Origin of the sequence: Kitasatospora sp. NPDC089509 (assembly GCF_044749365.1) — a bacterium.
GTDB lineage: Bacteria > Actinomycetota > Actinomycetes > Streptomycetales > Streptomycetaceae > Kitasatospora.
Genome location: NZ_JBIVHS010000003.1, coordinates 210554 through 266998 on the forward strand (window position 1 = coordinate 210554; position 56445 = coordinate 266998).

Sequence of the window (56445 nt, forward strand, 5' to 3'; positions counted from 1 at the left end):
TCTCACTACGACCTGGCCGCCCTGGTCGGTGGCGGTCTCCTGGTCGCTGGGGGCCGTCCTGGGGTTGTCGCCGAGCAGCTTGCCGATCTGGGACTCCGGTAGCTCCCCCGCACCCTTGGCCCGGGTTTCAGGAGTTTGACGCCGCCCACGACCCCTTTCAGCAGGCCCCAGCCGTCGACGACGACGGAGACGATGGTACCGGTTGCCCACCAACTGCCCTTGCGTCGGGGGGAGTTCTGGCCATGCGGAGGATGTCGGCGGGCAGCTGAGGTTCTTCATGCCGTCGCCCATGTCCTGAACGAAGGTGCCGGCGGCCTCCCGGATCGGGCCGATGAACGCGTCGGTGAACCCGCCGACGGCGGTTCCAAGGTTGGCGACCGCGTCGCCGAACCAGTTGAGACCCGTCGGGTCGCTACCACTGGTCGTGGTGTCGGCGGCGTAGGTGTAGCCGCCCGCCAGGCAAAGGCCGGAGGCCTTGTGGACGAGGGAGCCGTCGGTTCCGGTGTGCCATTGCTGGCTGCCGTCGTTCGGCTCACAGGCCCACAGTCCGATCTGGGTGCCGGAGATCGCACTTCCGCCGACTGGGCGGGCGCAGGCACCGAAGACCCGCAGGGTGCCGTCGGTGCCGATGGTTCAGTCCTGCGCGCCGGTGCGATGGCAGGTCCGAGAGGGGCAGCACCGGCAACGACTCCCCCACCAGCATCCGCGACTGCGTCGGCAGCCGCAACGAACTCTGAGCCCTTCTCCCCCAACACTTCCTGATCGATCATCGATAGAGCCGGGGTCCGCAGCGCACGTGCGCACTGCGGACCCCGGTGTCACACCGTGTCGCCGTCGGCGATCGCGCTCGGGTGTCCTCCGTCGGATGGGGAGCAATGCCGCGCTCCAGGAGCGGGCGCGGCCGAATCGGTCGTCGACGCCGAAAAGGTTTATTCGGTGTCTAGTGACGTTATTTATGTTCAAGACTCGAAGCGCGTCGCGGGCCCCGTGCCGAATCTGCGGTTTCTCAGGCGATCCGCCCCCGTCGGCAGCGAAATGGAATCCATTTTGGTGGAGTTCATGACAACTAGCCTCGACTCGGCTCCGTGGACGGTCGCGGGAAGCAAGCGAGTGAGCCGCTGCCGAACGTGCCCCGAGCCTCAGAATTTTCTGCGGAAAATCGATGGGTCTCACCCAACCCCGAGCACACCATGAGATCGGTGGATTGCTAGCGGCCGGACGCCTCGCCGCCGCCGTCTTCGCTGGGCCAGCGCCCGTCGATGAACAGCTGGATGAGCGCGGCGTGGGAGAGCGGGGTGGTGAGGTCGGTGACGTCCCCGTTGGTGGTGTAGTCGAGGAGTACGACGTCGGCCTTGTTCCTGAGTGACGCGACCAGGTCGGCGGCTCGGTGTTCGAGGATCCAGCGGTAGGCCGGCAGGTAGATCCGGCGCCGAGCCGCTTCGTAGGGCAGCAGCCGGTCTCCGGTGAGACCGGTTCGGTGGCCCTGGACGGGACCGTAGCGGCGGGCGGTCCGCTTCAGGCCCTTCATCGTGGTGACCGCCAGCTTCGCGGGGTCGACGTCGGAATCCCGGAAGACCTTGAGGGCTTGCCAGATCCCTTCCACGGACTGACCGGTCACCCCGTCCTCGCTGAAGGGGACCGGAATCCCACCGTGCGGATAGAACGGGCTCAGCCGGACCCACGGTTCCGATGCCTTGGAGGTCACGTCGATGATCTCGGCACCGGGGAAGGCAGCGGTCAGTGACGCCGGCTTGCGGCGACGGCTGGCGATATGGATCGGCATGTGAAGAGACCCCCTGGCGCGATGACAGCGACCATCAAGCATCCCTCGTATCACTGACATTCCCGGTCGAGAGGGCAAGGCGGATGGCCGCCGACGAACGAACCACCGGCGTACGAGGTGTCGAGTCGGCCCGGCATGTCAGCCCGGTCGGGCCTGCCACTCCCCCGGCCGGGAGCCGGCCTAAATCCCTGCTCTGGCAAGGAGGGCTTCCGCCTGCTCGTGGGTGAGCGTGGATGGGACGGGGTCTGGTGAGGGGCACCTGTGGTTGCGGTGCGACAGCAGGAAGGCCTCGGCCGGATCCTCCGTCGTCAGGGTGGCCGCGAGCCGCTCCCGCAGGTCCGGCGGAGTGTCCGCGCGGCACGCGATCTCGTTGCGGACGAGGACGTCCGGGTCCTCGGCCAGCATGTCGCGAAGGGCTGCCGGGAGGTCAGGATGTGCGGCAACGGCTCCGCGCACACGGGGATCTGGATCGCGGGCCAGTTCCGGAGTCGGCTGTGAGCGCCTGGCGGCGCCGACGCGGGTCGATGGATCGGCGAGGAGGGCAGGCAACAGATCGAGCGGAGGAGACCAGTGCGCGACCGCGGCCTGGCGGACACCTGGATCGGTGTCCGTGAACAGTGCCCGGCGCACGGCCTCCGGGGCGTTGCGACCGTGCCGGGGAAGCCAGGCCCGCACGGTGGAGTCCGGGTCCTCGGCGAGACGGGCCATGAGTTCGGTCGGCAGGTGCTCGTTCATCACCAGGAACGACCGCACCAGTGGATCCGGATCGTCGACCAGGCGGGCCAGTAGCCCTGATGGTTCGTCGGTGGCGTTGGCGGCGAGCGCGCACCTAACCTCCGGCTCCGGGTGCTCCGCCAGGCGGGACTTGATCGAGGCCGGCACCCAGCTGTTGGCGGCGAGCGATCGCGCGGAGCCGAGCGCGATGATCTCCTCCATCTGTTCTTCGGTCAGGTCCCGACGGAGCTGTGCCGCCCGGCGGCGAGCCACCGGATGCCGGAGAAGGCGCCCCAGCAGGGGAGCGGGGAGGCCTTCTTGGATTGCCAGCGCGCCGAGTTCGGAGTCCATGTCCATGGACCGCAGGGTAAGCCGATGCACCGTCTTGCCCACAAGGGGTGGCCGAGGTCCCGGTTCCCCGGGGCCCGCGTTCGGCCGTTGAGTTCCGCGTGGCGCACCCACGGGGGTAGCCGGCCAATTTTCTGCGGAAAATCCAGATCCCCCGATGGCTGCATGCAGGAGCCAAGGCTGGCCGACGGAAAAGCGGGTGCGGCCGGTCGCCGCGATGGTGTGGGATACGGGGGCATGACGATCGTGTTGAACGAGCCCGGCATCGCCGGGTTGGCCGGGGCCGGGGATGCGCTCCGCGCGTGGCAGGACGACCGGACGCCGCTGCAGCTCCACCCGGGGGACCTCGGTTGGGCCTGGGCCCGGGGCGCGGAGAGGCTGGCCGCGGCCGTCCGTACCTGGAGCGTCGATGGGCGGATCGTTGCCGTCGGATTTCTGGACGCCCCCGATCTGCTGCGCCTGACGACCGCTCCGGAGCTGCGACAGGACGAGGATCTGGCGCGCCGGCTGCGGGCGGATCTCGACGCCCCGGAGCGCGGGGTGCTGCCGCCAGGGAGGGTCGGCCTTGAGGTTCCCGACGGTGCCCTGCTCCGCGAGGTCCTCATGCTGGCGGGTTGGAACCTGGACGAGCCGTGGACCCCGCTGCGCCACGATCTCGCCGAACCGATGGAGGTCTCCGGCCTGCGGGTCGAGGTGGTCGGCCCGCAGACGGCGGCGGCGCGGACCGCGGTGCACCGCTCGGCGTTCGGCAGCCCGAGGTTCACCGAGGAGGGCTGGCACGTCCTCGCGGCCGGGCCGGTCTACGCCGACGCCCGCTGCCTGATCGGCTACGACGACCAGGACCGTGCGGTGGCCGCGGTGACGGTCTGGTCGGCCGGGCCCGGCAAGCCCGGCCTGCTGGAACCGATGGGCGTGCACGCCGACCATCGTGGCCGCGGCCATGGGACGACGATCAGCATCGCTGCTGCGGTGGCGCTGCGGGAGATGGGGGCATCAAGCGCGCTCGTCTGCACCCCGAGCTCGAACACCGCGGCCATCGCCACCTACCGCGCGGCCGGCTTCGAGCCGTCGCCCGAACGACTGGACCTCAGCCGCGCTGCCTGAACGGGGCGGGGGTCCTGGAGGGGGCTGTTGTCAGCCCCCTCCAGGACCGGAAATTTTCTGCGGAAAATCCGGACCCGCCGCCGTTCTCCGAACGAGGCGGGCTCGGTCTCAGGGCAACTGTCGTCGGAGGACTTCGAGCTCCTGGCGGGGGAAGTGCTCACCCCACTTGCCGCGGTAGGCGCTCTCTCCGTACCTGGCCGCGACCGAGTCGAAGCAGCGCACGACCGCGCGGACAACCGTGATCAGGGGCTGCTGGGACGACCAGATCTCGGTGCCCCTGTTGTCGTGCACGTCGCCCGGAAGTTCGAGGATACGGATCCAGATGTCGCTGCCTTCCCAGTAGAAGATCCACCGGGCGATCGTGGGCTCGGCATTGAACTGGGCGCGGGACTCCGTGGCGCCGCGGGCGAGCCGGGCCGTCGCGGTGAGAAGGTCCTCGGGCGCGGTGGTGATGTTGGACGCCGTGATCACCGTCTCGGCGTCACGATCGCTGACCGTGCAGTCGGCCCAGCCGTGGCCGCCCAGCTCCCAGGTCAGCTGAAGGTCAGCGGGCATCGGGCTGCCAGCGGAGGACGCGGCGTCGGGACTGTCGGGGTTCACCCGGTGAACAGTAGGTCGTCGACGCACTTGATGTCATGGCGATTCGTCGCTTGAGGGGCCCCAGCGGCCGTCGCTCCGCAGCCCCGCCCGGGGGTACGCGGTCGCTCCCCCCGGTCTGCGGCTCGGGTACTGGTCGGCTGTGGTGCCGGCTGACCCGGCCGAAATTTTCTGCAGAAAATCGCTCGGCCGACGCGACGGTCCATACCCTGCCGACTGCCGGCTTCAGCCGCCACTCCCCTCCCCCGGGGGACCGCTCAGTTGGCTGAGATGGTCCGTGCTGCTCAGCTCGCGACCACGCCTCGGCCACTGCCGCCGGACCGACGTGAGGCGTCCGGGGATCGATCAACAGACCTTGTGGATCCCGAGCATCACAGATCCGCAGGGAGTACTGATCCACCGCTCCACCGCTTCATGAGCGCGGGCACGCGTTCCGAATTTTCTGCAGAAAATTCGGAACGCGGAGAAGACCGCTGGACCATAGGGGAGCAGGTTGTTCAGCGGTGCCGGATGTCCGGCCCAACCTGGACATGTAGCCCTGCGCCCCGGAGGCCGACGCTGAAGACGACCCCGTGCTGACCGGGACGGCCACGGTCGCCCAGGGGCACGCACGCATCCGGGGCCCTCGCCGCAGCGGATGACCACCGAAGCGGAGAACGTTACGGAGGACGTGCGGGCTCGGGTACTGGCCGGTTGTGGTGCCCACCGACCCGGCCGGAATTTTCTGCGGAAAATCGGTCTGCCAACGCGACAGCCCATACCCTGCCGACCGCCCACCCCAGCCACCACTCCCCTCCCCCGGACTCGACTCGGTGGGCTGAGACGGCGAATCCTGCGCGACTCACAACCACACCCCGGCCACTGCCGCCGGACCAACGCGAGGCGTCCGGGGATCGATCAACAGACCTTGCGGGCCCCGAGCGTCACAGATCCGCGGGGAGCACTGATCCACCGCTCCCCGGGCACGAGTGCGTGTACTGGAATTTTCTGCGGAAAATTCGGGGGGACAGAGAAGACCGCTGAACCATGGGGGAACGGTCGGTCAGCGGTACCGGATGTCCTGCCCAACCTAGGCATGCAGCCCTGCGACTCGGAGGCTGACGCTGAAGGCGACCCCGTGCTGACCGGGATGCCCGCGGTCGGCCAGGGCCACAGACGCGTCAGCGTCTTCGCTGCAGCAGATGACCACCTCAGCAGAGGACGCGGCATCGGGACTGTCGGGGTCCGCCAGTTGAACAGAAGGCCGTCGACACACGCCGGCAGCTGCCACTCCGCAGCCCGGCCCAGGGGTACACATTCGCTCCCCCGGTCTGCGGCTCGGGTCCTGGCCGGCTGTGGCGCCCGCCGACCCGGCCGAAATTTTCTGCAGAAAATCGGTCCGCCAACGCGACAGCCCATACCCTTCCGACCGCCCACCCCAGCCGCCACTCCCCTCCCCCGGACTCGACTCGGCGGGCTGAGACGGCGAATCCTGCGCGACTCACAACCACACCCCGGCCACTGCCGCCGGACCAATGTGAGGCCTATGGGGACCGGGAGCCGGGGTCGGTCGGCGGGCCTTGCGGGCCCTGCACGTCACGGATCCGCGGGGGAGTACCGATCCACCGCATCACGGGCGCGGGCACGCGTGCCGGAATTTTCTGCAGAAAATTCGGAAGGCGGAGAAGACCGTTGAACCAAAGGGGAGTGGTTGGTCAGCGGTACGGGATGTCCGACCCAACCTGGACGTGCAACCCTGCGGCTCGGAGGCTGACGCTGAAGACGACCCCGTGCCGACCGGGACAGCCACGGTCGCCCAGGGGCCCGCACGCATCCGGGTCTTCGCTGCAGCGGCTGACCACCGCAGCGGAGGACGTGCGGGCTCGGGTCCCGGCCGAGTGGAGTGCCCGCCGACCCGGCCGAAATTTTCTGCAGAAAATCGGTCCGCCGACGCGACGGTCCATGCGCTGCCGACCGCCCGCCTCGGCCACTGCCGCCGGGCCGACGTGGGGTGTCCAGGGAGCAAGAACCGAGGATCAGTCAACGGGCCTTGCGGGCCTTGAGCGTCACAGCTCCGCGGGGGGAGTACCGATCCATCGATACACCGCATCACGGGCGCGAGCGCGCATGCCGGAATTTTCTGCAGAAAATCCGGAGCGGCAGACAAGACCACCGAGCCATGGGGAAGTGGTCGGTCAGCAGTACCGGATGTCCCGTGCCGCCGGGCCTTGCCGGTGGTCCCGGATCAGCAGCCGGCCGGGGCCGGGCGGGGCGGCGCAGAACGGGCCGTGCAGGTTCAGGCCGTCGAGCTCCGTGGGGATGGCGACGCCGGCTCCGATGCAAGTCGGGTCGAGGGTCAGGCTCACGCGCGTTCCGCTGCCGTCCGGCGGCAGGAAGTCCTGGACGGCGCCGAGTGGACGAAGGCCCGAGCAGTGCTGTCGGAACCCCCGTCCGTCGCACCAGAGCTCGACGGTCACTGCGGCGGACAGCGCGGAAAGGGCTGACAGGGACCACCATTCGTTGCCGAGCAGGGACCCCGACGGTCCGAGGGTGGGGGAGTCCGATGCCGTCCAGCGGTGGAGCTGTGCCACCGACACGGTGATCCGTCGGTCGCCGAGGATGTCGATGCGGGCGCTCAGGGTGTGGGCCGGAGCGATGCTGCTCGCCGCGTGAAGCAGGTCGTCGCCCAGGGCGGAGAGCAGATTCGTGCCCAGCTGTGGGTCCCCGGGGGCGGCCCCGAAGAACATGGGCACGTTTCTGCGGACCGAAGCTCCGGACTCGGGCGCCTCGATCCAGATGTCGTCATAGGGGTGTTCCGCCACCAGGTGACGCTATCGCGCGTACCGTTGGGGTTCCGTCGGAGCCGTCGGAATTTTCCGCGGAAAATCGGTCGCCGGAGCTGCCGGGCGTCAGTCAGTCGGAGTTCTCCCAAACCAGCACTCCGGGACCGTCGGGGGTGAGGACCGGGATCCATGCCTCCGCCGCCTCCGAGAGCCGGGACTCGTCGAGGACCAGGGACGGTGGATAGAGGTCCTCGTGGGCACCGGAACCGTAGACCGCCAGGTCGTCGACGGCCGTCCGCAGCCGGTCGAGTACCCCGGTGGACCACTCCTGGCCACGCATGCCCCAGCCCTTGAGCTCGCCGACGAAGATCTTGTTCAGGTCCGCGTCCAGGTCCGTTCCGTAGAGCGGGACGAGGTACCCCTCCTGCTCGTACTGCGCGCAGGCGTGGCCGCCGCACTGGGTCTGGTAGATGACGCCGGTGGAGGCGGCCACGATGACGAACATCCAGCCTCCGCCGCAGCCGTCCGGGTCGAGGTAGACGTACCGCTTTGGGGCCGTCACGTCATGGGGTTGGTCGGGCATCGGGATCGGCCTCCGGTGTGGGTGCGGGTGTGCGGGCGCGGGTGTGCGGATGAGCGCCATCGAACCTCGGTCTGGCCCACCGGGCCATCGAATTTTCCGCGGAAAATTCGATGGCCCGCGGATCCGGCTGACGACGCGTCCGGGTCGCTGCGACGATGTTCCGATGCCTTCCCCCTCCCTCCCCGAGCTGTGGCTGCGCGGTGTCGCCGCCAACCCGGCCGCTCCCTCCGATGTCCTGCTGCGACTCCTGGCCCCTGAGGCGCGTGCCGCCTGGACGGTCCTCTGCCAGGAGAGGAGCCTTCCCGCGGATGTCATCGAGGCGGCGCTCAGCCACCCGGAGCGGGCGGTCCGCCGGGCCGTCGCCCGTAACCGGTACGTCGCGCCCGAGCAGCGCGGGCGGCTGGTCGACGACCCGGACGCGTTCGTCCGTGCCGCCCTGGCCTCGGGCCCGCGCCCGCGCCTGGACGTGGTCGAGGCGCTCCCCGACGACGTCCTCGAAGCGTTGCTGACAGCGCGCGATGACGACCGGCCAGGGCAACTGCTCAACGCCTACGAGATCAGGCAAGAGCTGGAGTTCTCCCGACAGATCCCGGCATCGTTCCGGCAGGGGATGATCGACCACCCTCATCCGGACCTACGGGCCCAGGCCACCGGCCTGTGGCTGTCGCTCACCCCCGCACAGCGTGAAGCGCTGCTCGCCGATCCGGATCCCGAGGTGTCCAAGGCGGCACGGCGGCGCGCCCGGAACCTGGACCCGGTGCCGATGGAGGCGGACCTGCCGGAGGAGGACTGCCACGGCCGGACCCTGCTCCTCCGCAACTACGCCATCTCCCAGGCGGTCGCCGAACGGTGCCTCGCGGAGCAGCGCGATCTGTTGTCACTCGCCGCCAACCCGTACACCCCCGCCGACATCGTCGCCCGCCTGGCGCGCGATCCCGATCCGAAGGTGCGCCGTCGGGTGGCCGCCCGGGCCGATCTGGATCCGGCGCTGCTGGCGGACCTCGCGGAGGATCCGGATGAGGCCGTGCGGACCCGGGCCCGGGTGCAGCCACACCCGAGGACCCGGTGGCAGTGCGTCGCCATCGATCAGGTCGTCGGGCTTGCAACGGAGTGCACCACGCACACGTTCTGCTGTGTCGGCCCGGTCGGCGCGATGTTCGGGGAACAGGGGGCGGGTTGGTACGAGGAGTGCGCGGTGTCGCCCGAGCCCCTGTTGCACCGGGTGGCGGCGTCGTACGCGTGGCTGTCGGGGGAGTCGGTGCGGAGCCTGGCCGCCCATCCCGATCCGCTGGTGCGGCACCTGTTGGCGCTCAACCATCCGCTGGCGCCGCCAGCGATCGTCCTCGACGCCTTCGTCGCCGTGCCGCGCCAGCGTCCGTACCTGCTGACGTTGTCCCGGCTTCCGCGCACCGGGCTGGGGCACCTCCTCGACCACGCCGACCCGGAGGTGCGGGCCCTGGCCGCCGCCGACCACGGTCTCGCCGAGCCGCCCGTCCGGCTGCTGTCCGACCCCGACCCCCTGGTCCGCCGGGCCGCGGCCGCCAACCCGTTGCTGCCGGTCGAGCTGGTCTCGTCCCTCCTGGACGACCCGGAGCTGGCCGAGGGAGCCGCGGCCAACCCGGTGCTGCCCGCTGAGCGGCTCCACCGACTGCTGGACCACGGCGGGGTTCCCGGTACGGCTACGTAAGGCGGGGGAGCGTGAGGCGTGGGGCGTCGGCTCGTACGGTCTGCTGCAAAGGCTTTGGATGTTCGGGCCGGGACGGGGAGACTCGGGTGCTGTGGACATGGGGATCTCTGGTTTCAAACCCTCCTTCCTGGTCGGGATCGAGGCGGCTCGGCAGGCGTACGGACCGCGTCTGGCGGCCCTGGCCGGCCGACGGCTGACGGGGTTCGCCCTGGTCCGGTTCGTCGAGGACGACGACTGGTTCGCCGATTGCCCGGTGGTGCTGGACTTCGACGGCGTCCAGGTGGAGGTCTGCCACACGAAGCTCGACGAGTTCTCGATCAGCTGGGACACGATCGACACTGCGGCGGACATCGCCGGGTGGGAGTGGTTCGAGCTCACGCCCCGGTGGTCGCGCAGTGACGAGCGCCTGGCGCCGTTCGTCGGTCGGGAGCTGTCCGAGGTCGCGCTTCTCGAGTGGCGCCCGGCGGGGAGAGTAGCGGTGGAGTTCACCTTCGCCGGGGAGTGTCTGCGGATCGCCAACGGCGCGGACGAGAATCGCATCGAGCTGGGCACGGCTCATCCGGACTACGTGCGGCACCGTCTGGACGGTTGAGGGCCACCGCTGGGTCGGCTCCGGTCGCTTTCCGGTCAGCTCCGGTCGCTGCCCGTTCGGTCGGTCGCTGTCCGCTCGGTCGCTGCCCGGCGTGGAAGCGACCCGGCGGAGTGGGCGGGGCAAGGTCGTCCTTGAGTCGCTTCGGTCGCTTCAGTCGCTCCGATCGTCCCGGCCGGGCTCGCCCCGACCACTTCGCTTCGGTCGCTTCAGTCGCTTCGGTCGCTCTGATCGGCTCACTGCGGTGCACGGCTCGGCGGGTGGCCGTGGGGGAGCGGGGGAGGGGCCCGGATAGGCTGTAACAGCACGTCAGATGGCCGTGAGCGGCCGGGGAGGGTCCTGGAGCATGGGGAAGAAGAGCGAGCTGGACGACCTGCGGGAGCGCCTGGCCACGCTGGAGGCGGAGGTCGACCGGCTGCGCGGCAGGACCGCAACGACCGAAGCAGCGGCAGCTACCGAAGCGACGGCAGCGACCAAGACAGCGATCGAAGCAACCACCGAAGCAGCGACTAAAGCGACCGAAGCAGCAACAAGGACCGACACAACGGCAGCAGTGACCACCGGTCCGAGCCGAGCGAAAGCACGTCCCATCCCGCAGGCCCGCCCCCGGGCGCTGGACACGGTCCACGAGGAGCTGCCCACACAACCCGGACTGCCCGCACACCCCGGGCAGCCGCAGTCGATGACCAGCATCGCCGACGTCCTCGGCGTGATGGTCTCCGGCCGGGTCGAGGAGCCGACCAGGATCCTGCGGGCCCACCCCGAGCCCGCCGAGCTGCCCGCGCCCCCGGAGGACCGGACCGTCCGGGCCACGGACAGTCGAAGCGCCTCGCCCGCCGGGCACGGCCAGTTCCTGGAGGGTCTCCTGTCCGGCCGCCCGGCCCTCCAGCCGTAGCAGCGACCGAAGCCCACAGCAGCGACTGAAACCGAAACAGCGACCGAAGCGAAACGAATGCGGTGGGGGTGCTACCCGAGCTCGGGTAGCACCCCCACCGCATTCGTCCGTGAAGCCGGACCTGGACGAGAACTGGACGAGACCTGTACCGGACCTGGACCGGCTCTGGACCCGATCCCGCAGCCGTCACGCCTTCGGCAGCGTTATCCCCAGCTCCAGCATCGCCGGCGAGGCCGGCCCGCCCTCGGAGCGCTCGGTCTTGTACCCCTTGACGCCGGGGGCGACCGTACGCGGGTCCACGGCCTCGGAGGGGGCGCCGGTGGTGTACAGGCCCTCCGGGTCCTGGTCGCGGTCGTGCGGCAGCAGCCAGAAGACGCGGCGGCGGAAGGTGCCCGAGGCCCGGGAGGACTTGGCGTCGGGGCCGAGGATCGCGTAGCCGACCATGCGGCCGTCGCGGTGGTACGCGGGGCGGCCGCGCCGGGTGGTGAGCCGGTCCAGCGACTGGCGGACGTAGTCGAGGTCGGTGGTGTCCTCGAGCCAGACGAGGTCGGTTTCGTGGGCGAGCTCGGCCGGGTCGATCAGCGCGCTCACGCGTTCTGCTCCTCTGTGTCGTCGGTGATCAGGCCGATGCCCGGGTAGTACTTGCGGCTGTTGGACAGGACCATCTCCTTGGGAGAGGTCATACCCAGTGTCTCGCGAACTCGTGCGGCGAACGCGCGGCCGGATACGGGATTGGCTCCCTCGAAGCCGCACCAACGGGTGTAGGCGCCGAAGAGCTGGGCCTGTTCGGCACGCATGCCCTCCCCTGTGATGCAGGCCTCCTTGAGGAAGCGGCCGACGTGGTCCTCGGTCTCGGCGTACGCCGTGGTGGCGGTCTGGACGGCCTGGGGACCGGCCAGGTCCTTCTCACCGGCGAAGTAGCGGCGGGCGCCGTCGATGAGCCAGGCGAGGATACCGGGGCCTTCCTCGGCGACGAGGACGTGGGCCAGGTTGTCGATCTTGCGTTCCTCGGGGACGACCCGCTCGAACGGGATCAGGCGCATGCGGCGCCAGAAGGCGAACCCGCCGGTGCCGACCTCGGGGCGGTGGTTGCCGAGCAGCCAGAGCTTGTGGGTGGGCTCGAAGGAGAAGAAGTCCTGCCGCATCCGGCGGGCCTTGATCTTGTCGCCGCCGGTCAGCAGCTTGACCCGGGCCTCGTCGAAGCGGTCGCCGGGCTTGAGCTCGGAGCAGACGATGATGCGTCGGCCGTGGAGTTCGGCGAGGTCGGTGGGGTGGCCGTCGAAGGTCTTGGCCATCAGGAAGCCGGGCGGGGCCGCGTCGGCGTAGTCGCCGAGCAGCTGGATCATGACGTCCAGGAGGACGGACTTGCCGTTCTTGCCCTGGCCGTAGAGGAACGGCATGACCTGGGCGCCGACGTCGCCGCTGATCGAGTAGCCGAGCAGCAGGTGGAGGAAGTCGCGGGTCTGGCGGCCTTCCTTGTCGTCGCCGAAGGTGTCGGTGAGGAAGCGGTCCCAGCGCGGGGTGGGCATCCGGGCGGGGGCGAGCGTGGTGGAGCGCGAGTGGTGGTGGACCTTGGGGTCGGGCGGGACGATCGCGCCGGTGCGCAGGTCGACGACGCCGCCGGGGGTGCACAGGGCGTAGGCGTCGGCGTCCAGCAGGGAGGCGTTGAGGACCATGCCGGGGGCCGACTTGGCCTGGGCGAGCATGGCGTTCATGCCCGAGGTGGACAGCGCCCGGCGGCGGTGCCGGCGCAGGTCGGTGTTGGTGTAGAGGCCGCGGGGGTCGTGGGTGGCGACGCTCTCGGCCATCTCGCCGGCGGCCCACAGGACGGTGTCGTCCTCGTCGAGCTGCCAGCGGTGGGTGGCCCAGCGGTACCAGCCGATGCCGGGGACGTGGCGGTAGTCGCGTCCGTAGAGGTGGACGAAGAGCTTGGCGTTGCCGCGGTCGGACAGGGAGTCGGGCAGGAGGCCGTGCGGGCTCGCCTGCGGGCCCGCCGCGGGCCGGTCCGAACGGGACTGGTCCGGATGGGCCTCAGGCGCCCCAGGGGCCTCCTGGGCCCCCCGGGGGGCCTCCTGGCGCTCGACCCCGGAGGCCCCCTTGGAGCGCCTGGCGGGGGCCTGTGGGGCCTCGGCGGGGGCGGGTGTGTCGAGGAGACTCTCCTGGACCGCGGTGCCGTGCCAGGGGGCCTGTGCGGGCCCGGGGACCGGCGGGTAGTACTCCAGGATCTGCTGGGCAGCGGCCACGGGGTCGAAGACCGTCCTCTTGCGGGGGCTGTCGCTCATCCTCGCGCCTTCCCGATGTGCAGGGGCTGCCGGGCCCCGGCCGCGAGGCCGGAGCGGATCACGGCGGAGCTCTGCCGGTCCTGGGAGGGGCGGGCCGTGCGAGCGGCGTCGGCGAGCAGTTGCTCGGCGACGGCGTGGGTCAGGTGTCCTGCGGAGACGAGGCCGCCCACGGTGAAGGCGGCACGGTTGAGCTTTCCGGTGAAACCGGCCCCCTCGGGGACGGTCGCACAGTCGGTGACGTCCTGGAGGACGGTGTCGAGGACCTTCTCCGCACCGCGCTTCCCGCCGCCCGCGGCGACCACGGCCTGGCGGGCGCGGTCGGGGACGGAGGGCTGCAGGGTGCCGGACCCGGGCGTCCCGGGCTGCTGGTTCGGGCGGTCCTTGAGGTGGCCGGTGCGGATGAGTTCCTCGGCCAGCCACTGGGGGAGCGGGGCGGGAACCGTCGCACCGGCCAGCGGGGTGTAGCTGCCACCGGTGGTGACGGTGCTGGGAGCGACGATGTAACCGCCGTGGGCACGGACGTCGACCTGCCAGGCGAGGGCCCGGCCGGGGGAGGAGCCGGTGGAGCAGGTGAAGCGGTGCCGGGCCTCGTCGCGGTACCAGATGTGCAGGCCCCCGGAGGGGGTGCGCACCCGCAGGGTCCCCGTGTCCTGGGACGGGTCCGGGGCCTGGCGCAGTGCGGCGAGCAGCGCGAGGGTGTGGTAGCCGTTCTCCAGTCCGTCCAGGTTGACCCCGTCGTGGATCGGGATGCCCGGCAGCAGACGGTCCCGGGCGGGGACCTCGGTGGCGTGGCTGTCCACGTCGATGACGACCAGGCCGGCCGGACCGCAGGCGACCCCGGTGCCGAAACCCGGGTTGACCCGCCACCAGGCGCCGAGCAGGTCCTGATCGGTGGTGGCGGCGTGGAAGCCGTGGCACCAGCGACCGACCCGGTGGCACGGGCAGTCGGTGGGGGAGTGCGGCGATTCCTGGCAGGGCTGGCAGTTCGCGGGCGGGGTCTTGCGTCCCGGGGCAAGCGGATGGACCGGCCAGCCCTGGGCGGCACACCAGCGCGCGACGGCCAGTGCGTCCGGCTGACGCTCCGTTCGGTCGCTCCCCACGGCCATCGGCGCCGTCACGCTGGTCCCTTCCCCGTTGGTTCAGTAGCTACTGAAGCCGCTTCGGTAGCTCAGTAGCTGTCCGGACTTGAGTCGCTCATTCAGTCGCTGAGAGCAAAAAGCCAGGTCAGAGCACTGGCGGGTGCCGGATCAGCGACTGAAGCGACCGAAGTCCAGAAGATAGCTCACACAGACTAGCCGAGCGAGCACATACGGTCCCGGACTGCAGGTACTTGTGGGGAAACTGAGCGACCGAACCCTGGGGGAGCGACCGAGTCGCTTTGGTCGCTGTTCTCGGTCCACTGACGTTTCCGCAGGTCAGAACCGATTTTCCCAACAAACAGCGACTGAAGCGACTGAAGCCCGGGTCTATAACGCACACACGCACATGGGAATGTCTTCATATACCCAACCTTGAGTCGCTTGGGTCGCTGAGGGGGTGGGTACATGGCCTCTGACCTGGGATTTTGTCCAGCGACTGAAGCCCAGCGACTGAAAGCTACTGAGTCTCTCGGGGCCCAGGGCCCGGCGTGTCGTGGCGCCGGGTGCAGGTCGAAGCTGCCGGTTCGGTCGCTTGGGTCGCTTCAGTAGCTCGGGGGTGCCGGGGGCTCCCTGGGTCGCTGGCCGGCCCAGGCCGAGGGGCCCCTGGAGCCAGGGTCGGTCGTCGTCCAGTTGCAGGAGCACTTCCCGAACTGGGTCGCTTCGGTCGCTTGAGTCGCTCGGTCGCTGTCCCCGGGAAACGGTCTTCTGCCTGTCAGCCCTGGTGAACGGGGCGTCCGCCGGGAAGCGACCGAAGGCCGGCGACTGAAAAGCCGCCGAGCGACGCAGCTACTGAAGCGACCCAAGCGACTCTGAGCTGGACATGCCGCTGCCCGTGGGAGCTGGGTGAGTGCTTGGGAACGGCGTTATGAGCAGGGCCCTCGGCCCTGCGGCCTGTGTCAGTGCGGCCCACTATGGTCGGCGCATGGGTCATGCAGCAGACGTCCGGCTTGCCGCCGGGGCCGAGGAGAGCTGGTACCTGGAAACGGTGTTCACACCGGGGACACGGCTCGGAAGGCGTCCCGATGATCCGACGATCCTCGTCCAGGTCGTCGAGGTGAGCGAAGTGACCACGATCCGCGTCCCCAGCGGCCGTCTCGTTGTGGACTCACCCTGGCCAGAGGATGACGACCCGGAGCTGACGGTGCGGGTCGCCCGGGAACTGGCGGAACGGATCCCGCCAGGTACCTACCGGGTGGAGGCCGCTTGGACGCAAGCGCCGTACGAGTTCATGGGCGAGCGTTTCGACGGCCGGGAGGTAGCCGCTGTTCGCCTCTGCATCGCAGATGCCCCCGTTGTGAGGTGGGAGCTTGCCCTCGGGGTCCGGGACGACATCGCGACGATTCGTCCCGGGGACCGGATCGGGTTCAACTCGGAGACGAACATGGGGAGCTTCTCCGATGCCGCCGCCTGGCCCGCACTGACCGCTCCGTTCCGCGAGTTCTGGCGAGGAATCCGCGCCGGGAACCGGCAGCCCCGTGAGACGGAGGGTCTTCTCGACGACTGTTTCGAGCGCGCGAGCGATGAGGGGCACGGAGCGGACCTTGTGACCTTCCCTGCCGAAGGACCCTCCGTCGTCTGGCTGGGGCGCACAGCGAGAGGAGCCATCGCCGCGGTCGCTGTGGCCGATGGATATCACGTGTCCGACCGGATTCCTCCGCCCTGAGATGCTGGCAGGCAGGAACGGGCTCCGCTGCCGGACGACGGTCGTACCCTCCATCGTCTCGAAGGCCCGGGCCGGAGGCCCGGGTTTCGGGGGAGACCGCGTGCAGTAGCGTCGACAGGGCCATCCTGGTGTCCCCGGCTGGTCCCGGCTGGTCCCCGGCCGGAGACGGCTGTCCTGCTGCACGGTGAGGTGTCCCCATCGGCGAGAAGAGCGGATCGGTGCTGGCCGGATGGCTGCGCGGTCTCGACGCATCAGAGTTGGAGCGGGTGCTGGCGGCCCGACCGGATGCCGTGGCGGCTCCGGAGCCGCGTTCGGTCGGTGAGCTGGCGGACCGTCTCCAGCGCCCGGCCTCGGTGGCGCTGGCCCTGCCCCGGCTGCCGCTGCCGTGCCTCCAGGTGGCGGAAGCCGTCGCCGCGGTGGCCCCCGCCTCGCGCGACGAGGTGGCGGGCCTGCTGGACGCGACGCAGGGGGAGCGTGCCCGCGGACTCGCCACCGCCCTGGAGGCGCTGGCCGATCGCGCGCTGGTGTGGCCGGGCGGCGACGGCCGGCTGCAGATGGCGGCGGCCTTGCGCAGCGCGTGGAGCTCGCCGCTGGGGCTCGACGCACCGCTGGCGCGACTCCTCGCGGGCAGCAGCTCCGACGAACTGGCCCGGATGGCGGCGAAACTCGGCGTCAAACCCGCCGCCAAGAGGAAGGAGCAGCGGCTGGCGGCGCTGGTCGAGCACCACAGCGATCCCGCCCGCCTTGCCGCGCTGGTGGCCACGGCGCCTGCGGCCACCCGGAAGCTGCTCGAACGGCGGGCCCAACAGGCCCCGCAACGATCGGGCTTCATCATGTTCGGAAGCCCGCAGGCCGACGCCACACCAGCCGAACAGTGGGCGGTGGAACGGGGACTGCTGATCCGGGAGCGGTACGGGTACGGGCCGGCCCGGATGCCCTCCGAGGTGGCCCGCGCGCTGCGCGGCGCGCACTGGCACGCCCCGTTCACCCCCGAGCCGCCGGACGTGCGGACGGTGCCCGTCACCGCCGAGGCGGTCGCACGGGAGGCCGCGGCCGCCGCGATGGCGTTCGTCGGCCACGCCACCGCCGTCCTCGGGACGTGCGCCGCCGCCCCACCGGCGCGGCTCAAGGCAGGCGGGGTCGGTGCCCGCGAGCTGGCCCGGCTCGGCAAGGCGGCGCAGTGCGACGAGCTCGTGGTGCGCCTCGTGGTGGAGACGGCGGCCGCGGCCGGGCTGTTGGCCCGGGACGGCGACCGGGTCGCGGCGACCGCCGCCTACGACAGCTGGGCCGCAGGGGAACCGGCCGAGCGGCTCGCCGTGCTGCTCCGGTCCTGGTGGGCGCTGCCGTTGACCCCCGGCGGGAGCCGCGACGAGGACGGGAAGGCCCTGCCGGCGTTGGCCGCGACGCCGCCGTGCGCGGGCTGCGTCCAGGCTCGGCACGGGCTGCTCACCGCGGCGGCGCGGCTCCCGGCCGGTGAAGGCGCGGCGAACCCGGCGGACCTGGGCGCACTGCTCGGCTGGTTCCGTCCGCTCGCCGACGAACTGCACCAGGACGCAACGCCGTTCGCCACCCTGATCCGGGAGGCGGAGCTGCTCGGCGCACTGGCCCTGGGTGCGGTGTCGCCGCTCGGGGCCGCCCTTTCGACAGGCGAGGGCGAGGGCGAGGCCGAGGCCCTGAGCGACGCCTGTCGCCGGCTGCTGCCCGCCGCCAGCGGGGCCGCCCGCTTCGGCAGCGACCTGACGGCCGTGGTCGCCGGCACGCCGTCGGCGCACCTGCACGCGCTGCTGGACTGCGCCGCGGACCGGGAGAGCGCCGGTGCGGCCTCCGTCTGGCGGTTCAGCCCGGGCAGCGTCCGCCGCGCCCTCGACGCGGGCCTCACGCCCGACGCCCTCACGGCGGACCTGGCCGCCGTCGCCGTCGAACCGCTGCCCCAGCCGCTCTCCTACCTGATCCACGACACCGCACGCGGCCACGGCCGGGTACGCGTCGTCGCTGCGGCCTGTGTGATCCACGGCCAGGAGCCCGCGCTCCTTGCCGAACTGGCCGTCCACCGAAAGCTCGCCGAACTCGGCCTGCGGCAGCTGGCACCGACGGTGCTGATCAGCCGGACCCCACCGGAGCGGACCCTCGCGGCCCTGCGTGCCGCAGGTTACGCCCCCGTGGCCGAGGAGCCCGATGGGACGGTCCGCATCGAGCGCGTCCGGCAGCACCGCGCGGCGGGCGCCGTGCCGTCCGCGCGTCGGTCCGGCGGCGGCGCCCGCTCTCGGCGGACGGGCACCGGCACCGCGACGGCGGACGCGCCGGTCGACCTGCGGGCCCTCGCTGTCCGGCTCCGCGACGCCCCGCAGGAGGTGCCGGGGCCCGACCCGGACGACGGCCGCCCGTACGACGGTGACACCGAGGAGATCATCGCCGGGTACGCGCGCAACCTCTCCGCCACCGACGTCCGTCAACTGGCCCACGCCGTCGACGAGAAGCGGGCCGTCGCGATCGAGTACGTCGCCACCTCCGGCAACACCACCGTCCGCACCCTCAGCCGGCTCGACCTGGACGCCCCCTACCTTCACGCCTGGTGCCATCTGCGCGACGACGAGCGGGTGTTCACCCTCTCCCGCATCCACGGGGTGATGCCCGCGTAGCCCGGTCCATGGCGGTGCCGCCACCGGTCACCCGGCGCAGCGCGTCGGTGAACTCGGCGATGCGGCTGACGCGGTCCTTGAGCAGGTATCCGACGCCGCCCCGGGCGTCGGCGAGCAGGCGGCCCGCGTACTCCTGCTCGACGTACTGCGACAGGACCAGGACGGGAAGTCCGGGATGGTCGCTGCGGGCCCGGAGGGCGGTCCGGATACCCTCGTCGCGGAAGGTCGGGGGCAGTCGCACGTCCACGATCGCGACGTCCGGTCGGTGGGTGTCGACGGAGTCGAGGAAGGCGGGGGCGTTGGCCGCGATCGCGACGACCTGCCGGGCAACACCCCCACCCTCCGCAGTCCGCACGCCGACGGCTGCCAGGTCTTCCCCTCGGGTGAACGGGTCGACGTCACCGAGCAGCTCCTCCTCGACCCCGGCGGGTACGTCTCCACCACTGCGGACGTCAACACCTTGAATGGCACCACCGGCACCGGCCGTCGCACCGTCACCGTCTCCATGTCCACGGCCCTGGGCAGCTCGCCCGACGACGCACTCCGGCAGGAGCGAGCCGCCAGCGTCCTCGTCGACCACGCGCTGTGCGACGGCCTCGGCAACGGACGGGACACGTGAGGGTCGGCCCATCGTCAACCCGGTTGGTGCGGCGGGTGATTGGCACGATCGTGTGACGCGGTGGTGCACCGGGCACCCCAGCGGTGCCCGGTGCGCGAGGATCGCATCCGGCGAGAGGCCCGGGCACGGGCGATCAGGACGACGAGGAGGCGGCAGTGAAAGCGTTCCACCCCACCTTCGGCCGGCAGTTGTGGCCCGAGGGCCTGCGCGTCCTCCAGGTGTACGCGCGGCCGGACCTCCCCGAGGGATCCGCCCTGCGCACCCTGCTCGGCGACCTGCGCAAGTCGCTGGCCGGCTTCCCCGTGGTCCCGGTGCCCGACGACCGCGCGCACATCACCCTCGACATGATCACCTCCGTACCCGCCGACGCCGTCGGCGAGGCCGAACGCCGTGAGCTCGCCGAAGGGTTGCGGGCGGCCGTCGCCGGCGCGGGGCCACTCGTCCTCCAGGCGGGATCCCCGCTCGCCTACCGCACCGGCGTACGGCTCGACCTCCACCCCGACCACCAACTCGCCGACCTCCAGCACCGGGTGCGCGCCGCGATCCACCGGGTCTGCGGCCCCGACTCCACCGCCTACCCGCTCGGCGTGCTCCACATGACCGCCGGGTACGCGGCCTCGGACCTCGACACCGACGAGCTGGCACAGGTCGTCCACCGCGTCCGGCCCGGTCACGCGCCCGTCACGGTGCGCCGGATCGAGCTGATCGAGGTCTACTGGCGACGCGTGCCGGTGGACGGGGGAGATGCGGGCGCCGGGGCCGTCGGCTGGCAGATCTGCTGGGACACCGTCGCCGTCGTCCCGCTCGACGCCACGCTCGACGCCACGCCCGCCGCCGAGCAGCCGTCAGGACGATGACGCGGGCAGCCGCCGACGTCCCAGGGCGTCGGCGAGCGCGTCGCTCCGGGGGCGGGTGAGGTCGAGCGCCCACAGCACCGCCGACTCCTCCGCGTCCGGCTCTCCCGCGTCCGGCTCGGCCTGCCGATGGCTGCCGCCGCTCAGTGGGGAGTCGGTGCCACCGGGGTGCCCCGCGGCAGGCCGTCTGCTCCGCAGGAGGTGGTCGGCCGTGTCCCGGGCGGAGTCGCCGGGCGCCCCGTTGGCCGTAAGAGCCGCGCTCACCACGGCCGGTGCCTCCGGCGGCAGCACGTCCTCGGTGAGCAGCGGCAGCAGGAGGAGGAGTCGGGCCGGGGTGTCGTGCACGCCGGGTATGGTCGGGTCGGGTGTCCCGGCGATGTGCACGAGGTCGTGCCACGACAGGCCCGGGCCGTACCAGCAGTCGCCGTCGGAGCCGGCCAGTTGCTCGGCCCGGGGCCAGTCCCCGTGGGCCAGCAGGTAGTCGGTGCCGTAGTCGCCGATGAGGTTCCGGTGCACGAGGACGACGCTGTGGCCGCCGTGGAACGGGATGCGGAACACCGGCCAGGCCCGGTTGTCCAGGAGGACCTCGGACAGGGCGTCGGTGTCCGCACCGTCGTCACCGAACCACTCGGGCACCGGCCGGGCGTCACCCGGGGCGAACCGGCACATGGCCAGCAGGTGGTGGGACCAGAACCCGGCACGCTCCACCAGCCGCTCGCCCGCCACCAGCGGCCCGTCGTCGTATCCCTTGATCAGCACGGACCGGAGTCTCCCAGGCCCCACCGACGTTCCGTCGCGCCCGGGCGGGGGTGCCTCGTGACGTGCCTCTCGACCTGGCGTGGGCCGGGCTCCCCTTCGTACGATCCGGCCTCGGGCCAGGGGACACGGAAACCGATTTCGACGGCTGAACACGATCGGGCGCCGCCCCGGCGCCACACACTACGCGGGGCGGGCGGCCAGGGACCACCGGGAGATGAGTTGCCGCAGCAGACCGTCCGTACGACCGTGGCCGTGCCGCCGGTAGCCGTAGGGCGAGAGCCTGACGGGCGGAGCGGGCGGCAGGTGACCGCGGTCCCGATCGCGGCGCTGCGATCGGCGGACTCTCCCCGCGGTCGCGGGCTGGACGCGGGGCACGTCGCGTTGCTGGCGGCCGTCGACGGGCCCTTGCCCCCGATCCTGGTGCACCGTGCGGACCTGCGGATCATCGACGGGACGCACCGTGTCGAAGCCGCCCGGCAGCAGGGGCGAACGGTCATCGGTGTCGAGTTCTTCGACGGCACGGCGCACGAGGCGTTCCTGCGCTCGGTCGAGACGAACACGCGCCACGGCCTGCCGCTCTCACCCGAGGACCGGCGTGCCGCCGCCGCCCGTATCCTCGGGACGCACCCGCAGCTGTCCGACCGGGCGATCGCAGGGATGGCGGGTCTCGGCGCCAAGGCGGTCGCGTCCCTGCGACGCCGTTCAACTGCGGCCGCGCCGCAGTCGGACACCTCGCAGGACAGCCGTCAGGACACCCCTCGGGACACGCCTCAGGACGCCCGGATCGGCCGTGACGGCCGGGTCCGGGCGGTCAGTGGCAGGGAAGGGCGGCTGCGGGCCGTCGCGCTGATCGCCGAGGACCCGCAGGCGTCGTTGCGCACGATCTCCCGGAATGCCGGGATATCGCCCGCCACCGCCGCCGACGTCCGCAAGCGCCTGGCTGCGGGCCTGCCGCCGGTGTCCGGCACCACCACGGAGGTCGGCCCTGGGCCCTCCATCGCCGTCGTGCCGGACAGCCGTGCCGCCGACCGCCGCCGCGAGCGTGCGGTCCCGGTGTCGGCCCCGGCCCCCTCGTCGGTGCCCGGGCCCGACTCGCTGCTGGAGAGGCTCTTCCGCGACCCGTCGCTGCGGCTGAGGGAGGACGGTCGCCAGCTCCTGCGGTTGCTGCGGCAGAACGCTGACGCCGAGTGGTCCGAGCTGGTCCCCGCCGTGCCCGCGCACTGCGGGAGCCAGGTCGGCCACCTCGCGCGCCAGTACGCCGCCGACTGGCTCGAGTTCGCCCGCCGGCTGGACGCGCGCGGCCGTTCGGAGGCCGACGCGACTACTACTTGAGGCTCTCGGCGACCCGGACGAGCTCCTGATCGGAGAGGTCGACGGGCGCGCCGGTGGAGACCGTGAAGGTGTACGTGCCGTCGAACCAGGTCAGTGAACGGGGCCCGAGGTTCGGATCGGCGCTGGTGAAGGTCGCGGGATGACCCTTGACCACCGTGGTGGGGCGGCCGGCCGGTCCGGGACCGGCGCCGCGGGTCTGGCGGACGATCAGGGAGGCCCCCACCCCGGGCTCGGTTCCGACGTGGTAGCCGGTAGCCGGTGGCCGGTGGCCCAGTTCGGCCGGTCCTCGGGGAACGGCTCCAGGCCGGGGATCTGGGCCATCTGGTCCTGCGGATAGGGGAAGTAGTGGTCCGGGAGGTACGTCGGGAGAGCGAGGTCGCGGCCGTCGAAGTGGACCACCGGGCGGCCGATGCCCAAAGGGCGGGTTCGCCGGGTCGATCCTGGGCAGGCCAGCCCTTCGACACTTGGGGACCACATCGGCGGAAATAGGGTCACTGCCGGGAGCGGAAGCGGGGTGGGCAGCGGTCGCAGAGGTGGGGCGAGCGGGCGGCCGGTGATGTGGAGGCCCGGCGCAGGTGGGCATGGAGTTCCGTCCAGACTTCGTCCGGTGTGGGCGGGCGGAGGTAGTGGCCCACTGCCAGGGCGCCGCTGAGCATCAGGCAGTGCCACAGGTAGCGCCGGAGGCGGCGCAGCTGCCGAGCCGTTGACCGGGTTGGTCCCGATACGGACGGGTTCTCGGTCATCCTGTTCCTTGCTCCTCGGACGTCGGGGACAGCCGATGCTGCTCCCGGTCGCTTGAGCCGCGTTCGACCGGCGGTGTCGGGGTTCAAGGAAGGATTGACGCCGGTTCGAGTGCGCGCTGAGAACCTCACCTCCCCGATGTTCGGCACTACGGAGGTGACCATGTCCGAGCCCACCGCCGCCGTGAACCAGGCGAGGCTCCTGGAGATGATGACGGCGTTCAAGTCGACGTACCTGCTGCGCGCCGCGATCCGGCTGAGGGTCTTCGACGCCCTGGCCGTGGCGCCCTGCGATCCCGACGACGTGGCGGCGATCCTGCGGACCAACCCCCGGGCCACGCGCATCCTGCTGCGCGCGCTGACCGCGGCCGGGCTGCTGCGAATGGAGGGGGAGCAGTTCACGCTCCCCGAGGGCGTCCGTGAACTGCTGGTGACCACCAGCCCCCAGTACTGCGGCGGCATCGCAGAGGTCGCGGCGAGCGACTGGGAGTGGGACGCGCTGCGGGACCTCGACGAGGTCGTGCGCCACGGCAGCTCCCGGATGGAGCGCAACGCCGAGTCGGCCGACTTCCCGTACTGGGTGGACTTCGCGACGCACCTCACCTTCGCCACCAGGCCCGGCGCGCAGTTCCTGGCCGAGAGTACGGTGGCCTGGGCCAAGGCGCGTGGCTCCCTCGACGTGCTCGACGTCGGCTGCGGACACGGGCTGTTCGGCTTCGCGATCGCCGAGGGCGATCCCCGGGCCCAGGTGACCTGCCTGGACTGGCCCGACGTCCTGGACGTCGCCCGGCGGCACGCGGACCGGCTCGGGGTCGGCGAGCGGGTCCGGTACCTGCCCGGCGACGCCTTCGCGGTGGACCTCGATGGCGAGTACGACGTGATCGTCCTGGGCAACTTCCTGTTCCAGTTCCCGGTACGGCGCTGCATCGAGCTGGTACGGCGCCTGGCGGGCCGCCTCAAGCCCGGCGGGCGGGTGGTGATCGCCGGCTTCACCACCGGGGACCGGCCGCCCGCGCAGGACTACCACGCCCACCTGCTGAACCTACTGATGCTGGCCTGGACGACGCAGGGTGAACTGCACTCGCCCGACATGTACCGCAAGATCCTCGCCGCCGCTGGACTGGGCGGCGTCGAGGTCGCCGAACGGCCGGGCCTGCCGTTCCGCTTCATCACCGGGGAGTCGGTGTGACCCGGGACCTTCCCCCCAGCGCCACCCTCACCCTTCGCTTCCAAGGAGCAATGGCATGACGGTTGAGTCCGCGACCACGGACACCGGGACCTTCGCCGACGTGGTGATCGCCGGCGGTGGCCCGGTCGGGCTGATGCTGGCCTGCGAGTTGGGCCTCGCCGGGGTGCGGGCCGTGGTACTGGAGCGCGACGCGACACGCCCGGCCGTCGCGCGGGCCTGGGGGCTGCACGCGCGCACCGTCGAGACCCTCGACCGGCGCGGGCTGCTGGCCCCGCTGCTGCACGAGAAGGCCGCCTGGCCGAAGATGCCCTTTGCCGGCCTGTGGCCGCTGCTCCAGTTGGACAGGATCGCGGCCGACCACCCGTACCTGCTCAACGTGCCGCAGACCCGGGTCGAGGAGGTGCTTGAGGAGCGGGCCCGAGCACTCGGCGCGACCGTCCTGGCCGGCCATGAGGTCGCCGGACTCAGCCAGGACGAGCAGGGCGTCACCGTCGAGGTCACCACCGCGCACGGCACCGAGCGGCTGCGCGGCCGTTACCTGGTCGGCTGCGACGGCGGCCGCAGCACCGTGCGCCGGCTGGCCGGGATCGGCTTCCCCGGCACGGACCCCACCGTGGGTGGGATGCTCTGCGACTGCACGCTGCCGACCATGGCGCAGGAGCGCCGGGGCATCACCCGGACCGAGGTCGGAACGGTCAACATCAACCCGCGCCCCAACGGGGTGGTCCGGATCGTCACCACCGAGTTCGGGCGGCCGCACCCGGACCGGGACGCGCAAGTCACCTTCGAGGAGTTTCGCGGCGCCGTCCGGCGCATCCTCGGCCGGGATCTGGACATCGTCGAGCCGACCTTCATGACCCGGTTCGGCGACGCCACCCGCCAGGCGGACCGCTACCGCGAGGGCCGCGTTCTGCTGGCGGGCGATGCCGCGCACATCCATTTCCCGTACGGCGGGCTCGGGTTGAACCTCGGCCTGCAGGACGCGGTCAACCTCGGCTGGAAGCTCGCCGGGCAGCTCCAGGGGTGGGCGCCGGACGGGCTCCTCGACAGCTACCAGGCCGAGCGATACCCGGCCGCGGAGGCGGTGCTGGACTACAGCCGGACCCAGCTCGCGCTGCTGAACCCGGACCGGAACGTCACGGCGCTGCGCGAGCTGTTCTCCAGGCTGCTCGAATTCCCCGAGGTCAACCGCTTCCTGTCGGAGCTGGCGACCGGCGTCGGCACCCGCTATGGAAGCGGAGCCGGCGAGGAGGGTGCGGCTGGCACCTTCGCGTGCGACCTGCCGCTGGGGACGGCGGACGGCGACACCACGCTGGTGGAACTGCTGCGGCCCGGGCAGGGTGTGCTGCTGGACTTCACCGGCAAGGCGGTCGAGGCGGCCGCGGCCTGGGCGTCCCGGGTCCGTACGGTCCGGGTGGGCACGCCCACCCCGCCGGCCGGCGCGATGCTGGTGCGGCCCGACGGTTACCTGGCCTGGTCGGGCGAGGCGGCGGACGAGGCGCTGACGCGGGCCCTCACCACCTGGTTCGGGGCGGTCTGATCCACGACATCGAGGGGGTGGTCCGGCCGCACGGCCGGACCACCCCCTCGACGTTCGCGCTCCCGGCCGTCAGCCGTCCCGGTCGGCGCCGGCGCGGGCGCGGTGCGCGGGGTGCCGGGAGCCGACGACCCGGCCGCGGCGGAAGATTTCGTCCAGCGCCCGCATGTAGTTCGCCGGCAGTCGCCGGTCGGCGGCCGCGGCGTTGTCGTCGAGCTGGGCCACCCGGGTGCTGCCGGGGATCGGTGTCACCGAGTTGTCCCGGGTGAGCAGCCAGGACAGTGCCAACTGCGCCTGGCTCATGCCGAGTTGATCCGCCAACGCGGCGGCCTCCTGCAGCGGCCGACGGTTGGTGCGGAAGTTGTCGCCCTGCAGCCTGGGATGGTTGCGCCGGTGGTCACGGTCGCCCAGACCGTTCGGGTCCCGGAGGGCGCCGGCGAGGAAGCCCTTGCCGAGCGGACTGTGGGCGAGCAGGCTCACGCCCAACTCCCGTGCGGTGGGTAGGATCTCGTCCTCGACGTGGCGCTCCCAGAGCGAGTACTCGCTCTCCACGGCGGCGATCGGGTGGACCCTCGCCGCGCGGCGCAGCGTGTCGGCGGAGACCTCCGAGAGCGCGATGTGCCCGATCTTCCCCTCGGCCAGCAGGTCGACCAGCGCGCCGACGCTCTCCTCCACGGGGACGGCCGGATCGACCCGGCCCAGGCAGTAGACGTCGATGTGCGTGACGTTCAGCCGCCGCAGCGAGGCCTCGCAGGCCTGCCGCAGGTAGACCCGTCGGCCGTCCAGGACCGACGGGGGACCGCCGGGAACCCGCGAGCGGACGCCGCCGCGGGTGATGATGACGGCCTGCTCGCGCCGCCTGGCCAGGGCCCGGCCCAGCAACTCCTCGTTCGCGCCGCCGGCGTAGAAGTCGGCGGTGTCGAAGGCGGTGATCCCGAGGTCCAGCGCGCGGTGGACGATGCGTACGGCCTCCTCCCGCGTGGTGGGGCGGTAGCCGCCCGTGAGGCCCATGCACCCCAGCCCGACCGTCGATACCTCGGGCCCCGCGGCGCCCAGTTTCCGTGTGTCCACGTCGTGACCTCCATGATCCTCTGACGCTGCACGGGCGATCGTCGCCGGGGCGTCTCGATCTCGGCTCGATCCGCCCGATGCGAGGCCGGGTACGAGTCCCGCTGGAGTCGGCGTCGAGTGTGCGTCGGCAGATTGACCGGCACCGGCGTCCGTCCGCGGACGGACATTGCGGCGCAGCCGATCACGAGGAGCCAACATGCCGACCAGCCCCAGGAACTCCGTTCACTCCGTCACCGTCGATGCCCCGCCGGAGGCGGTGTTCGACCTGGTGGCCGACACCGATCAGCACCGCAGGATCTTCGGCTCGGTGATCCACACCGCGCGCGAGCAGCAGTCCGAGTCGCGCGACCGGGTGGAGCGCTGGTCATGGGACCGGGCGAGCGACTCCGTCCGCAGCTGGCAGGCCTCCCGCGAACTGGACCGGGCCGCCGGGCGGATCGCCTTCACGCACGAGAACCCCCCGGTGGGCCTGGGCGCGGTGTCCGGCGAGTGGGTGTTCCGGACGAACGGTGCCGGCGCCACCGAGGTGGAGCTGCGCCACGAGTTCAGCCCGGTCAGTGGCGCCGGCGACGAGGTGGCCGCGCAGCTGGACCGGGGCGTCACCGCCCAGCTGGAGCAGCTGCGGACCTTCGTCGAGTCGCGGGCCGACCGGGACGAGCTGGAGGTCTCGTACGAGGCTCAGCTCCTCATCGACGAGCCGGTCGAGGACATCTACGGGTACTTCCACGATGCCGACCGCTGGAACGAGCGCATCCCGCACTGCCTGAGCGCCAGTGCCAAGCAGGACGCCGACGGCGTCCAGATCGTGGTGATGGACGTGCAGGTGCCCAGCGGGGCGCTGCACACGACCAAGCAGGCCCGGGTCTGCTACCCCGACGAGAAGATCGTCTGGCGCCAGCTGGAGGGCCTCCCGCCGCTGGACGACATGCTCTACGGCTACATGCTCTTCGAGCAGACCCCCGAGGGCGTCCTGGTGCGCACCGGCCAGACCGAGCTGCTGAAGCGTACCGGCGTCGCCAAGCGTGGCTGGAGCGTTGAGGAGGCCAAAGAGCACGTCGCAGAGGTCCGCGGAGGCCGCAACCTCGACTCGCTGAGGAGCGCGCAGGAGTACCTCAGCCGGCGGCGCGCCTGACGGTGTCGAGCTCGCAGCCGTCGGGCTGCGGGCTCCCCGCCACACCACATCCATACGGAAGGAGCCGTTTCGTCATGCCTGAATCAGCGACGACCCATCGCACCAAACACAGCATCGTCGTCAACGCGCCGGTGGACACCGTGTACGGCCTGATCGCCGACGTCGAGCAGTGGCCGACCGTCTTCCCGCCCACCATGCACTCCGAAGTGGTCGAGCGCGGTGAGGGCACCGAGCGTATCCGGCTCTGGGCGCTGGCCAACGGCGAGGTGAAGACCTGGACCTCGCGGCGCACCCTGGACCCGGTGGGCCGGTCGGTCCGCTTCCGGCAGGAGGTCTCGCAGCCCCCGGTCAGGTCGATGGGCGGTGCGTGGGAGTTGAGCCCGCAGTCCGACCGGCGGACCCTGGTCGTGCTCCTCCACGACTTCCAGGCGCTGGGCGACGATCCCGAGGGTGTCCGCGTGATCGAGCGGGCGGTGGACCACAACAGCCGGGTGGAGCTCGAACGGCTCCGGAACGTGGCCGAACTGCCAGGCGAGCAAGGCGAGTTGACGGTCTCCTTCGCCGACACCGTGCGGATCCGTGGCAGGGCGGGCGACGTCTACCGATTCCTGTACCAGGCGGACCGCTGGCCGGACCGGCTGCCGCACGTCGCCCGGTTGGTGCTTCGCGAGGACGCGCCGGGCATCCAGGAGATGGAGATGGACACCCGCTCCGCCGACAGTGAGACGCACACCACGAGTTCCGTACGGGTGTGCTTCCCCGAGCACCGGATCGTGTACAAGCAGACGGTGCTTCCCGCCGTCATGACCGTGCACACCGGTGAGTGGTCGGTCGAGCAGCAGGGCGACTCCGTGCTGGCGACGTCCCGGCACACCGTCGTGCTCGACCCCGAGGGCGTCGCCAAGGCGCTCGGACCGGCGGTGTCGATCGCCGAGGCGAAGGAGCTGGCGAAGACCGCCCTGAGCAAGAACAGCCGCACCACGCTCGAACACGCCCGCCGGTTCGCCGAGGAGGCGCAGCACGGGGAGGCGCGGCATGGCTGAGCCGGACACCGTGGCCGTCGACGGCCTGCTAGGGGCGGCTGCCCGCGAGTACCCGCGAAAGACTGCGATCCGGGCGTTCTACGGCGACATCAGCTACGCCGAACTCGACCGCGCTGCCACCATGTGCGCGGCAGCCCTGCGGGGGCTGTTGGGCGAGGAGCGCTGCGTGGTCGCCGTGGCCTCGCCCGTCCACCCGGACTTCATGGTCGCGTTCTACGGCGTGATCCGCAGCGGCAACATCGTCGCCCCGATCAACCCGATGCTGCCACCGCACCTGTTGCACCACCTGCTCGCCACCTCCGGCGCCAGGCTCGCCTTCGTGACCGCCGAGTTGTTCGCGTCACTACGGCGGGTGCGGGACCGGCTGCCCGAGCTACGGGAGGCGGTCCTGGTCGGGCCCGGCCCGCGGGCGGACGCCAACGACATCCGTACGATCGACGACCTGAGCGCGGCGTACGAGGTCCGCGGCAACGCGATGTCCGCGCCGCCGGCTCCGGTGGCTGACGACGTGGCCTGCATCCAGTTCACCAGCGGGACGACCGGGCCGCCTCGGGGCGTTCTGCTCAGTCACCGTAACCTGACCGTCAACGCGGCACAGGTGGCCCGGGCGCACCGGCTGGAGCCGGACTCGGTGCTGCTCAACCACCTGCCCAAGTTCCACCTGATGCACCTCAACGCGGGGGTGTACGCGGGGGCGACGCAGGTGGCGTGCACCGACTCCGACAACGTGGCGGCGGTCGAGGCGGCGAACGCCTCCGGGGCGACGCACTTCTACACCATCCCGATGAAGCTGAACCGCCTGGTCGACGACCCGCGGCTGGCGGGCCTCGGGCTGACCTCGGTCCGGATGATCGCCTCGGGCGGCAGCGCGCTGTCGGCCCGGGTGGGCCGGGAGCTTTCGGCGCACTTCGGGGTGCCGGTGTTCCAGGGCTACGGCTTGGCCGAGACCTCGCCGCTGACCCACTCGGCGACCCCCGACGACCCGCGCCCCGGCTCGGTCGGCCCGACGGTGGCCGACACCGAGTGCCGGATCGTCGATCTGGAATCCGGCGGGGTGCTGACGGCCGGTCGGCGTGGCGAGATCCAGGTCCGCGGGCCGCAGGTGATGCTCGGCTACCTGGACCCGGACGAGCCGACCCGGATCGACGCCGACGGCTGGCTGGCCACCGGCGACATCGGGTATCTCGACAGCGAGGACCGCCTCTTCGTGGTGGACCGCATCAAGGATCTGTTCAAGTGCGACAACTACATGGTGTCGCCGACCGAGATCGAGGAGTTGCTTGCGGCCCATCCGCTGGTCCGGGAGTCCGCAGTGGTCGATCTGCCCGATCCGGTGAGCGGCGCGGTCGCCGCCGCGTTCGTGGCCCTCACCGAACCGGGTCCGGAGGCCGGCCGCGGGCAACTGCTCGCCGGAATCGCCGAGTTCGCCGGGCGGGATGTGCCGTACTACCAGCGGGTGCGCCACCTGGAGCTCGTGGACGCGGTGCCCCGCTCGCCGAACGGCAAGGCCCAGCGGCGCGAGCTGCGGGCCGAACTCGTCACCCGTCGGGAGCTCACCGTCCGCCCGACCGGGGAGCCCGAGCGCGACCGGGGCTTCGGGGCCCCGGGGGAGGGCCGGGACCTGAGCGGACTGGTCGCCGCGGTGGCGCGCTTCACCACGAAGGGTGACCCCGAGGAGTTCGAGGCGTTCTTCCTGGAGCACGTGCGGTTCATGCGCGCCCAGCCGGGGTTCGGCTCCCAGCACGTCCTCACGCTCGCCGCGGACCCGTCGGTCTACGTCAACCTCGGTTGGTGGCTCAACCCGGCGGCGTTCCAGGCCATCACGCAGGACCCCCGGTTCCAGGAGCACCAAGAGGCCATGCGGGGCCTGTTGGCGGACGCGGAGGTGGACCTGCACACGAACCTCTTCCGGGTCGACGGCACGCCGTCGACCGGCGAGGCCGGGCGGTCGGTGCCGCCGGTCGTCATGCTCAGCCGGTACCGGCTCACCGGCTCGGCCGAGGAGTTCGAGGGCGCGTTCTTCCGGTACGCCAAGCACCTGCGGACGCTGCCCGGCTTCGGTTGGGCGGACCTCGGCCGCTCGACGGCCAGCCCGGGGCTCTACACCGGGGTCAGCTACTGGTGGGATGCGCAGGAGCAGTGGCGCGCCGAGTCCTGCGCCGCCCACCGGGGCCTGGCGGAGTTCGCGGAGGTCCGCCAGGAGCGGCTCGAACACCTGGCGTGGAACGGCCCGTCGGACGGGGCGGGCGCCTGATTCCAGCGCCGACATCCTGACACCGTTGCGGATGTCCGGCAGCACGAAGCGGCGCGACCTCCGTGGTCGCGCCGCTTCGTGTCGGCGTCACGCGGCGTCGTCGCGCACGGCCTCGATCACGTGGCAGGTGTCGGCCCCCGTCCATTCCGGGCGCACCACCGTCACCGTGCGCAGCGCGAGCCCGGCGGCGGCCAGCAGGCGCGCGTACTCCGGCTCGCTGCGCTCCGCGCCGCCGGCCATCAGCATCGAGAGGTTGCTGTACGCGGCCAGCCGACTGGGCAGCGCGGTGTCGAAGCGGTCCGGACGGACCGTCTCGACGAGCAGTACCCGGCCGTGAGCGGGGATCGCCGCGCGGATGTTGCGCAGCAGCACGCCGCAGCGCTCGTCGTCCCAGTCGTGCAGCACGTTCTTGAGCAGGTAGGCGTCGTGGTCGGCCGGCACGGAGTCGAAGAAGTCCCCGCCCAGTACCTCGGCGTGGTCCGCGAGGCCGGCCTCCGCGAAGGTGGCCTCGGTGCCCTCCACCACCGACGGCAGGTCGAACAGGGTGCCCCGCAGGCCGGGGTTGGCCCGCAGGACGGCGGCCAGCAGCTCGCCCCTGCCGCCGCCGATGTCGACCAGCGAGCTGAACCGTCCGAAGTCGTACGCGGCGATGACGGCCTTTGCCGTGTGCCGGGAGAAGTACGACATCGCGCCGTTGAAGATCTCCGCGACATGCGGGGGCAGTTGCGCGAAGGGGTTCCCGGTCGGCTTCTGCTCAGAGGACTTCGGGGCGGTCACCAGGTGCTCGCGCAGGTTGAGCCAGCGCTGGACGTGCCCGGGGCCGCCGTGCATCAGGGCCACCGGCCGCAGCGACTCCTCGTCGTCCTCGCGCAGCAGCCGGCCGGCGGCGGTGAGCGAGAACCGGCCGTCCCCCTCGTCGGTGACCAGGCCCGCGGACGCGAGCAGGCACAGCAGCCGGAACAGGGAATCCGGGTTGGTGTCGGTGCGCTCGGCCAGCACGGCGTGGTCGAGCGGCGTCTCGCTCATCGCGTCGGCCAACTTGATCTGTGCGGCGGTGTTCACGGCCGCTGAGAGGTAGTGACCGGTGATCATCTGGAAGACCGCGGCGGCGTTCCCGGAGGTCTCGTCGGCGTGGGCGTTCGGAAGGGTCATGGTGGCTCGCCGTCTGTAGGTACGGGATCGGTACGGAAGCGACAGGAGTCTGGGGGCCGCTACTCGAGCCTCGCTGGAGCGCGCCTTGAGTGTGCCGCTTCAACAGCGCGTCGCGCGGCCCCCGAAGGCGCGTCGAGTCGGCCTCGAAAGCGCGTCGAGACGGCACGCCGACAGTTCGGTGGCAATGCCGTTGACGTCGTTGATCTCGAAGAAGGGCCGAGTGTGAATCAGGAACACTACTCCGTCGTGGTCGTGGGCTCGGGAACGGTCGGACTCTCCGTGGCCACCGCTCTGGCGCAATACGGCGTGTCGGTGCTGCTCGCGGAGCGGCACGCCGGCACCACCCCGCACCCGCGCGCGACGGGCATCCAGCCGTCTGTGAAGGAGTTCTTCCGGGGCCTCGGCCTCGACGAGCAAATCCGGGCCGCCGGCGCTGATCTGCGGGCCAGCAAGGGCAAGGTGGACCTCGCCTCGGTGGCCGGCACCGACCTGACCACCGCACCGCGCTACGCCACCCCGCCGGCCGAGGTGGCCAGGCTGACGACCCTGCTCAGCCCGACCGACATCGGCCCGGTCTCCCAGGACCGGATCGACGGGGTGCTCCGCGATGCCGCCCGCGAGCGGGGTGCGGAGCTGCGCTACCGCACGACCGTCACGGCAGTGGTGCAGGACGACGACGGGGTGACCGCGACCCTGGTGGACGACGCCGACGGCCGCGAGTACACCGTGCGTGCCGACTACCTGGTGGCGGCCGACGGGTCCGGCAGCCAGATCCGCACCGAGCTCGGAATCGACATGCGCGGGCCGACGGACCTCGGCAACCCGATGATCAACGTGCTGTTCACCGCAGACCTCAGCGAACTGGTGAAGGGCGACGAGTTCGCCATCGCTGAGATCTCCAACCCGGACACGGAGGGCATGATGCTCGCCGTCAACAACCGGGACCGCTGGATCTACCACTTCGGCTACCGGGACGACGAGCAGTTCACCGACTTCACCGACGAGCGCATCGTCCGGGCCATCAATGCGGCCATCGGACGCGACGACATCCCGGTCGAGATCGTCAGCGCCGTACCGTGGCGGATCTCGGCGCGCGTGGCCGACCGGGTGGTCGAGGGCCGGATCGTGCTGGCCGGCGACAGCGCGCACACCATCCCGCCGATCGGCGCCTTCGGCGTAAGCAGCGGTGTCGGCGACGCCGGCAACCTGGCCTGGAAGCTGGCGTACCTGGTGAAGCGGCAGGCGGGGCCGGCCCTGCTGCGCAGCTACGAGACCGAGCGGCTCCCGATCGTGCGCTTCACCCGGGACCAGGCCCTGCTGCGCCTGACCCACCTGGACCTGCACTGGGACCGCGTGCAGCACGGCGAGCACACCGGGGTCACCCTGGCCGACCCCCTGGTGACGGCGCTCGCCCATCAGTACCACGACGGCGCGCTGATCGACCCGCCCGGGTCGCTGCGCTCGTACAGCCGCCCGGACCTGAACCTGGACGGCTCGCCCGGCACCCGGGTGCCGCACGCCTGGGTCCAGCACCAGGGCAAGAGGATCTCCGTACTCGACCTGCCGCAGGGCGGGTTCGCCCTGCTCACCGGCCCGGACGGCGGCGAGTGGGTGGCCGCGGCCGCGGATGTCGCCGCCGGCATCGGCATCGACGTCCGCGGCTACCGGGTCGGGCCGGGATGCGAGGTGGACGACACCGGGACCGCCTGGGCGGCGCAGGCCGGCCTACGTGCGGGCGGCGCACTGCTGGTGCGACCGGACCTGTTCGTCGCCTGGCGCAGCCCCGACGCGGTCGAGGCGCCCCGGGAGGCCCTGGCGGCGGTGCTCGACCGGGTGCTCGACCTGTCCTCCCGCAGCGCCTCCTGAGGAGTGGCCACCATGTCGAATCGTCATCACACCCAGTCCCACCGGGGGCGGACCGCGGTCGTCACCGGTGCGACCCGCGGGGTCGGCCTCGCCATCGCCCGCCGGCTCTGCGAGGACGGGGCCGACGTGATCCTCAACTACGCCCACGACGACGAGACGGCGGCCCGCGCCGTCGAGGAACTCGCCCACCTGCCCGGCGAGGCGTTTGCCGTGAAGGCCGACGTGGCCGATCCGGCGGCATTGACCCAGCTGTTGAGCGCCGCGCACGGGCGCTTCGGGGGGCTCGACTACTTCGTCCACAACACCGCCTTCTTCCGACCCGCCCCGACCCTGGCCACCGCGCCCGAGGACGTCGAGCGCTCCCTGGCGGTGGCGCTGGGCCCGCTGCTGCACGGAGGTCGGTGGCTGGCGGAGTCCATGGCTGGAGGCCCGGGCCGGATCGTCGCGGTCTCCAGCCTCGGGGCCCAGCGGGTGGTGCCGGGCTACCTCGGCGCGGGCGTGGCGAAGGCGGCACTGGAGGCGCTGGTCCGCTACCTCGCCGTGGAACTGGCTGACCGGGAGATCACCGTCAACGCCGTCTCCACCGCGAAGATCGACAAGGGTGGCCGGGCCGGACCGTCCGGGCCGGCTGAGGCGCTGGCGGCCCGGACGCCCGGCGGGCGGCTGACCACCCCGGAGGACCTGGCCGGCGTCGTCTCCCTGCTCTGTTCCGCGGAGGCCGCGTGGATTCAGGGCCAGGTCATCACCGCCGACGGCGGTCTGAGTCTGCTCGCCGTCTGAGCGCGAGCCACACCCAGCGGAAGGAATGCGAATGCGCATCATCGACCTCTCCTCGCCGGTGGACGCCGCTGCGTGGGAGCCCGACCCGATCGAGCACCGCGTCATGACTCCCGCCGAGGGGGCCGTGCACATGGCGGAGGAGATGAAACGGCACCTCGGGATCGAGTTCGACCCCTCGGTGCTGCCGGACGGCGAGTTGCTCTCGCTGGACACCTTCACCCTCACCAGCCACACCGGCACCCACGTGGACGCCCCTTCCCACTACGGGACGGTCACGGCGTACGGAAGGCCGCCGCGCCACATCGACGAGATGCCGCTGGACTGGTTCGTCCGGCCAGGCCTGCGCCTGGACCTGCGGTCCGAGCCCGTCGGGGCAGCCTCGGTCGACGTGATCAAGCGCGAGCTGGACCGGATCGGGCGCAACCCGCAGCCGTACGACATCGTCCTGCTGCACACCGGCGCCTCCGAACACCTCGGCACCCAGCGGTACTTCACCGACTTCACCGGCCTGGACGGCCCGGCGGTGGACTTCCTGCTGGACCTCGGGGTCCGGGTGATCGGCACGGACGCATTCAGTCTGGATGCGCCGTTCGCGGACATGATCCGCCGTTACCAGGCCTCCGGGGACCGGAGTGTGCTGTGGCCGGCGCACTTCGCGGGTCGCCGCCGCGAGTACTGCCAGATCGAGCGGCTGTGCAACCTGGACGCGCTGCGGGACCTGGACGGGTACCTCGTCTCCTGCCTGCCGACCAAGCTGGTCGGCGCGGGCGCGGGGTGGACCAGGGCAGTCGCGCTGGTCGAGGAGTGATCCGAGTCCCCGATACGAAGGAGCTGGTGGGTGAACTGCCCACCAGCTCCTTCGTATCGGGGACTCAGCCGCGGTGGCGCCCGCCGGTGGCCGCGGTCAGGGCGGAGCGCAGCGGACCGAGGTCGGCGAGGCTGCCACGCGCACTCAGGTAGCCGTCCGGGCGCACCAGGGCCCAGCCGTCCGCGGACAGCCCGAGCGCGGTGGCGAGCGGGCGACCGGCCCCGGTCAGCGGCCTGGCTTCGAGCCACGCCTCGCTGCCGGCGGTGGCCCGGTCGATCCGCTCGTCCGGTGTGGTGCCGAGGAACAGTGTCCAGACCGGCCGGCGCAGCTGCTCGCCCAGGGCGGCGCGGGCCGCAGAGTCCGACGAGCACCGTGCGGCGGTGACCCGCTCGCCGGGCAGCGGCCTGCCGGGCGGCTGCGGGGCGCGGACGGTGAGCGCGCTGTCCGGGTAGGCGAGCCGCAGCCCTGAGACGCCGCCGAGCACGCGCCGCTGGAGCTTGATCCGCAGTGCCGGGACGGCCCGGACCACCGCGAAGACCACCGGCAGGGCAAGGCCGGCGACCGAGTTCTTGAGCTGGACCAGGAACGTGGCCCCCTTGGTGGACTTCAGCAGCGCCGCGCCGACCGGAACCCGCTCGGCGGAGTAACTGTCGAGCAGCTCCGGCGCGGCCTGCTCGTGTACGACCATGGCAAGCTTCCAGCCCAGGTTGAACGCCTCCTGGATGCCGGTGTTCATCCCCTGGCCAGAGGCCGGACTGTGGACGTGGGCGGCGTCCCCGGCGAGCAGCACCCGGCCGGAGCGCATCCGCTCGATCATCCGCTGCTGGAAGGTGAAGACCGAGACCCAGACCGGCTCGGCCACCTTCACCGGGACTCCGAGGCCGCGGCTGAGCTCGCGGCTGAACCGCTCGGCGACGACGGCCGGGCGGCCGTCCTTGGAGGCGGTGTCCAACAGGCGCCAGCGCCCGGGCGCGGACATCGGCGCCATCATCATGGTCAGGCCGCCGGCGCGGACCCAGTGGATGCTGTCACGGGGCAGGTCCACCTCGATGTCGGCGTCGGCGATCAGCCAGGTCTCGCTGGTCTCCCCCAGCAGCGGCAGCGCCAGTTGCTTGCGGACCGTACTGTGCCCGCCGTCGCAGCCGACCAGCCAGCGCGGGCGCACTGTCCCGGCGCCCGCCGCGTCGGACAGCGTGACCTCGACGTGGTCGGCCCGTTCGGTGAAGCCCTCCAGTCGTACTCCCCACTCCACCTCGACGCCGAGGCCGCGGACGGCGGCGCGCAGAACCTCCTCCGTCATCGCCTGGTCGATGCAGAGGGTGAACGGGTAGCGGGTCGGCATCTGCGCGTAGTCCGCGTCCAGCCGTGCCAGCCGGCGTCCGTTGTGGTGGAGCGTGAACGCCTCGACCCGCTGGCCGCGCGCCAGCATCGCGTCGACCACGCCCATCTGGTCGTAGGTTTCGAGCGTCCTCGGGTGGGTGGCGATGGCCCGGCTGGTCGTGGCCGGACCCGCCGCGGTGTCCACGACGCGCACCCGCACGCCCCGGCGCAGCAGCTCATGGGCCATGGTGAGACCCACCGGCCCGGCACCGACGACGAGGACCTCGGCAGCGGTGGACGGCGGATCGGGTGTGAGAGTCATCTGTTCCTACCTTTGCTGTGCGGACGGGCGAGTCACAGGTGGGCGAGTCCCAACTCGGCTGAGGCGGCACGGAACCGGGTGTTCTCAGCCGCCGGTCCGGCGCCGGCCGGTCCGAGCAGCGCGCACACCCGGGAACGGCCGGAGCGGACGGCCGGGTGGCGCCGGAGCGGGGTGATCAGGCCCTGGCCCGGGCCGCACTCGGCGAGCAGGTACGCGTCGCCCTCCGCCAACAGCGCCCCGACCGCCGGCCAGTACCGCACCGGCGCCACGGGGTGGGACGACCAGTACGCGGGGGAGGTCGCATTCTCCTCGCCGAGCCAGTGCGCGGTGTACCCCGACATGATCGGGACCACGGGCGGCCGCAGCCGCACCCCGGCCAGGCTCCGCAGCCCGGCCTCGACCAAGGGCTCCAGCGCCCGGCTGTGGAACGGCGTGGTCGCGGCCACCGGCGCGCAGGCCAGGCCGGCCGCCCGCAGCGCCTCCAGAGTCGCGGCGAGCGGAGCGGTCGGGCCGGCCAGCACGGTCTGGCGGGGCGCGTTGAGCGCGGCCACGTCCACACCCGGCCGAAGGTACGGCTCGACCTCCCGCTCGGTCGCCGAGACGGCGACCATGCCACCCGCAGGAGCCGACCCGACGTGGCGTACCCGATCCATGACCAGGCGGGCCGCATCGCCCAGCCCGATGACCCCGGCCAGCACCGCCGCCGCGACCTCGCCGATGCTGTGCCCCAGCAGCGCGGCCGGCTTCAGTCCGCGGTCCAGCAGCACCCGGCCGAGCGCGTAGTCCACGGCGAACAGCAGCGGTTGCGCCCGGGCGGCGTGGTCCAGCGGCACGCCCGGCCGATCCGACAGCCAGTCGGCCCGGATGGCCCGGCTCTCCGGCCCGAGCGCGGCGAACACCTCGTCCACTGCGGCGGCGAACTCGGGCTCGGACCGGTAGAGCCCGGTTCCCATCCCCGGGTACTGCGCTCCCTGCCCGGGCAGCAGCAGGACGATCGGGCACTCCGGTCCGGACGCGGTCTCGGCCACGGCAGCAGCCCCCCTTTCCGATTCAGTGGACGAACAGGTCGTCGGCGATGGCCACGCCCGGGTCGCCGTAGGCGATCTGGCGCAGGATGCCGCGGAACAGCGGTGTCCGGGAGACGAGCCCGGCTAGCTTCGGCCGTACCCGTGCGGCCACCGGATTCTGCGAGAGCATGCCCTTGTTCTGCAGCGACTGGACCCGCATCACCCGGCGCACGGCCGGTCGCCGCCGCCGGGTGTAGCTGCCCAGCACCTCGGCCCGGGCGTCACCCGCGCGCAGTGACGCCATGAGAACGGGGTGCAGCGCGACCGCGTCCTGGATCGCGAGGTTGATGCCCTGCGCGCCGAGCGGGCTGTGGGTGTGCGCGGCGTCGCCGATCAGCACCAGGCCGTCGGTGTGCCAGGTCTGCGCCTCCTGCGTGAAGACGTCGAGCAGGGACAGGTCGGACAACCGGGTCAGCCTGGCCTCGATGCGGTCCGCGAACTGGGGGAGCGCCTCGACGACCTGAGCTCGGACGTGGTCGATGCCGCGCTCGGCCAGCTCCCGGTAGCCCCCGTGGGGTAGGGTCCAGCCCACCTGCAGGCTGTCCGGGAACGATCGGTACAGCAGCACCGGGTTGCCGCCGCCGCGGAAGATCCGGACGGTGTCCCCCGTGTGCGGCGCGTTGTCGGCGGGCAGCTTGAACCACAGCACGTCGTGGTCGAAAGCCTCTTGGCGGCGGCTGCCGAATCCGGCCAGTGTCCGGATCTTGGAGTACCTGCCGTCCGCCCCGATGACGCAGTGCGCCCGGACCTGCGCCCGCCGGGCGCCGTCCGCCGTAACGCCGCGCACCACGCCGCCCTCCCGGACCAGCCCGCTCGCCCGGACGCCGGCGAGGTAGTGGAAGCCCTCGAACTCGCCGCAGGCCTGGAGCAGTTCCTCCAGCAGGTGCCGCTGCGGCAGGCTCAGTAGCTGGTTGTACGGGCTGGGCAGCCGGCGGTAGTCCACGTCGAGCAGCACCCGCTCGCGGTCGACGAGCTGGAAGCCGGTGTGCTCGTGCGCGCCGCGGTCGCGGGCGCCCTTCAGCACTCCCAACCGGTCCAGCAGCGCGGCGCCACCGGGTTGCAGGATCTCCCCGCGGTACTCCCGCTCCAGAGAGCGGCTCCGTTCCAGGACGGTCACGCCGGCCCCCGAGCGCAGCAGTAGGAGGGCCAGCGTGAGCCCGGCCGGTCCGCCGCCGACGACGCAGAAGTCGGTGCGCAGCCTGGTCTCCATCACGGACGGTCGTCCTCGGCACCGGCCGCCCGGTTCCACGCTACGTGTTCGACCTGCTCGACGGTGACGCCCGCCAGTCGGCCGAGCTCGGTGTGGCTGGGATGCGAGGTGACGGCCTCGTAGGCCGACGGGTCCCACCAGTAGCCGATGCCGGTGTACCGGCCGGGCTGCTTCAGGGACTTGTTGAGGTCGGCGTAGCCGAAGCCGAGCACGTCCTTGATGTGCTCGCCGTACACGGCGAAGGCCCGCTCGAAGGCCGCAGTGTCGCCGTCCACCTGGAAGGTGGTGATGTGCATCAGGGGTTTACCGAAGTCCTCGCGCTTGCCTGCGGCGTCCGTCGCGTTGATCCGGAACAGGTTCTTGCAGAGGTCGAGGTCAGCGCCGGCCAGCAGGCCGTGCATCACCTGCTGGTGGGCGCGGAAGGTGTCGCTCGCGACGACCCGCTGGAAGGCGTCCTGGGAGGTCCACCAGCCGAAGTTGACGTAGACCGAGGGGTCCTCGGTCAAGGTGACGGCCTGGTGTGCGCCGAAGCCCTCTTGGGAGCGCATGTACTCGACGTGCTCCAGGAAGAAACGCTCGAACTCCTTCGGATCCCCCTTGGTGGTGAACCGTGCGACGACGGTGATCAGGTTGCTCAGGTCCTTCTCGTTGCCGGTCATGCTGCCGCCTGCCTGTCTTCTCGTCTGGATCGGTGTGGTGTGCCCGCGGCGGCCGGATCAGTAGTTGCCTAGCCCGCCGCAGATGTTGATGGCCTGGGCCGTCACCGGGGCGGCGGCGTCCGAGGCCAGATAGCCGACCATCGCGGCCACTTCCTGGGGCTCGGTGTAGCGCCCGAGCGGGATCTTGGTCTGGAAGCGCTGGAGGACCTCCTCCTCGGAAACCTCCCAGTGGGCCGCGTAGCCCCGGCGCACGGTGGCGGCCATCGGCGTTTCGACGTAGCCGGGGCAGACCGCGTTGACGGTGATGCCGCTCTTCGCCAACTCCAGCCCGAGCGCCTTGGTGAAACCGACCACGCCGTGCTTGGAGGCGGAGTACGGCGCGCCCAGCGCGACGCCCTGCTTGCCACCGGTGGAGGCGATGCTGATGATCCGTCCACTCGGCAGCTCCCGCATCCGGCCGGTGGTGAGCACCGCCTTGGTCACCCGGAAGACGCTGTTGAGGTTGGTGTCGAGAACGTCCTGCCACAGCTCGTACGGGATCTCCGCGGTCACGCCGCCGCCGCTGCGCCCGGCGTTGTTGACCAGGACCTCAACCGGGCCGCAGCGCTCCACCGCGGCCGCCACGAATGCGTCCACCTCCTCCTGCGAGCGGACGTCGCAGGGCCGCCCGGCAACGTCGAGGCCCCGGCTGGTCAGCTCCTTCACGGTGACGGCGATCTCGTCCCCGCTGCGGGCGCCGATGAACACCCGGAACCCCTGTGCGGCGAGGGTGGTGGCGACCGCCAGTCCGATTCCTCGCGTGCCCCCGGTGACGATCGCCGTGCGTGTCCTCGTTCCCATCGAAACCTCCTCGTCGAGCTGCCGTCCGCCGGCCCGGGTGAGCCTCGCCGCGGCCGCTCGACCCCCGCTCAACCGTTGTTGGATCGATCCGCGCGCCCGTGCCTGCCCAGCCCGGTTCGACGGCCCCTCGACCACAGTTCCAGTCCGGACCCGGACACTCGGGCAGCCTGGCCGCGCCGCAGACCTGACGGCGCAGTGACCGAGGATCCAGGGCCGATGAGGAGCCGAGATGACACAGTCACCGCAGGGAACCGCCGATCTCCACCACCAAGTGCAGGCTTTCTACGCCCGCCAGATGCAGCTGCTCGACGCCGGCGAGGTCGAGGCCTGGGCCGACACGTTCACCGAGGACGGGGTGTTCTCCGCGAACGCCCACCCGGAGCCGACCAAGGGCCGGGCCGCGATTGTGGCGGGCGCCCGGGCTGCCCGCGAGAAGCTCGCCGCCACGGGCATGAGGCACCGGCACTGGCTGGGGATGCTGGATGTCCGGGAGATCTCCGAGAACCTCCTTGAGGTCCGCAGCTACGCCCTGGTGCTCGCGATCCCCCGGGGCGGGCAGGCCACCGTGCACGTCCATACGACATGCGACGACGAGCTGGTTCGGGCCGACGACGGCTGGCAGGTGGCCAACCGCCATGTGACCCGCGACGACCTGGCCGCGGAGCTGGACGGATGAGCGTCGTTCCGTACGTGCCGCTGGCCGAGAGCCCGGTCGCGGTCGCCGACCCCTACCCCGACCTGGGCCGGCTGCGCGCAGCCGGCCCGATGGCGCGGGTCCAGACCTCCTTCATGGGTGAGGTCTGGCTGGTCACCCGGTACGACCTGGCCCGGGAGCTGCTGGCCGACCTACGGTTCAGCCGTCGCCGGGACGACGACAGCGAGGTCGCCGCGGTGGACTCCGACCCTCCGGACCACACCCGTATCCGCAAGCTGGTGCGTCACGCGTTCAACCACCGCCGGGTCGAGCAGCTGCGCGACTGGGTCGGGGGGTTGGTCGACGGGATGCTCGACGAGCTGGAGACCGACCGGCCGGTGGACCTCCTGGAGCACTTCGCCTACCCACTGCCGATCGCGGTGATTTGCGAGATGCTCGGGGCCCCGCCCGAGGACCGCGCGGACGTCCGGGCCCGGACCGAGAAGATCCTGGCGGGCGAGGTCACCGAGAACCGGGAGGAGGTCTATGACCGGACCAAGCAGTACATCGAGCAACTGATCGAGCAGAAGCGCCGCACCCCCGGCGACGACCTGCTCAGCGGACTGATCGCGGCTCGCGAGGACGGCGAGCAGCTCAGCGAGCCCGAGCTGATCGAACTCGGCATCGCGCTGATCGCGGCCGGGTACGCCACCACGACCAACCTGATCGGCAACGGCGTCCACGCCCTGCTGACCAACCCCGATCAGCACCGGCTGCTCCGGGAGCGACCCGAGCTGATCAACTCGGCTGTCGAGGAGTTCCTGCGCTACGAGAGCTCGTTCAGTGCCGCCGGGCAGATCGCCCGTGAGGACGTGCAGGTGGGGGACGTCGTGATCCGCCAGGGCGACGTCGTGCTGATCTCCTTCTGTGGCGCGAACCGCGACCCGGATCGGTTCCCGGACCCGCACCGCCTGGACATCACCCGCGATCCCAACCCGCACCTCGCGTTCTCGCACGGCATCCACCATTGCCTGGGCGCCCCGTTGGCCCGGATGGAGGCCCAGGTGGCGATCGGGACGCTGGTCCGCCGGTTCCCGGACATCCGGCTGGCCGGGCCGGTCCGCTGGCGGGAGAACATCATGCGCGGGTTGCACGAGCTCCCGGTGGTCCTGGGCCGATGAGCCGGCGTGGGTGAGGTGTGGGACCGGAACCCCGGTGCCCGCACCCCACCCGCGGCCGTCAGGGCTCCTTCCGCTCCAGATCGAGGTAGGCGGCGGCCTGGAGGGAGAACAGTTCGGCGTAGTCGCCGTCCAGCTCCATCAGTTCGTCGTGGGTGCCCTGCTCGGCGACCGTGCCGTCGCGCAGCAGCACGATGTTGTTGGCGCGGCGGACGGTGGAGAACCGGTGCGAGATGTACAGGGTGGTCCGGCCCTCGGCCAACTCGGCGAGCTGGCTGAACAATTCGTGTTCGGCCTCGGCGTCGAGCGCGGAGGTCGGCTCGTCCAGCAGCAGGACGGCCGAGTCGCGGATGAAGGCGCGGCTCAGGGCGATCTTCTGCCACTCGCCGCCCGAAAGGCTGACCCCGCCGGCGAACCAGCGGCCGAGGGTGGTGTCCGCGCCCGCAGGCAGCCGGGCCACCAGGGGGGCGGCGCCGCCCCGGGTGAGCGCGTCCCCGACCCGCCAGGCGTCTCCCACCGCGGACAGGTCGCCGAGCGCGACGTTCTCGGCAACCGTGCCCTGGTAGCTGACGAAGTCCTGGAACATCGCGCTCATCCGCAGTCGCAGTTCCTCCGGGTCGTACTCGGTGATCGGCACACCGTCGAGCAGGATCCGGCCCTCCGTCGGATCGTAGAGCCGGCACAGCAGCTTGAGCAGGGTGGACTTGCCGGCGCCGTTGCGGCCCACGACTGCCACCCGCTCACCCGGGTGAATCTCAAGGCTGACGTTGCGCAGCGCGTCCTCACGGGCACCCTGGTAGCGGAACGACACGTTCTCGAACACGACGTGCCCGGTGACGCGCTCGGGCAGCCGCTCCGGGCGGGCCGGCGCGCCGATGGCCGGCACGGTGTCCAGGAAGCCGTAGAGGCGGCCCAGGTAGAGGGAGTTCTCGTGCAGTCCGCTGACCCCGTGGAAGATGGTCTGGAGTGACGCCTGGACGGCGGCGATGCCCGCCGTGTACAGCGTCAGGTCGCCCAGGGTGAGCCGGCCGTCCAGCGCCTCCAGCGCGACGTACAGGTAGGCCAGACTGCTGACCAGGGTGGACAGCAGTCCCCAGGCGACGCCGACCAGGTTGCGCTCGCGCACCAGCCGGGCCTGCCAGCGGTAGTAGGTCTCGCCGAGCCGGCGGTAGCGGTCGGTGAAGTAGCCGCCGAGGCCGGAGAACTTGACCTCCCGGGCATGGGTGTCGGTGGTGACCAGGCTGTTCAGGTACTCCATCCGCCGGGAGAGCGGGGAGCTCCAGAGCGACATCACGAAGCCGCGCATGCCGTACTGCGACTCGGCCAGGAAGGCTGGCAGCGGGGCGAGCAGGACCGCGATCACCAGGACAGGGCTGATCACCAGCATCAGGCCGAGCATGCCGGCGAAGGTGATCAGCGCCTTGATCAGGTCGAACATGCCACTGACCATGGCCATCGGACGGGTCGTCGTGCCGTCCTGTGCCTGACGCAGCAGGTCGTAGGAGCGCGAGTCCTCGAAGAACGCCAGGTCCAGCTCGGAGGCGTGGGCCATGATGCGGTGCCGGAAGGTCAGGGCGAGCCGCTCCTGCAGAAGCTGGCGGAACACGTTCGCCCCGGCGGTGCACAGCGCCAGCAGCCCCAGCACCGCGAGTTGGCCGGCCGCCACGACCACGATCTTGGTGGTCGGGGTCGTGGTCGTGGACCAGCCCAGCAGCGGTATGCCGAGCGCCACCTGATGCGCACCGTCGGTGCCGTGGAACCGGACTCCCTCCACCACGGCGTCGGTCAGCAGTTTCGCCACGTAGGCGCTCAGGGTCGGCAGGAATCCGCCGAGCACCGTGGTGGCCAGCAGCCCTACGGTCAGTGCCCGGCTCGCCGACCAGGTGCTCCGCAGGACCCGGGGCAGCCCGGTGACCGTCCCGGCAGCGGCCCGGCGCAGACCACGCAGCCGCTCCCGCAGCGGCCGCCCCTTGCGCCCGCGGGGTGGTTCCGGGAAGTCGAGTGGCCCTGTCAGGCCGCTGTCCCTGACGGTCACCGGTTCCTCGAACGGCCCTCGCCGCATGTCGTCTCCCTCCACTCGAAGGCTGCGCACGGATGGCGGGACGACCTCGATCGCCCCGCCATCAGGATCAACTCACTCAGGAAGAAGCGTGGTTGACGAACTCAACCAGGGCCCGGGGAGTCCGGACCTCGGAAAGGTCCAGCTCGGAGAGCTCCATGCCGTACTCGCGCTCAATCCTGGACTGGGCCTCCAGCAGGGCCAGGGAGTCGTAGCCGAGGTCGGCAAAGTCCTGATCCGCGGTCGCCGCGAACGGCTCGGCGCCGCCCTCCTCCCCGGCGCACTCCCGCAGGATGTCCTGGAGTCGTTCCAAGGTCATCTGGCTCAACGTCAACTCCTCTTTCCCTTCTCTTGCGTTCGCGTTGCGACGGACCGCCACTGACAGCCGTCCGGGCGAGTCACCGGGCCCGGCGCAGGACCATGGCGGCGTTGAAGCCGCCGACCCCGCGGGCCAGGACGAGTGCGGCGCCGGGCCGCCACGGTCGCGGCCGGGCGGTCACCAGATCGATGCCGTAGTCCGGGTCGGCGGCACGGACGCCGACCGTCGGCGGGATCACCTCGTCGCGTATGGCGAGCAATGCGCAGGCCACGTCCACCGGGGCGCCGCCCGAGCCGAGTCGACCGAACATGCTCTTCGGCACGGTCACCGGGACCTTGGCCGCGCCGAAGACACTCGCGATGGCCTCTGCCTCGATCCGGTCGGCGGTGGCCCCGCCCGCGCCGTCCGCGAAGACCACCCCGATGGCGGAGGCGTCCAGCCCCGCGTCGTCGAGGGCGATGGTGATGGCCCGGGCGAGGCCGGGTTGTCCGCCGTGCTTCGGCGCGGCGTCCAGGGTGGTGCCGTAGCCGGCGATCTCGCCGTAGCGGGGCGCACCGCGGTCCCGGGCCCGCCGGTCCTCCTCGACGACCAGGATTGCGCCGCCCTCGCCGGGCACGTGGCCGTCCGCGCCGGCGGCGAACGGCCGGTAGGTCCCGGCCGGGTCCTCGCCGGTGCTGACCTGCCCGCCGGCGATCCGCGCCACCCAGCCGTACGGGTTGAGCGCGCTCTCCGTACCGCCGGAGAGCACCATCGGGGTGCCCCGGCGGATGGTGCGGCGCGCCTGCGCCAGCGCGTCCAGGCCGCCGGCCTGCTCGGCGACGAAGACTCCGGAGGGCCCGCGCAGGCCGTGCCGGATCGAAATCTGGCCGGAGTTGACCGCGTAGAACCAGGCGAACGACATGTAGACGCTGACGTGCTCCGGGCCCTTCGTCCAGAGTGCTTCGAGTTCGCGCTGTCCGAACTCGAAGCCGCCGGCCGCGGCCGCGGTGGCGACGCCCATCTCGTCCGTGTCGTACGTGTCGGGCGTCAACTCGGCGTCAGCCAAGGCCCAGTCAGAGGCTGCCAGGGCGAGCTGGGTCATCAGGTCGGTCTGCGGGATCAGCCGGCCTGACAGGTGCTCCTCGGGTACGAAGTCGTCGATCTGACCCACGAGGCACGCAGGGTAGCCGCTCGGGTCGAACCGCCGGAGCGGGCCGATGCCCGACTCGCCGCGCAGGGTCGCTGCCCAGAAGCGTTCCACACCGAGCCCGTTGGGCGCGGCGACGCCGATCCCGGTCACCACCGCCGTCGTCATGCCTGCCGCCTTTCCGAGTGGGTCAGTGCCATCGCGCTCTGGAATCCGCCGAAGCCGCTGCCGACGGTCAGGACCGTGGACAGGGCCCGCTCCCGTGCCACCAGGGGTACGTAGTCCAGGTCCAGCTCCGGGTCCGGCTCGTGCAGGTTGGCGGTGGGCGGGATGACACCGTGCTCGATCGCCAGCGCACAGGCGGCGATCTCGATCGAGCCGATGGCGCCGAGCGAGTGGCCGATCATCGACTTGATGGAGCTCATCGGGGTCCGGTACGCGTGGTCCCCGAGGCTGGTCTTGACAGCGGCGGTCTCATGCCGGTCGTTCTGCTTGGTGGCGGTGCCGTGGGCGTTCACGTAGTCGATGTCCTCGGCGTTCAGCCGCCCTTCGGCCAGGGCGGCGGTCACGGCGGACGCCAGCTCGGCGCCGTCGGCCTTCAGCCCGGTCATGTGGTAGGCGTTGCTCCGGGAGGCGAAGCCCGCGATCTCGGCGTAGATCCGCGCGCCGCGCGCCCGCGCGTGCGACAACTCCTCCAGGACGAGCGTGGCCGCCCCTTCCCCGAGGACGAAGCCGTTGCGCGTCCGGTCGAAGGGGCGCAGCGCGGTCTCCGGGTCGTCGTTGCGCGGGGAGGTCGCCTTGATCGCGTCGAAGCACGCGACCGTGATCGGTGTGATGGGTGCGTCGGTGCCTCCTGCCAGCATCACGTCCGCCCGTCCCTCCCGGATCAGCTGGCAGGCGTGGCCCACCGAGTCCAGGCCCGAGGTGCAGCCCGCCGACACCACGGCTGCCGGCCCCTGGGCGTTGACCTCCCAGGCGACCTCCGCCGCGAGCGAGCTGGGCACGTAGTAGTCCGGAAGGTGCGGGCTCGCGTAGGCGTGGTCGACCAGCCAGTCCCGGCCGCCGTCGCTGAGGACGAGGTACTCCTCCTCCAACCGGATGGTGCAGCCGACGGCAGTGCCGATGCTCACCCCCACCCGAGTCGGATCGAGCCGGTCGAGTTCCAGGCCGCTGTCGTCGATGCTCTCCCGGGTTGCCACCAGGGCGAACTGGGCCGCACGGTCGAGCCGCCGGATCTCCCGTGCGGTCAGTCCCTGCCGGGCGGGGTCGAAGTCGACCTCGCCCGCGATGCGCGAGCGGTAGCCCGTCGCGTCGAACGCGGTGATCCGGCGGGTGGCGCTTCGCCCGGCGGTGATCATCTCCCAGAACGCCTTGGTGCCCGGCGAGCCCGGAGCGACCACGCCGATTCCGGTGATCACCACGCGACGGTCGCTCATCGCAGCCCCCTCGCCGTCCGTGTCTCTTCCTGCATGGATACTCGGCCCCCCGCTTCTCGGGATCGTCAAAGGACGTGACCTGCCGAGCGTCGAGGCGCCCGCTGGAGCGGCACTCGAAGGCCGCAGGAGGTCGGACGGGGCCGCGTGGCCGGCGGACGGCTCCGGATGCCGTCGAGCCGCCGTCGAGTCGTCGGCCGGACGCTTCCCCGACGAGGTCCGGCGCCCTGCGGTCCGGCGGGAGCAGGTGCGGGGTCCATTTACCGCACGGCCGTCATTGTCCGGCGGCCTTCCGGGCCAGTCGGCGTGAGCGATTGCACACGCATTTCGGCGGAACTTCCGGAATCAAGTCCAGTGGTTGAGAACTGTACGAATTATTCTCGCGTTCTGGCGCCCACTGTCCGGAGGGACGGAATCCGGATCAGGCTGTGAAATCCGTTCAAGAATTGCTACGGCGCCCGGCCCCGTTGGCGCGGGGACCAGGCGCCGGAACGGCGAAATCCGGGTCTCACAGCAATGCGGACTCGCGGGCGATGCGCACCGCGTCCACCCGGTTGCGCGCACCCAGCTTGGTCCTCCCCGAGGCGAGGTAGTTGCGGACGGTGCCGACCGAGATGCCTAGCCTCTCAGCGATCTGATGCGTGGCCAGGCCCTCCGACATCAGCTGGAGCACCTGGAGCTCGCGGGTGCTGAGCGGCTGCCAGCGCAGGTCAAGCGCGGCCAGTGCGAGCTCGGGATCGATCACCCGTTTGCCGTCCGCCGCCGACCGGATCGCATGGCCGAGCTGCGTCGTGTCGATGTCCTTCACCAGGAAGCCGTCGATCTGGGTGGCCAGGGCGCGCCGCAGGTTCTCCGGCCGGCGGGTCTCCGCGAGGATCACGATCCGGCAGTCCGGCACGGTCGCGTGCAGGGCGGCGGCGGTGGCCAGGCCGTCCATTCCCGGCAGGTTGAGGTCCAGCAGTGCGACGTCCGGCCGCAGTTGCCGGGCCCGCCGTACGACCTCGGTGCCGTTCTCGAAGTCCGCCACGACCTCGATGTCCGGTTCCAACTTCAGGACGGCCACCAGGGCCTTGCGAAGTATCCTCATGCTCTCCGCGATGACAAGACGTACCACCATGAACCCCCGTTGCGTGTGTGGCGTCGAAATGCCCGCACATGCACCATGCGTGCACTAATCCAGTTGCGAAGCCCCGAGCCCCGCCGGTGCGATGTACGTATCAATATCGGAATCTACATTGTGCATCTGACAGCAGCTTTCCGGACGTCACGTTGGCCGAACTTGAGTGCTGGTCTGGCCAAAATCGCAGGCGTCTTGACGCTCTCTTGGGAAAGGCCGTACGGATGTGCAGGCAGGGCGATCGAGTCTCATGCATCTCGACCCCGCCGGCGGAGTGAGTACTCACTCTTGACGGAGTGAGCACTCACTCCGTATCGTTGCGGCATGGCTTCCTTTGCACCAGGTCAGCGTCGGGCCCCAGCCATGACGCCGGAGGGCCGCCGCGAGATGATCGTCAGGGCCGCCCTTCCTTTGGTCATCGAGTACGGAACCTCCGTCACCACCGCTCAGATCGCCCGCGCCGCCGGCATCGGAGAGGGCACCGTCTTCCGCGTCTTCAGCGACAAGGACTCGCTGCTCGCCGCCTGCCTGGCCGAGGCGCTGCGCCCCGACGACGCGGTCGGCCACCTGGCCGCGATCGATCCGGAGCAGCCGCTGGCGGACCGCTTGGTCGAGGCCGCCGAGGCCATCGGCGGGTACCTGGCCAGAATGGCTGCTGTCTCCGGGGCGCTGGCCGCCTCGGGCGGTGCGCAGGGTCGGGCCCCCCAGTCGTCGGACCGCGACGGTGAACCGGCCGGACGTGAACGATTGTCTACGGCCACCACGCAGGCCCTGGCGGCCCTGTTCGAACCCGAGCGCGACAACCTGCTGATGCCACCGGAGCAACTCGCGGTGGCATTCCAGCTCCTGATCATGGCGGCCGGCCTGCAGGGCGGGACCGGGCCCGCCCCCCTGTCCTACCGCGACGTGGTCGAGCTGCTGCTGCACGGCGCGTTGCTGCGTAAGGAGGGCCAGTGAACGAGGAAGTCTACGGAGACCTGACCGCACGTCAACGAACGCTGGCGACCTATGCTCTGCTGGCCTGCGCGTTCCTGGCCATGCTGGACGGGTCGGTCATCGGCACCGCGTTACCTCAGATCGTCAAGCAGGTCGGCGGCAACGACGCCTGGTACCTCTGGCTGGTGACCGCCTACCTGTTGGCCTCCTCGGTCAGCGTCCCGTTCTACGGCAGGTTCTCCGACCTGCGAGGCCGCCGCGGACTGCTGCTGATCGGCCTGGGCATCTTCCTGGTGGGCTCTCTCGCCTGTTCGCTGGTCGGCTCGATGGAGGCGCTGATCGTCTCCCGCACGGTGCAGGGCCTCGGCGCCGGTGCGCTGATCACTCTCTGCATGGCCACCATCCGTGACCTCTACCCGCCGAGCCGGATGGCCGACATGGTCCGGGTCCAGAGCGTCCTGGCCGTCATGATGGTGGCCGGCATGGTCGGCGGTCCGCTCATCGGCGGCCTGCTCACCGATCACGTCGGCTGGCGCTCGATCTTCCTGGTCAACCTCCCGATCGGCGGAGCCGCGCTGGCGGCGATCGTGCTCGTGCTGCCGAGCCGGCGCCCCACCGGGGTCACCTCCGGACGGCTCGACGTGGCCGGTATCGCGCTGCTCGCCTCCGGTCTCTCCACGCTCCTGATCGGCCTGAGCCTCAAGACCCAGCGCACCGGCGGGGAGGCGCCTGGGTGGACCGACCCGGTAGTGGCCCTCCCGCTGGTCATCGGCGTCCTCCTGCTCCTCGCCATGATCCCGGTCGAGAAGCGGGCGGCGACGCCCGTCCTGCCGCCGCACCTGCTCCAGCAGCGCACGTACCGAGCGCTGCTCTTCGCCGGATTCTTCTTCCAGGCCTCGTCCATGCCGATCGGGTTTCTGTTCCCGGTCTACCTCCAGCAGATCCGCAACGTCTCCACCAGCGTCTCGGCGCTGCTCGTCCTGCCCCTGCTGCTCGGTCTGGCGGCGGGCAACCGGTTGTCCGCCGCTGTCATGATCAAGACCGGCAACACCAAACCGGTCCTGCTCGCCGGCGCGGTCCTGCTCACCGTCGGCACCGGCGCCTTCCTGTTCCTGGACAACGGAACGTCCTACGTCGCCACCAGCATCTGGCTGGTGCTGATCGGGCTTGGGGCCGGACCGGCCATGGGCGGGATGATGATGGCCGCGCAGAACTCCGTGCCGCCCGCCGACATCGGCACGGCCACCGCCGGCTCCGCCCTCACCAAGCAGATCGGCGGCATCCTCGGCCTGTCACTGTGCCAGTCGATGCTGACCAGTGGTGGTGTGGGCCAGGTCACCGGTGCGGACATGGGTGCCGCGATCGGCTGGGTCGGCGGCGGCGCCGCCCTGCTCGCCCTGGTCGCGACGGTCGTGGCGGGCAACGTCGTGGTCAGGGCTCCCGGCCCGCCGAAGACGGCGAAGCCGCAGCCCGCTGACGCCGAGGCTGCCGCATAGGAACTCCGGCGGGGCCCGGGCGGACACCCCCGGCCGCCCAGGCCCCGCCGGTCACCGCCTCGGCCGCACGCTGTTCACGGGCTGACCGTACGAATGTCACCCGGCGTTCCGGACGAAGCGAACGACGATTGCCGGGAGGACTGCACTAACGGAACTCCCCCCGGTCGACGGATGCTCGGTACACAGTCCCCGCGCCCTCGCGTGTCGCCCTCGCAGCGTCCGGGGGTGGCTGCCGGAGGCACTCAACCATCCGTCGAACCAGTGGAGTCGGCATGCGATTCAGCCTTCTTGGCCCATTCGAGATCACCGGCGATGACGGACGGCTCTTCGCCCTGCGTTCGCCGAAGGTGCGGCAGGTGCTGGCACTCCTGCTCGCCCGGTCCGGTCGGATCGTCCCCGTGGAGAGCCTGATCACCGAGTTGTGGGGGGACCACCCTCCGCGTAGCGCCCAGACCACACTGCAAACGTACGTCTACCACGCGCGCAAGGAGTTCGTACGGCAGTGCGGCGCCGGAGCGCCCGGACTTCTGGTGACGAGTGCCCCCGGATACCTGATGGACGTGGCGGACCACGAGGTGGATGCGGTCCTCTTCGAGCAGCTCATCGAACAGGGCAGGGCGCACCTGCGCGACGGCCGGCCCGAGTCTGCCTCGCGCAGCCTGCGCCGGGCGCTGGAGATGTGCCGAGGCCCGATCCTGTCGGACATCAGCACCGGCGACGTGCTCGCCGCGCATGTGGTGTACCTCGAAGAACTGCGGCTGCAGGCGACCGAGTTGGGCATCGAGGCGGACATCAGACTCGGCCGGGGGCGCGAGATCATCCCTGAGCTGCGCTCGCTCGTGAAGGAATACCAGCTCAATGAGTGGTTGCACGGGCAGCTGATCTCGGCCCTGGGCATCGCGGGCCGACGCGCCGAGGCATTGGCGGCATATCAGGATCTGCGCAGCGTCCTGGACCGGGAACTCGGGCTGGAGCCATCCGTGGAGATCCAGCGGATCCACCACGAGGTACTCAACTCCTCGTGCTCCATCGACCTGTTGGCCCTCGCCGGGGCTCCTCCGCTGGTCGGCTCGCGAGAGGCTGGGTAGCTCTCATCCCGCACTCGCGAGACGCCGGGCAGCAGGGCCGGAAAGCAGATGGACGGACCACGGGATGCCGCCCCGGTGGCGGGCATCTCGTGGTCCGTCCGCGCACCTGTTTCGTGTCAGGCGGCCTCGAAGGCCGTGGTCACGGTGGCGTAGAGATCGGTGAGGGTGTTACTGCTGGTCGACACCTCCTCGGTCGGCACGTCGAAGCCGAACTGCCGCTCCACCTCCAGTCCGAACTCGATCAGGGCGAGCGAGTCCAGTTCCAGGTCCGCGAGCAGGGCATCGGGCACGATCAGTTCGTGCGACACGTTGCAGGTCTCGACCAGGATGTCGGTGATCTGCTGCAGGGTCGGCAGGGTGGCTTCGGTCATTGTCGTTCGTCCTTCCGTCGTCGTGGAATGCGGGCGTGGGCCCGATCCGGGCTCAGCGCTTGAGCTCCGGCCAGGTCAGCGTGGTGGCCCCCCAGGTGGCACCGCCGCCGAACGCGGTCAGCAGGACCCTGGCGCCGGGGGTGAGTTCCCCTGTCGACAGGCCGTGATCGAGGGCCAGGGGGATCGAGGCGGCCGCCGTGTTGCCCGCCAGGTCCAGGTGCACCACCAGCCGTTCCTGCGGCACGTCGAGCCGGCGACTGATCGCCTGCAGGATGCGCAGGTTGGCCTGATGGCAGACCAGTCGGTCGACCTGGCCTGGCTTCCAGCCGGCCTTCGCCAGTGCCGAGCGCGAGGCCTCCTCCATCCGGGCGACCGCCAGGGCGAAGGTCTCCTGGCCGCGCATGGCGAAGTAGGAGTCGGGGCGGCTCGCCGGCTGTTCGACCGTCGGGTGCTCGGAGCCGCCGGCCCGAATCGTGATGAGGTCGGCCAGCGAGCCGTCGCTGCCGAGGACGAACGGACCCAGCGCGCCGGGCTCCTCCGGGTCCCCGGCGCGAAGGACGACCGCGCCCGCGCCGTCGCCGAACACCACGGCGGTGGACCGCTCCAAGGGATCGACGATGGTGCTGAACGCGTCGGCGCCGATGACCAAGACCCGCTCTACCGCGCCGGAACCGATCATCCCCGCACCGGTGGCGAGCGCGTAGAGGAAGCCGGTGCAGACCGCCGAGACGTCGAAGGCCGGCCGCCCGGTGAGCCCCAGCCGGTGGGCGACCAGCGGCGCGGTCGCCGGGCAGCGGCGGTCCGGGGTGGCGGTGGCCAGGATGACGACGTCGACGTCCGGGACGCCGGCCGACTCCAGCGCCCGGCTTCCGGCCTCGACGGCCAGTCGGGATGTGGGCATTGCGGGATCGACGACGTGTCGACGGCGGATGCCGGTCCGGGTGCGAATCCATTCGTCGGAGGTGTCGATGCGGCCGGCCAGCTCGTCGTTGCCGACGACCCTCGGCGGCAGCCAGGACCCGAGGCCCGCCACCACCGCCGCCCGAACTCGTCCGGTGTGAGGAGTACTCATACCGCCTAGCTTCGGGCCCGCTCTGAAGCGTCACTCGACACCAGCTCGAACCCGGACGGGAGACGTTCACGTCCGGCTGGCCACGCCCCTGGACGGTGGCCCTGGAGCGGATCGAGCGGCTGTCGAGCGCGAGCCCGGACACTCACGGCAGTACCGCGACGCACCACACGATGGCAACGAACCGATCTCCGCCGACAGAGCGGCGAGTGGAAGGGCGTTATGAAGGCGAACAACTTGACCGGGGCCTCGGCCCGGACGCCGGGCCCACTGCGGATCGGCCTGGTCGGCCACGGCTGGTGGGCGCAGCGCTACCTCCTGCCGCCGCTGCTCAAGGCCGACGGGGTGACGGTGGCCGCGCTGTGCGGACGGGAGGCCGGGCGGGCCGCCGAGGCCGCCGAGCAGAACGGCATTCCGGCCTCCTTCGTTGACGTGGAGACCATGGTGTCCGGGGTGGAACTCGACGCCGTGGTGATCGCCTCCCCGCCGTCCAGCCACCTGGAGGCCGTCACGGCGGCCGCCACTCGCGGACTGCACGTCTTCTGCGAGAAGCCGCTCGCCAGGAACGCGGCGGAGACCGAACAGATGGTGCGGGCCTGTGCCGGGGTGCGGACCATGGTCGGCTTCACCCAGCGCTGGCACCCGGCCGTCAGCACCCTGCACCGATTGGTCGAGGGCGGCGAGATCGGCGAGGTACGGCACCTGCGGTACGTGACCAGGGCGGCGCTGTCCGGTGACCCCTCGGCTCCGTGGAGCTGGCGCTACAGCGAGGCCGAGTACTCCTACGGAGCCCTCAGCGACCTCGGGCCTCACGCGGTCGACCTGGTGCGCTGGCTCGGTGGCGAGATCGCTGCGGTCTCGGCCACCGCCCGTACGGTCGTCGCCGAGCGCCCGGACGAGGCCGGTGGGTACCGTGAAGTCCGCAACTGGGACGACGCCACGGTGAACCTCGAACTCGACTCCGGGATCGGGGCGTCGGTGACCGTCAGCCGGGTTCTCCCGCCCAGCCCGTACCGGCGCTTCCACCACGAGCTGGACGTGCTCGGCACCAAGGGCGCGATCACCTTCAGTTCGGACCGGCCGACCGAGGTGGTGCTGACCCGGGCGGGCCAGGACCCGGTCGCGGTAACGGCCGACGGTATCGAGGCCGGCTCGGTCCAGCCGGGTTCGTTCGAGGAGATCATGCTGATTCACCGGTTCGGCGCGGCGCGACAGGCTGCCGACATGCTCGCGTGGTTCGGCGGCGAGCAGCAGGTGGCTCCGCCCACCATGGCGGACGGCCACCGGGGCCAGCAGGTTCTCGACCTCGCGGCCCGGGCGGTGGAGGCCGGGGGCTGGCTGCGCTGCCCATGACCCGTCGGTTGAGTGCCCGGAGCCGGGGCGACGCGTGGCAGACAGGGGGACTCAAGAAACCGCTCCCGCGGCCGTGAGCCACGGGAGCGGCTCACGCGAGCGGAAGAAGCAGCAGACGCAACGTGTCATCTCCGAAGCGGCGATCGCACTGTCCCTGGAGCGTGGCTTCGACCAGGTCTCCGTCGTCGACGTGGCAGCCTTGGCCGACGTCTCGGAGATGACGGTGTTCAACTACTTTCCGACCAAGGAAGACTTGGTCCTGCACAGGTTCGAGAACGACGTCGACGATATCGTGACGATCGTCCTCGGCCGAGGGCCCGGGGAGTTCGCGGCAGCGGGCGGTCGCGCCGGTTCGCCGGGCTGCGATCATGCTGGGATGGCCCATGACATCCTCTTCTTCCTTGCCGCCGACGACGAGGCTGCGGCCGGAACGCGTCTGCGGGGACCCGGTGCGAGGACGGGGACGAGATGACGGACGACGATCTGCGGGCGGTCCTCCAGGGAATCGCCCGCCTCGCGGTGTCGGCGGTGCACGCCGGTGGCAGCCTCTACAGCTGGAGCTTCTGACCGTCCGCCTACGGCAGGCTGTCGGCCCGGTCCGCGACGTCGGGTGTGGCGAAGTCCCGGTGGACGTAGGTGGTGCTGCGGCCGTGCCGGCGGGCGATCACGGTGCCGTCGCCGACCCATTCATCGAGCCAGCCGCTGCCGCCGAGCCACGAGCGCTGGTCGGCCTCCTTCACCAGAGGCAGGAGTTTGGTCTTGAGCATGCCGGTCTCGCCCGTCTCGCGGAGTACGTCGAGGAGTTCTGCCTTCGCGCGCCGGGTGTGGAGTTGACTGGCGTTCGGCGATTCCCGCACGCGCACCGACGTCTCCTCCAGGTCCAGTCCGCGTGCTGCCGCCCAGCTCAGGACGTAGCGGTCGACGGCG

Annotated in this window: 50 protein-coding genes and 1 pseudogene (2 of these 51 only partly in view); 24 read left to right on the top strand and 27 right to left on the bottom strand. The window is 71.4% G+C overall.

Annotation, left to right across the window (positions count from 1 at the left end):
- The 3 genes from ACIP4P_RS07245 to ACIP4P_RS07255 form a co-directional block, all read right to left on the bottom strand.
- Window positions 1-630, bottom strand: the 5' portion of a protein-coding gene (locus ACIP4P_RS07245) for a ricin-type beta-trefoil lectin domain protein (RefSeq protein ID WP_400916396.1). 24 nt of this gene lie to the left of the window's left edge; 630 of the gene's 654 nt are visible here — the first part of the coding sequence; it begins with the start codon at window positions 628-630; its stop codon lies beyond the left edge, outside the window.
- A 577-nt stretch (window positions 631-1207) separates the two neighbouring features.
- A complete protein-coding gene (locus ACIP4P_RS07250) occupies window positions 1208-1825 on the bottom strand; it encodes a DUF6939 family protein (RefSeq protein WP_400915631.1) in 618 nt (205 codons plus the stop codon).
- A gap of 138 nt (window positions 1826-1963) precedes the next feature.
- A complete protein-coding gene (locus ACIP4P_RS07255; RefSeq protein WP_400915633.1) occupies window positions 1964-2854 on the bottom strand; it encodes a hypothetical protein in 891 nt (296 codons plus the stop codon).
- A gap of 228 nt (window positions 2855-3082) precedes the next feature.
- On the opposite strand from ACIP4P_RS07255, the gene ACIP4P_RS07260 reads away from it, so the two are divergent.
- Window positions 3083-3949 carry a GNAT family N-acetyltransferase gene (locus ACIP4P_RS07260; RefSeq protein ID WP_400915635.1) on the top strand — a complete coding sequence of 289 codons (867 nt, stop codon included), beginning with the start codon at window positions 3083-3085 and terminating at the stop codon, window positions 3947-3949.
- A 108-nt stretch (window positions 3950-4057) separates the two neighbouring features.
- On the opposite strand, the gene ACIP4P_RS07265 is transcribed toward ACIP4P_RS07260, so the two are convergent.
- The 3 genes from ACIP4P_RS07265 to ACIP4P_RS07275 form a co-directional block, all read right to left on the bottom strand.
- The gene (locus ACIP4P_RS07265) at window positions 4058-4504 is read right to left on the bottom strand and encodes a hypothetical protein (RefSeq protein ID WP_400915637.1); all 447 of its coding nucleotides are present in this window, start codon (window positions 4502-4504) and stop codon (window positions 4058-4060) included.
- 2216 nt (window positions 4505-6720) lie between these two features.
- Window positions 6721-7347: a hypothetical protein gene (locus tag ACIP4P_RS07270; protein WP_400915638.1), complete on the bottom strand. Its 627-nt coding sequence runs from the start codon at window positions 7345-7347 to the stop codon at window positions 6721-6723.
- Window positions 7348-7438: 91 nt separating this feature from the next.
- Window positions 7439-7870 carry a DUF6210 family protein gene (locus ACIP4P_RS07275; RefSeq protein WP_400915640.1) on the bottom strand — a complete coding sequence of 144 codons (432 nt, stop codon included), beginning with the start codon at window positions 7868-7870 and terminating at the stop codon, window positions 7439-7441.
- A gap of 184 nt (window positions 7871-8054) precedes the next feature.
- On the opposite strand from ACIP4P_RS07275, the gene ACIP4P_RS07280 reads away from it, so the two are divergent.
- From ACIP4P_RS07280 to ACIP4P_RS07290, 3 genes are all read left to right on the top strand, one after another.
- On the top strand, window positions 8055-9578 hold the full coding sequence (locus tag ACIP4P_RS07280; protein ID WP_400915641.1) for a hypothetical protein: 1524 nt from the start codon (window positions 8055-8057) through the stop codon (window positions 9576-9578).
- Between the two features lie 97 nt (window positions 9579-9675).
- Window positions 9676-10170, top strand: a complete 495-nt coding sequence (locus tag ACIP4P_RS07285; protein WP_400916398.1) for a hypothetical protein — start codon at window positions 9676-9678, stop codon at window positions 10168-10170.
- Window positions 10171-10513: 343 nt separating this feature from the next.
- Window positions 10514-11062: a hypothetical protein gene (locus tag ACIP4P_RS07290; protein WP_400915643.1), complete on the top strand. Its 549-nt coding sequence runs from the start codon at window positions 10514-10516 to the stop codon at window positions 11060-11062.
- A gap of 186 nt (window positions 11063-11248) precedes the next feature.
- On the opposite strand, the gene ACIP4P_RS07295 is transcribed toward ACIP4P_RS07290, so the two are convergent.
- The 3 genes from ACIP4P_RS07295 to ACIP4P_RS07305 are packed head-to-tail and all read right to left on the bottom strand — an operon-like array spanning window position 11249 to window position 14450.
- A complete protein-coding gene (locus ACIP4P_RS07295) occupies window positions 11249-11653 on the bottom strand; it encodes a DUF6009 family protein (RefSeq protein ID WP_350512420.1) in 405 nt (134 codons plus the stop codon).
- Window positions 11650-13344 carry a phage/plasmid primase, P4 family gene (locus tag ACIP4P_RS07300; protein ID WP_400915645.1) on the bottom strand — a complete coding sequence of 565 codons (1695 nt, stop codon included), beginning with the start codon at window positions 13342-13344 and terminating at the stop codon, window positions 11650-11652. Before ACIP4P_RS07300 ends, ACIP4P_RS07295 begins: the two co-directional genes overlap by 4 nt.
- Window positions 13341-14450, bottom strand: coding sequence for a bifunctional DNA primase/polymerase (locus ACIP4P_RS07305; RefSeq protein WP_400915647.1), 1110 nt, complete (start codon window positions 14448-14450; stop codon window positions 13341-13343). Before ACIP4P_RS07305 ends, ACIP4P_RS07300 begins: the two co-directional genes overlap by 4 nt.
- A gap of 955 nt (window positions 14451-15405) precedes the next feature.
- Here ACIP4P_RS07305 and ACIP4P_RS07310 point away from each other — a divergent pair.
- Both ACIP4P_RS07310 and ACIP4P_RS07315 read left to right on the top strand, forming a co-directional pair.
- Window positions 15406-16146 carry a DUF4241 domain-containing protein gene (locus tag ACIP4P_RS07310; protein ID WP_400915648.1) on the top strand — a complete coding sequence of 247 codons (741 nt, stop codon included), beginning with the start codon at window positions 15406-15408 and terminating at the stop codon, window positions 16144-16146.
- Between the two features lie 218 nt (window positions 16147-16364).
- Window positions 16365-18785, top strand: a complete 2421-nt coding sequence (locus ACIP4P_RS07315; protein WP_400915650.1) for a helicase C-terminal domain-containing protein — start codon at window positions 16365-16367, stop codon at window positions 18783-18785.
- Window positions 18786-18789: 4 nt separating this feature from the next.
- On the opposite strand, the pseudogene ACIP4P_RS07320 reads toward ACIP4P_RS07315, so the two are convergent.
- A pseudogene (locus ACIP4P_RS07320) lies at window positions 18790-19155 on the bottom strand (response regulator transcription factor); the annotation flags it as partial.
- On the opposite strand from ACIP4P_RS07320, the gene ACIP4P_RS07325 reads away from it, so the two are divergent.
- Both ACIP4P_RS07325 and ACIP4P_RS07330 read left to right on the top strand, forming a co-directional pair.
- Window positions 19051-19404, top strand: coding sequence for a hypothetical protein (locus tag ACIP4P_RS07325; protein ID WP_400916435.1), 354 nt, complete (start codon window positions 19051-19053; stop codon window positions 19402-19404). The pseudogene ACIP4P_RS07320 and the gene ACIP4P_RS07325 overlap by 105 nt on opposite strands.
- Window positions 19405-19559: 155 nt before the next feature.
- Window positions 19560-20261 (top strand): 2'-5' RNA ligase family protein, encoded by a 702-nt coding sequence (locus tag ACIP4P_RS07330; protein WP_400915652.1) that lies wholly within the window; start codon window positions 19560-19562, stop codon window positions 20259-20261.
- Here the strand turns inward: ACIP4P_RS07330 and ACIP4P_RS07335 are convergent.
- Window positions 20250-21017, bottom strand: a complete 768-nt coding sequence (locus tag ACIP4P_RS07335; protein ID WP_400915654.1) for a hypothetical protein — start codon at window positions 21015-21017, stop codon at window positions 20250-20252. The two genes, ACIP4P_RS07330 and ACIP4P_RS07335, sit on opposite strands and share 12 nt — an antisense overlap.
- Window positions 21018-21320: 303 nt before the next feature.
- Here ACIP4P_RS07335 and ACIP4P_RS07340 point away from each other — a divergent pair, with 303 nt between their 5' ends.
- Window positions 21321-22349, top strand: a complete 1029-nt coding sequence (locus ACIP4P_RS07340) for a transcriptional regulator (RefSeq protein ID WP_400915655.1) — start codon at window positions 21321-21323, stop codon at window positions 22347-22349.
- Here the strand turns inward: ACIP4P_RS07340 and ACIP4P_RS07345 are convergent.
- On the bottom strand, window positions 22342-22572 hold the full coding sequence (locus ACIP4P_RS07345) for a hypothetical protein (RefSeq protein ID WP_400915657.1): 231 nt from the start codon (window positions 22570-22572) through the stop codon (window positions 22342-22344). The two genes, ACIP4P_RS07340 and ACIP4P_RS07345, sit on opposite strands and share 8 nt — an antisense overlap.
- 680 nt (window positions 22573-23252) lie before the next feature.
- Between ACIP4P_RS07345 and ACIP4P_RS07350 the strand changes: the two genes are divergently transcribed.
- On the top strand, window positions 23253-24278 hold the full coding sequence (locus ACIP4P_RS07350; protein WP_400915658.1) for a methyltransferase: 1026 nt from the start codon (window positions 23253-23255) through the stop codon (window positions 24276-24278).
- 55 nt (window positions 24279-24333) lie between these two features.
- Window positions 24334-25818: an FAD-dependent monooxygenase gene (locus ACIP4P_RS07355; RefSeq protein WP_400915660.1), complete on the top strand. Its 1485-nt coding sequence runs from the start codon at window positions 24334-24336 to the stop codon at window positions 25816-25818.
- Window positions 25819-25887: 69 nt separating this feature from the next.
- Here the strand turns inward: ACIP4P_RS07355 and ACIP4P_RS07360 are convergent, their stop codons facing one another.
- Window positions 25888-26886, bottom strand: a complete 999-nt coding sequence (locus ACIP4P_RS07360; protein ID WP_400915662.1) for an aldo/keto reductase — start codon at window positions 26884-26886, stop codon at window positions 25888-25890.
- A 196-nt stretch (window positions 26887-27082) separates the two neighbouring features.
- On the opposite strand from ACIP4P_RS07360, the gene ACIP4P_RS07365 reads away from it, so the two are divergent.
- The 3 genes from ACIP4P_RS07365 to ACIP4P_RS07375 all read left to right on the top strand — a co-directional run bounded on the left by ACIP4P_RS07365 (window position 27083) and on the right by ACIP4P_RS07375 (window position 31315).
- The gene (locus tag ACIP4P_RS07365; protein ID WP_400915664.1) at window positions 27083-28018 is read left to right on the top strand and encodes an SRPBCC family protein; all 936 of its coding nucleotides are present in this window, start codon (window positions 27083-27085) and stop codon (window positions 28016-28018) included.
- Window positions 28019-28092: 74 nt separating this feature from the next.
- On the top strand, window positions 28093-29061 hold the full coding sequence (locus tag ACIP4P_RS07370) for an aromatase/cyclase (RefSeq protein WP_400915665.1): 969 nt from the start codon (window positions 28093-28095) through the stop codon (window positions 29059-29061).
- Window positions 29054-31315 carry an AMP-binding protein gene (locus ACIP4P_RS07375; RefSeq protein ID WP_400915667.1) on the top strand — a complete coding sequence of 754 codons (2262 nt, stop codon included), beginning with the start codon at window positions 29054-29056 and terminating at the stop codon, window positions 31313-31315. Before ACIP4P_RS07370 ends, ACIP4P_RS07375 begins: the two co-directional genes overlap by 8 nt.
- A gap of 87 nt (window positions 31316-31402) precedes the next feature.
- On the opposite strand, the gene ACIP4P_RS07380 is transcribed toward ACIP4P_RS07375, so the two are convergent.
- On the bottom strand, window positions 31403-32467 hold the full coding sequence (locus ACIP4P_RS07380) for a methyltransferase (protein WP_400915669.1): 1065 nt from the start codon (window positions 32465-32467) through the stop codon (window positions 31403-31405).
- A gap of 222 nt (window positions 32468-32689) precedes the next feature.
- On the opposite strand from ACIP4P_RS07380, the gene ACIP4P_RS07385 reads away from it, so the two are divergent.
- From ACIP4P_RS07385 to ACIP4P_RS07395, 3 genes are read left to right on the top strand one after another with little or no spacing between them, the layout of a single operon-like run.
- Window positions 32690-34333, top strand: coding sequence for an FAD-dependent monooxygenase (locus ACIP4P_RS07385; RefSeq protein ID WP_400915670.1), 1644 nt, complete (start codon window positions 32690-32692; stop codon window positions 34331-34333).
- 12 nt (window positions 34334-34345) lie between these two features.
- Window positions 34346-35113: an SDR family oxidoreductase gene (locus ACIP4P_RS07390; RefSeq protein WP_400915672.1), complete on the top strand. Its 768-nt coding sequence runs from the start codon at window positions 34346-34348 to the stop codon at window positions 35111-35113.
- Between the two features lie 31 nt (window positions 35114-35144).
- Window positions 35145-35921, top strand: coding sequence for a cyclase family protein (locus ACIP4P_RS07395; RefSeq protein ID WP_400915674.1), 777 nt, complete (start codon window positions 35145-35147; stop codon window positions 35919-35921).
- Between the two features lie 64 nt (window positions 35922-35985).
- Here ACIP4P_RS07395 and ACIP4P_RS07400 read toward each other — a convergent pair whose 3' ends face one another.
- Genes ACIP4P_RS07400 through ACIP4P_RS07420 form a run of 5 tightly spaced genes read right to left on the bottom strand, consistent with a single transcriptional unit; the run spans window position 35986 to window position 41339 of the window.
- Window positions 35986-37563 (bottom strand): FAD-dependent monooxygenase, encoded by a 1578-nt coding sequence (locus tag ACIP4P_RS07400; protein ID WP_400915676.1) that lies wholly within the window; start codon window positions 37561-37563, stop codon window positions 35986-35988.
- Between the two features lie 32 nt (window positions 37564-37595).
- Window positions 37596-38591: an acyltransferase domain-containing protein gene (locus ACIP4P_RS07405; RefSeq protein ID WP_400915678.1), complete on the bottom strand. Its 996-nt coding sequence runs from the start codon at window positions 38589-38591 to the stop codon at window positions 37596-37598.
- 22 nt (window positions 38592-38613) lie between these two features.
- Window positions 38614-39840: an FAD-dependent monooxygenase gene (locus ACIP4P_RS07410; RefSeq protein WP_400916399.1), complete on the bottom strand. Its 1227-nt coding sequence runs from the start codon at window positions 39838-39840 to the stop codon at window positions 38614-38616.
- The gene (locus tag ACIP4P_RS07415) at window positions 39840-40499 is read right to left on the bottom strand and encodes an antibiotic biosynthesis monooxygenase (RefSeq protein WP_400915679.1); all 660 of its coding nucleotides are present in this window, start codon (window positions 40497-40499) and stop codon (window positions 39840-39842) included. Before ACIP4P_RS07415 ends, ACIP4P_RS07410 begins: the two co-directional genes overlap by 1 nt.
- 57 nt (window positions 40500-40556) lie before the next feature.
- On the bottom strand, window positions 40557-41339 hold the full coding sequence (locus ACIP4P_RS07420; RefSeq protein WP_400915681.1) for an SDR family NAD(P)-dependent oxidoreductase: 783 nt from the start codon (window positions 41337-41339) through the stop codon (window positions 40557-40559).
- A gap of 229 nt (window positions 41340-41568) precedes the next feature.
- On the opposite strand from ACIP4P_RS07420, the gene ACIP4P_RS07425 reads away from it, so the two are divergent.
- A complete protein-coding gene (locus tag ACIP4P_RS07425; protein ID WP_400915682.1) occupies window positions 41569-42015 on the top strand; it encodes a nuclear transport factor 2 family protein in 447 nt (148 codons plus the stop codon).
- Window positions 42012-43154, top strand: a complete 1143-nt coding sequence (locus ACIP4P_RS07430) for a cytochrome P450 (RefSeq protein WP_400915684.1) — start codon at window positions 42012-42014, stop codon at window positions 43152-43154. Before ACIP4P_RS07425 ends, ACIP4P_RS07430 begins: the two co-directional genes overlap by 4 nt.
- A gap of 58 nt (window positions 43155-43212) precedes the next feature.
- Here the strand turns inward: ACIP4P_RS07430 and ACIP4P_RS07435 are convergent, their stop codons facing one another.
- From ACIP4P_RS07435 to ACIP4P_RS07455, 5 genes are all read right to left on the bottom strand, one after another.
- On the bottom strand, window positions 43213-45186 hold the full coding sequence (locus ACIP4P_RS07435) for an ABC transporter ATP-binding protein (RefSeq protein ID WP_400915686.1): 1974 nt from the start codon (window positions 45184-45186) through the stop codon (window positions 43213-43215).
- A gap of 103 nt (window positions 45187-45289) precedes the next feature.
- Window positions 45290-45529 carry an acyl carrier protein gene (locus ACIP4P_RS07440; protein ID WP_400915688.1) on the bottom strand — a complete coding sequence of 80 codons (240 nt, stop codon included), beginning with the start codon at window positions 45527-45529 and terminating at the stop codon, window positions 45290-45292.
- Window positions 45530-45608: 79 nt separating this feature from the next.
- Window positions 45609-46823 carry a ketosynthase chain-length factor gene (locus ACIP4P_RS07445; protein WP_400915690.1) on the bottom strand — a complete coding sequence of 405 codons (1215 nt, stop codon included), beginning with the start codon at window positions 46821-46823 and terminating at the stop codon, window positions 45609-45611.
- Window positions 46820-48091: a beta-ketoacyl-[acyl-carrier-protein] synthase family protein gene (locus tag ACIP4P_RS07450; protein WP_400915692.1), complete on the bottom strand. Its 1272-nt coding sequence runs from the start codon at window positions 48089-48091 to the stop codon at window positions 46820-46822. The genes ACIP4P_RS07445 and ACIP4P_RS07450 overlap by 4 nt, the downstream gene beginning before the upstream one ends.
- 505 nt (window positions 48092-48596) lie before the next feature.
- A complete protein-coding gene (locus tag ACIP4P_RS07455) occupies window positions 48597-49202 on the bottom strand; it encodes a response regulator (RefSeq protein ID WP_400916401.1) in 606 nt (201 codons plus the stop codon).
- Between the two features lie 327 nt (window positions 49203-49529).
- Between ACIP4P_RS07455 and ACIP4P_RS07460 the strand changes: the two genes are divergently transcribed.
- The 3 genes from ACIP4P_RS07460 to ACIP4P_RS07470 all read left to right on the top strand — a co-directional run bounded on the left by ACIP4P_RS07460 (window position 49530) and on the right by ACIP4P_RS07470 (window position 52725).
- Window positions 49530-50162 (top strand): TetR/AcrR family transcriptional regulator, encoded by a 633-nt coding sequence (locus tag ACIP4P_RS07460; protein WP_400915693.1) that lies wholly within the window; start codon window positions 49530-49532, stop codon window positions 50160-50162.
- Entirely contained in the window at window positions 50159-51637 is a 1479-nt protein-coding gene (locus ACIP4P_RS07465; RefSeq protein ID WP_400915695.1) for an MFS transporter, read from the top strand. Before ACIP4P_RS07460 ends, ACIP4P_RS07465 begins: the two co-directional genes overlap by 4 nt.
- Window positions 51638-51909: 272 nt before the next feature.
- Window positions 51910-52725, top strand: coding sequence for a BTAD domain-containing putative transcriptional regulator (locus tag ACIP4P_RS07470; RefSeq protein WP_400915697.1), 816 nt, complete (start codon window positions 51910-51912; stop codon window positions 52723-52725).
- A 116-nt stretch (window positions 52726-52841) separates the two neighbouring features.
- Here ACIP4P_RS07470 and ACIP4P_RS07475 read toward each other — a convergent pair whose 3' ends face one another.
- Window positions 52842-53096, bottom strand: coding sequence for an acyl carrier protein (locus ACIP4P_RS07475; RefSeq protein ID WP_400915698.1), 255 nt, complete (start codon window positions 53094-53096; stop codon window positions 52842-52844).
- Window positions 53097-53148: 52 nt separating this feature from the next.
- Window positions 53149-54168, bottom strand: a complete 1020-nt coding sequence (locus ACIP4P_RS07480) for a beta-ketoacyl-ACP synthase III (RefSeq protein ID WP_400915700.1) — start codon at window positions 54166-54168, stop codon at window positions 53149-53151.
- A 219-nt stretch (window positions 54169-54387) separates the two neighbouring features.
- On the opposite strand from ACIP4P_RS07480, the gene ACIP4P_RS07485 reads away from it, so the two are divergent.
- Both ACIP4P_RS07485 and ACIP4P_RS07490 read left to right on the top strand, forming a co-directional pair.
- Window positions 54388-55518 (top strand): Gfo/Idh/MocA family protein, encoded by a 1131-nt coding sequence (locus ACIP4P_RS07485; protein WP_400915702.1) that lies wholly within the window; start codon window positions 54388-54390, stop codon window positions 55516-55518.
- Between the two features lie 73 nt (window positions 55519-55591).
- A complete protein-coding gene (locus ACIP4P_RS07490; RefSeq protein WP_400915704.1) occupies window positions 55592-55990 on the top strand; it encodes a TetR/AcrR family transcriptional regulator in 399 nt (132 codons plus the stop codon).
- Between the two features lie 103 nt (window positions 55991-56093).
- Here the strand turns inward: ACIP4P_RS07490 and ACIP4P_RS07495 are convergent, their stop codons facing one another.
- Window positions 56094-56445, bottom strand: partial view of a hypothetical protein gene (locus ACIP4P_RS07495; protein WP_400915706.1) — the 3' portion only. The gene runs 212 nt beyond the window's last position; 352 of the gene's 564 nt are visible here — the last part of the coding sequence; its start codon lies off the right edge, out of view; it ends in the stop codon at window positions 56094-56096.

Coding starts and splice junctions, on each gene's coding strand:
- ACIP4P_RS07475 (WP_400915698.1), bottom strand. CDS start 53,096: ATGACCGAAGCCACCCTGCCGACCCTGCAGCAGATCACCGACATCCTG.
- ACIP4P_RS07370 (WP_400915665.1), top strand. CDS start 28,093: ATGCCTGAATCAGCGACGACCCATCGCACCAAACACAGCATCGTCGTC.
- ACIP4P_RS07305 (WP_400915647.1), bottom strand. CDS start 14,450: ATGGCCGTGGGGAGCGACCGAACGGAGCGTCAGCCGGACGCACTGGCC.
- ACIP4P_RS07485 (WP_400915702.1), top strand. CDS start 54,388: ATGAAGGCGAACAACTTGACCGGGGCCTCGGCCCGGACGCCGGGCCCA.
- ACIP4P_RS07450 (WP_400915692.1), bottom strand. CDS start 48,091: ATGAGCGACCGTCGCGTGGTGATCACCGGAATCGGCGTGGTCGCTCCG.
- ACIP4P_RS07480 (WP_400915700.1), bottom strand. CDS start 54,168: ATGAGTACTCCTCACACCGGACGAGTTCGGGCGGCGGTGGTGGCGGGC.
- ACIP4P_RS07430 (WP_400915684.1), top strand. CDS start 42,012: ATGAGCGTCGTTCCGTACGTGCCGCTGGCCGAGAGCCCGGTCGCGGTC.
- ACIP4P_RS07300 (WP_400915645.1), bottom strand. CDS start 13,344: ATGAGCGACAGCCCCCGCAAGAGGACGGTCTTCGACCCCGTGGCCGCT.
- ACIP4P_RS07350 (WP_400915658.1), top strand. CDS start 23,253: ATGTCCGAGCCCACCGCCGCCGTGAACCAGGCGAGGCTCCTGGAGATG.
- ACIP4P_RS07420 (WP_400915681.1), bottom strand. CDS start 41,339: ATGGGAACGAGGACACGCACGGCGATCGTCACCGGGGGCACGCGAGGA.
- ACIP4P_RS07255 (WP_400915633.1), bottom strand. CDS start 2,854: ATGGACATGGACTCCGAACTCGGCGCGCTGGCAATCCAAGAAGGCCTC.
- ACIP4P_RS07355 (WP_400915660.1), top strand. CDS start 24,334: ATGACGGTTGAGTCCGCGACCACGGACACCGGGACCTTCGCCGACGTG.
- ACIP4P_RS07365 (WP_400915664.1), top strand. CDS start 27,083: ATGCCGACCAGCCCCAGGAACTCCGTTCACTCCGTCACCGTCGATGCC.
- ACIP4P_RS07310 (WP_400915648.1), top strand. CDS start 15,406: ATGGGTCATGCAGCAGACGTCCGGCTTGCCGCCGGGGCCGAGGAGAGC.
- ACIP4P_RS07470 (WP_400915697.1), top strand. CDS start 51,910: ATGCGATTCAGCCTTCTTGGCCCATTCGAGATCACCGGCGATGACGGA.
- ACIP4P_RS07425 (WP_400915682.1), top strand. CDS start 41,569: ATGACACAGTCACCGCAGGGAACCGCCGATCTCCACCACCAAGTGCAG.
- ACIP4P_RS07375 (WP_400915667.1), top strand. CDS start 29,054: ATGGCTGAGCCGGACACCGTGGCCGTCGACGGCCTGCTAGGGGCGGCT.
- ACIP4P_RS07265 (WP_400915637.1), bottom strand. CDS start 4,504: ATGCCCGCTGACCTTCAGCTGACCTGGGAGCTGGGCGGCCACGGCTGG.
- ACIP4P_RS07380 (WP_400915669.1), bottom strand. CDS start 32,467: ATGACCCTTCCGAACGCCCACGCCGACGAGACCTCCGGGAACGCCGCC.
- ACIP4P_RS07285 (WP_400916398.1), top strand. CDS start 9,676: ATGGGGATCTCTGGTTTCAAACCCTCCTTCCTGGTCGGGATCGAGGCG.
- ACIP4P_RS07250 (WP_400915631.1), bottom strand. CDS start 1,825: ATGCTTGATGGTCGCTGTCATCGCGCCAGGGGGTCTCTTCACATGCCG.
- ACIP4P_RS07395 (WP_400915674.1), top strand. CDS start 35,145: ATGCGCATCATCGACCTCTCCTCGCCGGTGGACGCCGCTGCGTGGGAG.
- ACIP4P_RS07390 (WP_400915672.1), top strand. CDS start 34,346: ATGTCGAATCGTCATCACACCCAGTCCCACCGGGGGCGGACCGCGGTC.
- ACIP4P_RS07290 (WP_400915643.1), top strand. CDS start 10,514: ATGGGGAAGAAGAGCGAGCTGGACGACCTGCGGGAGCGCCTGGCCACG.
- ACIP4P_RS07280 (WP_400915641.1), top strand. CDS start 8,055: ATGCCTTCCCCCTCCCTCCCCGAGCTGTGGCTGCGCGGTGTCGCCGCC.
- ACIP4P_RS07410 (WP_400916399.1), bottom strand. CDS start 39,840: ATGGAGACCAGGCTGCGCACCGACTTCTGCGTCGTCGGCGGCGGACCG.
- ACIP4P_RS07460 (WP_400915693.1), top strand. CDS start 49,530: ATGGCTTCCTTTGCACCAGGTCAGCGTCGGGCCCCAGCCATGACGCCG.
- ACIP4P_RS07260 (WP_400915635.1), top strand. CDS start 3,083: ATGACGATCGTGTTGAACGAGCCCGGCATCGCCGGGTTGGCCGGGGCC.
- ACIP4P_RS07445 (WP_400915690.1), bottom strand. CDS start 46,823: ATGACGACGGCGGTGGTGACCGGGATCGGCGTCGCCGCGCCCAACGGG.
- ACIP4P_RS07415 (WP_400915679.1), bottom strand. CDS start 40,499: ATGACCGGCAACGAGAAGGACCTGAGCAACCTGATCACCGTCGTCGCA.
- ACIP4P_RS07400 (WP_400915676.1), bottom strand. CDS start 37,563: ATGACTCTCACACCCGATCCGCCGTCCACCGCTGCCGAGGTCCTCGTC.
- ACIP4P_RS07440 (WP_400915688.1), bottom strand. CDS start 45,529: ATGACCTTGGAACGACTCCAGGACATCCTGCGGGAGTGCGCCGGGGAG.